This window comes from Thermomonospora echinospora (assembly GCF_900108175.1).
In the GTDB taxonomy this organism is placed as follows: domain Bacteria; phylum Actinomycetota; class Actinomycetes; order Streptosporangiales; family Streptosporangiaceae; genus Thermomonospora; species Thermomonospora echinospora.
Window position 1 is genome coordinate 1 of record NZ_FNVO01000007.1, and the last position, 56,621, is coordinate 56,621.

The following is a 56,621-nucleotide window of genomic DNA, read 5'->3' on the forward strand; positions in this document are numbered from 1 at the left end:
GCGTCGATCAGATGGGCCAGACGACCGAAGAACCGTCCCGCCTCCCCCAACGCCTCGACGTTGTGCGGCTTACCCGCCAAAACAGCCGTGTGCGCGAACGCCGCCGCCACCGCCGTCTCCGTCGGCTCGGTCAACTCCAGCAGCCCCAACCCCCCGACCGCCTCCAACCGGGCCTGCCGCTCTACCGCCTTCCTCAGCACACTGGCATCAAAGCCCAGCGCCGAGCCGGTACGCGCCCCGGCAGCATCCCACCGATCCGCCATATGGCCCGCGCCCACCGCCACCAGCTTCCGGCCATACGCCTTGTCACGATCCACGATGTGATCACGAGTCTTGGCCGCCGCCAGCAACAACGACACCGCCGCCGCCAACCGCGCACCCTCGGACCTGGCATCCACCACATCCGCCGACCGCATCCCACGCAACGCACACGGACCCGCCTTACGATGCGGAGAACGCTCCGGATTCTGCGCCTCGGCCAACACCGACACCAACAACCCGTCATAGTTGGTGACCAACCGCGCCGCCTGCCCGTGCTCAGCACGCAACGTCAGACACAACCCGCACATGTGCGCCATCCACTCCTTGAACAGGGATCCGCACATGACATGACGGCACGGCCGCACGACTCCGAACATCGCAAACTCCCTCGCGTCCGCCCGCGCACGGAACGGGCGATCCCGGGCCGGCACTGGAGCTACCGGCACCTCCGCTCAGCGCGGTGCCGCTCCCTGGGACGCAGGGAAACGCGCAGCGGTTCGGCGCAGCCGATCATAAACCCGCACGACCCGCCCGCAACCGGTCTCACCCGGCGGACGCGAAGGAACCGGCCCCGCCCGTCCCGTGCCCCAGTCGGTTCCGGGCACGGGACGGGCGTTCGTTCACAGTCCCGCGCAGGCGAGGGCGCGACGGTAGGCGCCCAGGCGCGGGCCGTCGGCGGCGCCGGTCTCGCCGAGCAGCTCGGCCAGGTCGAACCACGCCTGGGCGGCCTCCCGCGAGGACTCCATCTCCTCCATGTGGGTGGCGGCCCGGGTGAGCACCTCGACGGCGTCCTCGGTCCGGCCGAGCCGCACGTACGCCTCGCCCAGCACGGTCAGCGCCCCCGCGCTGGCCCGGCGCGGCGAGTCGCCGAGCAGGTCCAGGGCCTCGTGGGTGAGCGTGACGGCGTCGGCGGGCCGGCCCAGCGCGGTCTCGGCGCGGGCCAGCTCGATCAGGCACAGCGCGACGTCGATCTCCCCGGCGGAGCTGGAGTTGATCTGCTCGCGGATGCGCAGCAGCAGCTCGCGGGCCTGTTCGGCCTGCTCGGGATGGGCCCGCAGCAGCAGCCCGGCGTAGACCATGCGCAGCCGGGACAGGTTGCGGGAGTCGTCCAGCACCCCCAGCAGCGGCAGCGCCCGCTCGGCCAGCGTCAGGCCCTCCTCGTAGTCGCCGCGCACCTCCGCGATGTAGGCGGCCTCCCAGTAGGCGGCCATCCGCGCCAGCGGACTGCCGATCCGCTCGGCCCGCGCGATGAGCTGCTCGGCGAGCTGGCGGGCCCGTACCAGGTCCCCGCGCTCGATGTAGGCGGCCAGCAGGGAGGAGCCCAGGTGCACCGCGCCGTCGGTGGACTCGGCCCCGGAGGCGACCAGCCGGCGCAGCGCCTCCTCGGCGACCTCCACACCGGCGCTGATGTCCCCGCGCTCGCGCAGGCAGCGGCTGAGCGCCACATGCACCTTGGCCCACTGCTCCAGGTCGGCCTCGGCGGAGGTCTCGGCGGTCAGCCGGCGCAGCTCGGCGATCGCCTCCTCCAGCGCCCCGGCCGCCTCCAGCGCCAGGGCGTGCCCCCAGCGCGCCTGCTGCAACAGCTCCGGCAGCGCCACCGCGTCGGTGTTGGCCAGCACGTCGGCGAACCGGGCGCGGGCCTCCTCCGCCGCGCCGTTCTGCAGCGCGATCTCGGCATAGTCCAAGGTCACCCGAAGCTCGTCGACGACCTCCTCGCTGACCCCGCTGACCAGGTAGGTCGCCGAGCAGTTGAGCTTGGCCGCCAGCAGCTCGATCACACTGGGCGCGGGCACCCGCTTGTCGCTCTCGATCAGCGAGATGTAGCTGTCGGACAGCTCGGGGTAGGCGAGCTGCGCCTGGCTGACACCCTGACGGATACGCAGCGCACGGATGCGCTGCCCGAGAGTTTCCTGACCGGCCACCACGAAACCCCTAACGTCATCACATGCGGGGGGACGCACATGATCCCGACTTCTCCCAGGTCCCCGAAACAGCGGAAGCACGATCCGCCCCACCGGATCGCTTCCGCATAGGTATCGCAGCGTATTCACCCCCGCCCCAGATGGCGAGGGGTCCACCCGCAGCGTGATACCGAACCGTGATGCGCGTCCCACCTGTAGAGACAAGCGGGCCCCGGCCTGTTCTACTGGGACCATGAGCGAGCCGGAGGCGCGCGGCGCGGACCTGGCCGAGGAACGCGCGGACCGAGGCACGAGGGAGTACGCGACGCGAGAACGCCACGCCTCACGGCCCGGCACGGGCGTGCAGGCAGGCACGCGCGAGCCGCTGGAGTGGCTGAACGCCCTGCCCGCGGGCGACGCCGAGCGCGAACTGCTGGCCTGCTGTGGGTCCCAGGCGTGGGCCGGCTCCGTGGCGGCCGGACGCCCGTACCGGGACGCGGCGGCGCTCAAGAACGCCTGTGACCGTGCGTTCAATGCACTGACCTGGGCGGACGTGGAGGAGGCGCTGGCCCGCCACCCCCGGATCGGTGACCGGCCCAGGGGCGTGGACCGCGCATCGGGCTGGTCACGGGGCGAACAGGCCGGGGTCCAGGGCGCCGACCGTCAGGTGATGCGCGCTCTACACGACGGCAACCTCGCCTATGAGGAGCGCTTCGGGCACGTGTTCCTGGTCTGCGCCACCGGCCTGACCGCCCGGCGGATGCTGGCCGCGCTGCGCGAGCGGCTCGGCAACGACGAGGCCGCCGAGCGCCGCACGGTCCGCGGCGAACTGCTAAAGATCACTCATCTGCGTCTCGACAAGCTCCTGGAGCGCCCTTGAGCCTGAGCACCCATGTCCTGGACACCCAGCGGGGCAGGCCCGCCGCGCGGGTGCCGGTCCGACTGGACCGTTACGACGGGCAGACCTGGCAGCCGCTGGCCGAGGCCCTGACCGGCGAGGACGGCCGGCTGGGCGACCTGCCCGGCGGCGGGGCGGAGTTGACGGCCGGGGTCCACCGGCTGCGGTTCGGCACCGGCCCCTACTTCGCCGGGCTGGGGGCCGAGACCTTCTACCCGGAGGTGAGCGTGATCTTCGAGATCACCGACCCGACCGAGCACTACCACGTGCCGCTGCTGGTCAGCCCGTACGGCTACACGACGTACCGGGGCAGCTAGATGGGGATCGTGCTGGGGCCCAACCGGTACGGCAAGGCCGAGACGCGGCTGGTGCGGGTCGTCCGTGACGGGGAGACCCACCACCTCAAGGACCTCAACGTCAGCGTGGCCCTATCGGGGGAGATGACCGAGGTCCACCTGAGCGGCGACAACGCCGCCGTGCTGCCCACCGACACGCAGAAGAACACCGTCTTCGCGCTGGCCCGCAAGCACGGGATCGGCTCCGCCGAGGCGTTCGCGCTGCTGCTGGCCCGGCACTTCGTGACCGCGCGGCCCACCGTCCACCGGGCCGTCGTGACCGTCGAGGAGTACGCCTGGGACCGGGTGCCGGTCACCGGCCACTCGTTCGTCCGCCGCGGCCAGGAAGTCCGCACCGCGCGGGTGCTCCACGAGGCCGGCCGGACGCACGTGGTCTCGGGGCTGCGCGACCTGACCGTCCTCAACTCCACCGCCTCGGAGTTCCGCGGCTTCGTCAGGGACGAGTACACGACGCTGGCCGAGACCGGCGACCGCGTCCTGGCGACCGACGTGCGGGCCGAGTGGCGGCATCGGGACGCCGACGGCGACTGGGAGTCCTCCTACGCCGAGACCCGGCGGATCCTGCTGGAGACGTTCGCCGGCACCTACAGCCGCTCGCTGCAGCAGACCCTCTACACGATGGGCCGCCGGGTGCTGGAGGAACGGCCCGAGCTCTGCGAGGTGCGGCTGGCGATGCCCAACAAGCACCACTTCGCGGTCGATCTGGAGCCGTTCGGCCTGGACAACCCCGGCGAGATCTTCTTCGCCGCCGACCGCCCGTACGGGCTGATCGAGGGAGCCGTCCTGCGCGATGACGCGCCCGCCGCCGATGAGGAGGTCTGGTCGTGACCGTCGAAGCGGCCCGCCGCGGCGGGGAGGCCCTGGGCGACAGCGCCCTGCGGCCGGACGGCGTGCTCAAGGTGACCGGGGAGTTCGCCTACTCCTCCGACCTGTGGGCCGACGACATGGTGTGGGGCGTGACGCTGCGCAGCCCCCATCCGCGCGCCCGGATCACCGGCATCGACGTCTCCGAGGCGCTGGCCGTCCCCGGCGTGCACGCGGTGCTGACCCACGAGGACGTCCCGGGCGAGAAGTTCTACGGGCTGGAGCACCACGACCAGCCGGTGCTGGCCATCGACCAGGTGCGCTACCAAGGCGAGCCGGTGGCGCTGGTGGCCGCCGACCACCCGGAGACCGCACGGCGGGCCCGTGACCGCATCCGGGTCGGCTACGAGGTGCTGGAGCCGCTCACCGACGCCCGCCGGGCCGCGCTGGACCCCTCGTACCCGAAGGTGCACGGCGACCGGAGCAACGTCGTGCGCCACCAGCCGATCCGGGTCGGCGACATGGCGCACGCCAGGCGGGTCGCCGAGGTCGTGGTGCGCGGCGAGTACGAGGTCGGCATGCAGGACCAGGCGTTCCTGGGCCCGGAGTCCGGCCTGGCGGTGCCCGCCGAGGACGGCGGCGTGGACCTGTTCGTCGCCACCCAGTGGCTGCACGTCGACCAGGAGCAGATCGCGCCGTGCCTGGGGCTGCCGACCGGCAGGGTACGGCTGACGCTGGCCGGGGTGGGCGGCGCGTTCGGCGCCCGCGAGGACCTGTCCATGCAGATCCACGCCTGCCTGCTGGCGCTGCGCACCGGACGTCCCGTCAAGATCGTGTACGGGCGGGAGGAGTCGTTCTTCGGCCACGTCCACCGGCATCCGGCGCGGCTGCGCTACGAGCACGGCGCCACCCGGGACGGGCGGCTGGTCTACGTGGACGCCGAGATCGTCCTGGACGGCGGCGCGTACGCCTCCAGCACCTCGGCGGTCGTGGGGAACGCGGCGTCGCTGGGCGTCGGCCCGTACGAGGTGCCCAACGTACGGCTCGACGCCTACGGGGTGTACACCAACAACCCGCCGTGCGGGGCGATGCGCGGGTTCGGGGCGGTGCAGGCGTGCTTCGCCTACGAGTCGCAGATGGACAAGGTCGCCGAGGCATGCGGGCTGGACCCGGTGGAGGTGCGGATCCGCAACGCCGTCGCGGAGGGCTCCCGGCTGGCCACCGGCCAGGTCATAGACATGCCCGCTCCGCTGGCCGCGATGCTGGAGGACGCGCGGGCCTTCCCCGCTCCCCCGCCCACCGGCACCGCCGACGTCCGCGACCTGCCCGGCGGGGTCTCCAACACCACCCACGGCGAGGGGGTACGGCGCGGCGTCGGCTACGCCGTCGGGATCAAGAACATCTGCTACTCGGAGGGCTTCGACGACCACTCCACCGCCCGGGTGCGACTGGAGACGGTGGGCGGCGAGCCGGCGGCGCTGGTGCACACGGCCGCGGCGGAGGTCGGGCAGGGGCTGGTCACCCTGCAGGCGCAGATCGCCCGCACCGAGCTGGGCGTCCGGCAGGTCACGGTGGCGCCCGCCGACACCGGTGTGGGCTCGGCCGGCTCCTCCAGCGCCTCCCGCCAGTCGTACATGACCGGGGGTGCGGTGCGGGCCGCCTGCGAGGCCGTCCGCGAGCGGGTGATCGAGCTCGCCGAGGAGCGGCTGGGCCGGTCCCTGCCCGGGGCGTCGCTGCACGACGGGCGGGTCGTCGCGGCCGACGGGCTCGCGGTGGCCTCGCTGGCCGAGGTGCTGGCCGGGCGGGCCGTCGAGGAGACCCGCGAGTTCCGCCACCGCCGCACCACCGCCCTGGACCCGCTGACCGGGCAGGGCGACTCGCACGTGCAGTTCGCGTTCTGCGTGCACCGGGCGGTGGTGGACGTGGATGTGGAGCTGGGGCTGGTCAAGGTGGTGGAACTGGCCGCCGTCCAAGACGTCGGCAGGATCCTCAACCCGCTGGCGCTGGAGGGGCAGATCCACGGCGGCAGCGCCCAGGGCCTGGGGCTGGCGCTGATGGAGGAGATCCAGGTCCGCGACGGGGTCGTGCGCAACCCCTCCTTCACCGACTACCTGATCCCCACGATCCTGGACATGCCGCCGATGCGCACGCGGATCCTGGAGAACGCCGACCCGCACGCCCCGTACGGGCTGCGAGGAGCCGGCGAGCCGCCCACGCTGTCGTCCACCCCGGCCATCGTGGCCGCGGTCAGGGACGCCACCGGCCGCCCTCTCACTCGTATCCCAGTGCGACCGGAGCACATTTCGTGCGGCTAACCTGATTCCGGACGTCGACGCGGACGGCCGGCTCCGACCGGGGCCGGGCCGTCCGCGTCTTGCTGTGCACGAGCATGATCGGAGAACTCCTCGATGACGGAGACCAAGACCGAGCCGGCGGCGACCCGCAGTCCGCTGGACCGGTTCTTCGACCTGAGCGGGCGGGGCACCACCGTCGGCCGGGAGGTCCGCGGCGGGATCACCACCTTCTTCGCGATGGCCTACATCATCCTGCTGAATCCGATCATCCTCGGCGGGGCCAAGGACATCACCGGGGCGACGCTGTCGATCCCGCAGCTGACCACGATGACGGCACTGTCGGCGGCGATCGCCACCATCATCATGGGGCTGGTCGGCAACGCCCCGCTGGCGCTGGCCGCCGGACTGGGCATCAACGCGGTGGTCGCCTACCAGGCCGCCCCGCAGATGACCTGGGCGCAGGCGATGGGCCTGGTGGTGCTGGAGGGCATAGTCATCGTGCTGCTGGCCCTCACCGGCGTGCGCGAGCGGATCATGAACTCGATCCCGCTGGCGCTCAAGCACGCCATCGCGGTCGGCATCGGCACCTTCATCGCGCTGATCGGCCTGGTGGACGCCGGCTTCGTCACCTCCGACCAGCCCAGCCCGCCGCTGACGCTGGGCACCGGCGGCACCCTGGCCACCTGGCCGGTGCTGGTGTTCGCGGTCGGGCTGCTGCTGATGATCGTGCTGTACACCCGGCGGGTGCCCGGCGCCATCCTGATCGGCATCGTGGTGGCCACCGTGCTGGCCGTCGCCATCGAGGCCAACGCCCGCATCCCGGACGGCGGCTGGGGCGTGGTCACCCCGAAGATGCCCGAGGACCTGCTGGCGGCCCCCGACTTCGGGCTGCTGTTCCAGGTGGACCTGTTCGGCGGCTTCGGCCGGGCCGGCTTCATCACCGCGCTGGTCGTGCTGTTCACCCTGGTGCTGTCGGGCTTCTTCGACGCGATGGGCACCATCCTGGGTATCAGCGACGAGGCCGGCCTGGTGGACGAGAAGGGCCGGGTGCCCCGGCTGGGCCGCATCCTGGCGGTGGACGGCCTGTCGGCCAGCCTGGGCGGCCTGACCAGTTCCTCGGCCAACACCGTCTACGTGGAGTCGGCCGCCGGCGTCGGCGAGGGCGCCCGCACCGGCCTGGCCAACCTCGTCACCGGGGCGCTGTTCGTCGGCACCCTGTTCCTGACACCGCTGGCCGCCGTGGTGCCCGCCCAGGCGGCGGCGCCCGCGCTGGTGCTGGTGGGCGCGCTGATGATGACCCAGGTCGCCAAGGTCGACTGGCGGGACCTGGACCTGGCCATCCCGGCCTTCCTGACCATCGTCATGATGCCGTTCACCTACTCGATCACCAACGGGATCGGCGCCGGGCTGGTGGTCTACACGCTGATCAAGGCCGGGCGCGGCAAGTGGCGCGAGGTGTACTACCCGCTGTGGATCGCCGCCGCGGTGTTCGCCGTCTACTTCGCCCTGCACCCCATCAGGGAGTTGCTGGGCGTAGGCTGATCTTTCTCATGTGTCGGCAGTGAATTTCGGTCCGAGGCCCCGGACGGGGCGACGCGAAGCCGCGCCCGGGTGTCAAATGGTCCCGAGGTGACGTAGGCAGAAGGCAGGCTTTGACCTTCGGGCGCGAAAGGCGTGGCAGTGGTCTCCGCAGCATCCCCCTCGGAATCCCCTCCGCCGCCGGCTCCGGCCGGTCACGTGCTGGTGGCTCCGGACAAGTTCAAGGGGTCGCTGAGCGCGCCCGAGGTCGCCCGCCGGCTGGCGGCCGGGCTGCGGCGGGCGCGACCGGCGGTGCCGATCGTGGAACTGCCCATCGCCGACGGCGGGGACGGCACCGCCGAGGCGGCCATCGCGGCCGGCTGGCGACGGGTCGAGGTGAAGGTCGCCGGCCCCACCGGGCAGCCGGTGACCGCCGCGCTGGCGATGAACGGCGGCACCGCCGTGGTGGAGATGGCCGAGGCGTCCGGGCTGCGGCTGCTGCCCGGCGGCCGGCCCGCGCCGCTGACGGCCACCAGCCTGGGCACCGGGCAGCTGGTGGCGCACGCGGTGCGGCTGGGGGCCCGCCGTGTCGTGCTCGGGCTGGGCGGCAGCGCCTGCACCGACGGCGGCGCCGGGCTGGTGCAGGGGCTGGGCGGGCGGCTGCTGGACGCCCTCGGCAAGGAGCTGCCGCCGGGTGGGGCGGCGCTACGCGGGCTGCACGCGCTGGACCTGCGCGCGATGACGGACCTGTCGAAGGTCGAGGTGATCATCGCCGGCGACGTGGACAACCCGCTGCTGGGCCGGACCGGGGCCGCCGCGGTGTACGGGCCGCAGAAGGGCGCCGGGCGCGAGGAGGTCCGGGTGCTGGAGGCAGGGCTGCGCCGCTGGGCCGACCTGGCCGAGGCGGCCTCCCGCCGGCCGGCCCGGGACCTGGCCGGGGCCGGGGCGGCCGGCGGGGTCGGCTTCGCCGCGCTGACGTTCCTGGGCGCCCGGATGCAGCCGGGCAGTTCGTTCATGCTGGATCTGCTGGGGTTCGCCGACCGGGCCCGGGGGGCGCGGCTGGTGATCACCGGTGAGGGTTCGCTGGACACCCAGACCCTGCGCGGCAAGGCACCGATCGGGGTGGCGCGGGCCGCCGCCCGGGCCGGGGTCCCGGTGATCGCGGTGGCCGGGCGGCGCGGGCTGACCGGCGAGCAACTGCGCCGCGCCCGTATCCAGGCCGCCTACGCGCTGACCGACATCGAGCCCGATGTGGAACGCTGCATCCGACAGGCGGGCCTGTTGCTGGAGCAGCTCACGGTGGCGATCGCCGACGAGTGGCTGCCGCCGGGCCGGGCCGCGGAGACCTGATGCACGAGCCGTACGACCTAGTGCTGCGCTCCCGCCGCGTCCTGGTCCCGGACGGGGAACGTTCCCTAGCGGTGTGCGTGCGCGGCGGGCGGATCGCGGCCCTGGAACCCCGCGACGCCGCGCTGCGGACGGTCCGGGACATCGACCTGGGCGAGGTGGCTCTGCTGCCGGGGCTGGTCGACACCCATGTGCACGTCAATGAGCCGGGCCGGACCGCGTGGGAGGGGTTCGCCAGCGCGACGCGGGCGGCGGCGGCCGGCGGCGTCACCACCCTGGTGGACATGCCGCTCAACTCCCTCCCGCCGACCGTCGGCACCGCCGAACTGGAGGTCAAGCGGGCGGCGGCGCGCGGGCGGGTCTTCGTGGACGTGGGGTTCTGGGCGGGCGCGGTGCCCGGCAACGTCCCGGCGCTGCGCGCGCTGCACGAGGCGGGCGTCCTGGGGTTCAAGTGCTTCACCGCCCCGTCCGGGGTGGCGGAGTTCCCCGCCCTGGACCCGGGCGGCGTCCGTGCCGCGATGACCGAGATCGCCTCCTTCGGCGGGATGCTGATCGTGCACGCCGAGGATCCCGCGCGGCTGTCGGAGCCGGCCGGCCCCGGATATCCCGAGTTCCTGGCCTCCCGGCCCGGCGCCGCCGAGGGCGCCGCCATCGCCATGGTCGCCGAGCTGAGCCGGGAGACCGGCTGCCGGGCGCACATCGTCCACCTGTCGGACGGCGGCGCCGTGCCCGCGCTGCGGCGGTGGCAGGGGCAGGGCGTGGCGATCAGCGCGGAGACCTGCCCGCACTACCTGACGTTGTCGGCCGAGGAGGTCCCGGCGGGGGCCACCGAGTTCAAGTGCTGCCCGCCGATCCGCGAGTCGGCCAACCGGGAACGGCTGTGGGGCGGGCTGGCCGAGGGCACGATCCGCTGTGTGGTCTCCGACCACTCCCCCTGCGCCCCGGAGCTCAAGCGGGGCGACTTCGCCACCGCCTGGGGCGGGATCTCCTCGCTTCAGCTCGGCCTGCCCGTGGTGTGGACGGCCGCGCGGGCCCGGGGGCACTCGCTCGCCGACGTGGTGCGCTGGATGGCGTCCGGCCCGGCGGACCTGGTGGGGCTGGCCGGCAAGGGGCGGATCGCCGTCGGCCATGACGCCGACCTGGTGGCGTTCGCGGCCGACGCGTCGTTCGTCGTGGATCCGGGGGCGCTGCACCACCGGCATCCGCTGACGCCGTACGCGGGACGGGAGCTGACCGGCGTGGTCCGCGGCACCTGGCTGCGCGGCGAGCCGGTCGATCCCGCGGGCGCCCCGCGCGGGCGGCTGCTGCCGGCCTGAGCCGTTCCCGGCAACGCCGGAACCGCCCGCCGCCATGGCCGGCCCGGACGCGCCGGCGGCGGGGCGTAGGCTGCTGGGCGAAGGCGCGATCCGCCGGGCGCGGCCGCCGGTGTGATTTACATCATGTCAGCAAGTAGCCGGATAAACGTACATGGTGTACATAGCCTGCGCGCCGCCCCCGGCCGCACCCTGGGGTCAGGCACAGCAGGTCATGACCACGGAGGACATGGTGAAGGTCGGCATCCCGCGGGAGATCAAGAATCACGAGTACCGGGTGGCCATCACCCCCGCGGGAGTGCACGAGCTCACCCGCCATCACCATGACGTCTTCGTCGAGCGGGGCGCCGGTCTCGGCTCGTCCATCACCGACGCCGAGTACACCGCGGCCGGGGCCAAGATCCTGGACTCCGCCGACGAGGTGTGGGGCGAGGCCGAGCTGGTGCTGAAGGTCAAGGAGCCGATCGCCGACGAGTACCACCGGATGCGGGCCGGGCAGACGCTGTTCACCTACCTGCACCTGGCCGCCTCCCGCTCCTGCACCGACGCGCTGCTGAAGGCGGGTGTGACCGCCGTCGCCTACGAGACCGTGCAGCTGCCGGACCGGTCGCTGCCGCTGCTGGCCCCGATGTCGGAGGTGGCCGGCCGGCTCGCCCCGCAGGTCGGCGCCTACAACCTGATGCGCTTCAACGGCGGGCGCGGGGTGCTGCCGGGCGGGGTGCCCGGCGTCGCCCCGGCCCGGGTGGTGGTGATCGGCGGTGGCGTGTCCGGGCTGAACGCCGCGCAGATCGCGGTGGGCATGGGCGCCGACGTGACGATCCTGGACGTCAACGTCGACCGGCTGCGCCACATCGACGCCATCTACCAGGGCCGGCTCAAGACGCTGGTGTCCAACGCCTACACCGTCGAGCAGCAGGTGGCCGGCGCCGACCTGGTGATCGGCGCGGTGCTGATCCCCGGCGCCAAGGCCCCGACGCTGGTGTCCAACGACCTGGTGGCCCGGATGAAGCCGGGCTCGGTGTTGGTGGACATCGCCATCGACCAGGGCGGATGCTTCGAGGACTCGCGGCCCACCACGCACGCCGACCCCACCTTCCAGGTGCACGAGTCGGTGTTCTACTGCGTGGCCAACATGCCGGGCTCGGTGCCGAACACCTCCACCTACGCCCTCACCAACGTGACCCTGCCGTACGCCGTGGCGATCGCGAACAAGGGCTGGCGGCAGGCCCTGCGCGACGACGCCGCGCTGGCGCGGGGCCTCAACACCCACGACGGCACGGTCACCTACGCCGAGGTCGCCGAGGCGCACGGCCTCGACCACGTCGGCGTGGACTCCGTGCTCGCCTGACGGGCGCCGTCCCGCCCGCGGTCCGCGACGGCCGGTCTCCTAGAGTGATCGGTCATGGGTGAGGTCATGGGTGAGATCGTCCTCCTTCGGCACGGCGAGACCGAGTGGAGCCGGGACAGGCGGCACACCGGGCGCACCGACCTTCCGCTGACCGGACACGGTGAGGAACAGGCCCGCGCGCTCGGGCCGCTGGTGGCGCGCCGGGACGTCGCCCGGACGTTCGGCAGTCCCGCGCTGCGGGCCCGGCGCACCGCGGAGCTGGCCGGGCTCGCCGTGGACGAGGTAGACCCCGACCTGTGGGAGTGGGACTACGGCGGCTACGAGGGCCTCACCAGCGCCGACATCCGCAGGGAACGGCCGGGGTGGTACCTGTGGGCCGATGGCGTGATCCCGGGGGACGCCGAGCATCCCGGCGAGTCGGTGGAGCGGGTCGGCGAACGCTGCGACGCCGTCCTGGCCCGCGTCCGCCCGTGGCTGGAGCGGGGGGACGTGGCGGTGGTCGCGCACGGTCATGTGCTACGTATCCTCACCGCCCGGTGGCTGGGCCTGGAGCCCGCGGCGGGCCGGCTGTTCGCGCTGCACACCGGGACGCTGTCCGCCCTCGGCACCGAGCACGGCCACCCGGTGATCACCTCCTGGAACGTCCCGGCCTGACGGTCAGCAGAGGGTCACCGTCCGGCCGGTCCCATACCCCCTGGGGGTTGAGTAACCTGGTGGCGAGCAGATCCACGAGGGGGAGGGCGAGACGACGATGGCGGCCAACGGGACTCCGACGCGCGGCTACACCGCGACCAAGGACCAGTTGCAGACCCGGCTGCGCCGGATCGAGGGCCAGGTCCGAGGCATCGAGCGCATGGTCGAGGAGGACCGGTACTGCATCGACGTCCTCACCCAGATCAGCGCGATCCAGGCGGCGCTGGACAAGGTGGCGCTGGGCCTGCTGGACGGCCATGTCCGGCACTGTGTGGCCGAGGGCGCCGAGGAGGGCAAGGCCGACCTGATGTCCACCGAGCTGATGGCCGCGGTGGGCCGGCTGATGCGGCGGGGCTGACCGGCCCGCCGTCCGCCCGCCCACCGGGCGGACGGCCCAGGCTGGGGCTCAGACTCACAACGGCTCAGGCTCAGGAGGCGATCTCCCAGCCCTTCAGCTCCTCGGTGTACTCGTGGATCAGCCGGCGCGCCCGCTTGGCGTCCGGGGAGTAGCGCAGCCGCGCAGGGATCACCTGGCTCCCCCGGTGCATCGCCTGTAGGGTCAGCGTCGCCGCCAGGTCGGAGGTCGGCAGGCCGGGCAGCCCGTACATGCGACGGGCCCAGCGCGGCAACGTGGACACCACCAGGGTGGCGACGCCGGGCGCGGCGAGCTTGAGCGGCGTGAACGGCAGCGGTACCGCCGGGTTGAACATCCGACGCAGCCCGTCTCTGGCGTCCTTGCAGGCCCAGATCCTGGACCGCATCTGCGCGTAGTAGTCCTTCATTTCGGCCACCGTGGCGGGCACGTCCACCGGGTCCAGGCCGACGACCTGGGCGGCGCGGCGCTGTTCGTCCACGAAGCGGTCGGCGTCGGCGTCGCTCAGCCCGACCCCGGCGCGGCGGGCGATGTCCAGGTAGGAGTCGACCTCGCCCATGTGCACCCACAGCAGGTTCTCCGGGTCGTCCACCTGGAAGAGCTCGCCGGTGCGCAGGTCGAGCCCCTCCAGCTTGGAGTGCAGCTTGCGGACGCGGCGGCCGACCCGTTCGACCTCCTCCAGCGAGCCGTAGGTGCGCACCCGGACGAACTCGATGGTGCGGCCGAGCCGCTGCCAGGCGGCCCGCGGGTCCATCAGCTCGGAGTTCTGGGCGGTGCCCCACATGGTGCGCGGGTGCAGCGCCTGCAGCAGCAGGGCGCGGAAGCCGCCGATCATCAGCACCGGCTCGCCCATGACCCGCCAGGTCACCGAGTCAGGGCCGAACAGACCGAAGTCCTCCTCGCCGGTCCCGTCCGGCGCACGGTCCCAGGTACGCACCGTGTCCATGTCGTGGACCTTGCCCATGTCGCCACCTCGCCCTGTCGTCCACCGCCGCGGGTGTAACTAATAACTTACTTCCCTGTCATGACCCAGATCACACCACGTTAGGCCTGACACACGTTTTACCAGGACAAATCACCCAAAGCGAGACAGCGGCGGGTAAAGTTCAGCCGGCGGCTCCGGCCCGGCCGACCTCTTCGACCTCCTGGTCTTCTTCCTGGTCGGCCTCTTGATCGGCCTCCTGGTCGGACTCCTCGGCCGCGGGCTCCGCGGCGGTCTGGTCGCTGACCCAGCGCAGGTAGTCGCCGCTGCCGGCGACCACCGGAGTGGCGATGATCTCGGGGGTGTCGTAGGAGTGCAGCTCGGTGATCAGCGCCGCCAGCTCCTCGAAGCTGTCGGCGGTGGTCTTGAACACCACCATCCACTCCTCGGCCACCTCCATCTCGCCCTCCCACCAGTAGGTGCTGGCGATCGGGCCGACGAGCTGCGCGCAGGCCGCCAGGCGCTCCCGCACGGCGGACTTGCCGAGAGTGGCCGCCTCCTGCCGCGAATCGGTCGTCGTGGTCACCTGTACGTACGCCTGGGGCATGCCGGGCTCCTTCCCCCAAGCGCCGATCGTAGTCCTGAGAGTCCGGTCACCGCGTGGGCCTGACCACCAAAGCGCTGCCCCCGTGTCTGCGGACCGGTTCGGCCACCGCCTGCACCAGCCCCGGGCGCAGGAACTCCAGCGCGGTGGCGGCGCCGATCTGGCCCGGCGGCGGGCCGGGGAAGAGCGCCAGGTCGTGGCCCATGGCCTCCAGCTCCGCCTCGTACTGCCGCAGGAAGGCCTCCTCGGCCAGGGTCTGCCCGGTGTTGCGCTGGGTGGCGCGCGGGGCGGCCACCGCGGCGGGCAGGTCCATGCCCAGGTCGATCCGGTTGAGCAGGATCTGCAGCACGGTGGTGATGATGGTCGAGCCGCCCGGTGAGCCCAAGGCCAACAGCGGGCGGCCGTCACGGAGCACGATGGTGGGCGCCATGCTGCTGCGCGGGCGCTTGCCGGGGCCGGGCAGGTTCGGGTCGGGGGCGGCGCCGGGCGGCGGCGGGGCCAGGGAGAAGTCGGTCAGCTCGTTGTTGAGCAGGAAGCCGCGGCCGGGCACGGTCAGCCCGCTGCCGCCGAACTGCTCGATGGTGACGTTGTAGGCGACGACGTTGCCCCACTTGTCGGCGACCACCAGATGGGTGGTCTGCGGCCCCTCGTAGGTCAGGCGTTCCCCGTCGCCGCGGGCGGGCTCGCATCGCCGGTAGTCGCCGTCGGGCGAGCCGGGCGGCACCGGGCTGACGGCCGCCTTGTCCGGGTCGATGAGGCAGGCCCGCTCGCGCGCGAACCCGCGCGACAGCAGCTCACGCAGTGGGACGTCCACGTGGTCGGAGTCGCCGACGTAGCGCCCGCGGTCGGCGTACGCCAGCCGGGACGCCTCCAGGTAGTAGTGCAGGGCCTGGACGCGGTCCTTCTTGCTCAGCCGGAAGTTGCCGAGGATGTTGAGCGCCTCGCCGACCGTGGATCCGCCGGAGGACGGCGGCGCCATCCCGTACACCTCCAGCCCCCGATAGCTCACCCGCGTGGGCGGGCGCAGCGGCGCCCGGTAGCGGGCCAGGTCGCCGGTCTCCATCAGGCCCGGCCGGACGTTGCGGGTGGCGGCGGAGTCCACGGGCGGCTTCTTGACCGTGCGCACGATCTCCCGGCTCAGTTCGCCCCGGTAGAACCAGTCGGGGCCGCGCTGGGCGAGCGTGCGGTAGGTGTGGGCCAGGTCGGGGTTGCGGAAGACCGACCCGACCGGGCGGGGACTGCCGCCGGGCAGGAACAGCTCCCGGGTCGGTGGGATGTCGGCGAACCGGTCGGCGTTGACCGCGGTCTGGTCGTAGAACTCCTGGTCGACCACGAACCCCCGCTCGGCCACCCGGATCGCCGGCTGCAGCAGCGTGCCGAGCCGCCGGGTGCCGAAGCGGTCCAGGATCTGCTCCCACTGGGCGACCGTGCCCGGCACGCCCACCGACAGCCCGCTGGTGACGGCCTCGGAGAACGGGATGGCCTGGCCGGTCGCCGGGTCGACGAAGGACCGCTCGTGCATCCTGGCGGGCGCCGTCTCACGGCCGTCCACCGTGTGGACGCGGCGCGTCCGGGCGTCGTAGTAGGTGAAGAAGCCGCCGCCGCCGAGCGCGGCCACATAGGGCTCGGTCACCCCCAGGGTCGCCGCCGCCGCGACCGCCGCGTCGGCCGCGTTGCCGCCACGTTCGAGCACCTCGATGGCGGTACGGCTGGCGTCCAGGTCCACGGTGGCGACCGCGCCGCCGTATCCGGTCGCCACCGCCCGTTGCTGCCCCTGCCCCATCAGGGCCACGGCAGGGGCGGCCCCGGCGGGACCGGGGACCAGCAGCGGCAGCCCGGCGATCAGCGCACCGGCGAGCGCGAGACGGCGCGGCGGGCCGGGCAGCAGGCGGGCGCGCGGCCCGTGGGGCGGGCGTTCACGCGACCGGTCGGACGGCAGGACGAAGGGCACGGCACCTCCAGAGCGGACATCCGCCCCCACCGTCTCACCTATCCCGGCACCCGACCAGGGGGGCGGCCACACCCGGTCGGCGATAGGCCCCGCCATGCCCCCTTTACAACGATTTATGAAGGATCGATTGCCCTTTTCCCAAGATTTGGACATTCTTTGGTGCTCAAAGCCCGGGACCACCCCGCGAGGCGCGGCACCCGCCGGTCGCCACCCCCAGCCGACGTGCGGCGGGCCCCCGAACATGGAGACGCCCATGCGCAACGACCTGCTGCGGCGGCTGCCGGTGGAACAGACGACCCCCCAGGACTACGGCGGCGGCCGGCACCGGCTGCGGGTCGTCTACCGGCGACGCGACCTGGTGATCCTCGGGCTGGGCGTGATGATCGGCGCGGGCATCTTCCGGATCGCGGGGGTGCAGGCGGCCACCATGGCGGGTCCTGCCGTGATCGTGTCGTTCGTGATCGCCGGCGTGGTGTGCCTGCTGGCCGCGCTGTGCTTCGCCGAGTTGTCGTCAGCCGTGCCGGTCGCCGGCAGCGCCTACTCCTTCGGCTACGTCGCCTTCGGCGAGCTGTGGGCCTGGTTCATCGGCTGGGCCCTGATCCTGGAACTGCTGCTGGCCGCCTCCGTGGTGGCGCGCGCCTGGTCGCTGATCACCGCCCAAACGCTGCACGACTTCGGCGTGGGCGTGCCGTCCTGGCTGGCGGGGGTGATCGGCCAGGAACGGGGCTTCGACATGCTGGCCCTGGGCATCCTGATGCTGCTGATCGGGGTGCTGGCCACCGGCGGCCGGCTGGGGCTGCGCACGCTGTGGTTCATGGTGCTGGCCAAGCTCATCGTGATCGGGCTGGTCATCGCCGGGGGCCTGCGCTTCTTCGACGCCGGCAACCTGCGCCCGTTCGTCCCCGACGAGCGGCCGGCCGGCGCCGGGGGCGGGCAGACGGTGCTGGACGCGCTGCTGGGCGGCACCCCGCAGGCGTTCGGGGTGTGGGGCATCCTGGCCGCCGCCCCGCCCATCGTCTTCGCCTATATCGGCTTCGATCTGATCGCCACCAGCGCCGAGGAGACCGAGGACGCCCCGCGCAACGTGCCGCGGGGAATGCTGGCCAGCCTGGGGATCGCGATCGTGCTGTACCTGGGCGTCGCGGTGGCGCTGGTCGGCATGATCTCCTACCGCGAGCTGGACCCGGCCAGGGCGCCGCTCGCCCAGGCCTTCACCGAGGTGGGCGGCGAGTCGATGGGCCGGGTCATCGATATCGGCGCGGTGCTCGGGCTGACCACGGTGATCCTCGTGCTGCTGGTCAGCCTGACCCGGGTGGTGTTCTCCATGGCCCGCGACGGCCTGCTGCCCAGCGGGCTGGCGACGATCGGCCGCTACCAGGTGCCCAGCCGGGCGACGCTGGTGGCCGGCGGCGCGGCCATCGTGCTGTCGCAGACGGTCAACGTGCTGACGCTGGAGCAGATGGTGGTGATCGGCACGCTGTTCGCGTTCCTGGCGGTGTCGGCCGCGGTGCCGGCGCTGCGCCGGGCGCGCCCCGACCTGGAGCGGCCGTTCCGGGTGCGGGGCGGGCTCACCGTGCCGCTGCTGGCGATCGTGGCCATCGGCTGGCTGATGCTCAACCTCCAGGTGCGGACCTGGAGCTACTTCGGCCTGTGGATGCTGGGGGGCCTCCTTCTCTACTTGGCCTATGGCCGGCGCCACAGCCGCCTGCGCCAGTACCACGACCGGCAGCCTCCGGCCGCCCCACAGCCCGCTCCCCCGCCGGATCGCTCTCCGTTCAACGTCCCGCCCGTGACCCCCCGGGTCGGGGGCCGCCCTTACGGCCGAGAGCAGCACCGCTCCGGGAGCGGCACCCACAGTGGTCCCCAGCCTTATCTCCAGGGCAAGGCTCGTCCCCACGTTCCAGGCGGTCCGCCTGCGGGACACGGGGATCAGCCGTATCCGGAACACGGTGACCGGCGTCACTCACAGCAGGCCGCACCGCCCTACTCCCAGGGCGGGCCAGGGCACTACTCCCGTGGCGAAACCGGGACCTACTCCCAGAACACCGGGCAGCCCCGTCCTCGGCGGGAGGACCCGCAGGGTTACCGTCCCTGGGGTCCACGTCCCTACATCCAGGGCGGCGCAGTGCCCTATCCCGAGGAGTGGACTCCACAGCCCCAGCGCCCGGACGAGGACCGGCCCTCTACGGGCGAGGACCCCGACGAGCGGTGGCACGGAGGACACCACCGCCGCTGAACCGGACAAGGTGGACATCGCACTCCGGCGTGCGTTAAGTTGTTCTCAGTTAGAGATAATCTCGAACTGAGAAGGACATCATGCCGGACTCCGAGCAGGACTTCCTGGCCGCCTACGACCCGCACGCCTACGACCCGGTCGCGGTCACGGTCGACGTGGTGGCGCTGACCATCCGCGACGGCGCGCTGCACGTCCTGCTGGTGCGGCGCGGCGCCCCGCCGTTCGAGGGGATGTGGGCGCTGCCCGGCGGGTTCGTCCGGAGTGTGCGGGACGCCGAGGACCTGCCCGACGCCGCCGCCCGCGAGTTGGCCGAGGAGACCGGGCTCAGCGCCGAAGGGGCGCTGGCCCGGGTGCACCTGGAACAGCTGGCCACCTACGGCGGCCCCGGCCGCGACCCGCGGATGCGCGTCATCTCGGTGGCCTACCTGGCGTTCGCGCCCGAGCTTCCCGACCCGCGGGCCGGCAGCGACGCCGCCGACGCGGCCTGGGTGCCGGTCGGCTCGCTCGGCCTGACCGAGGCCGCTGCGCAGCGCCCCGGGACCACCCGCCGGCTGGCGTTCGACCACGCGCGGATCCTCACCGACGGCCTGGAACGAGCCCGCAGCAAGCTGGAGTACACCCCGCTGGCCACCGCGTTCTGCGCCCCGGAGTTCACCATCCCCGAGCTGCGTGCCGTCTACGAGGCGGTATGGGGCGAGGAACTGCACGCGGGCAACTTCCACCGCAAGGTCCTGTCGGTGCCGGGCTTCGTAGAAGGCACCGGCGAGACCACCGAGCGGGGCGGGCGGCGGGGCGGCCCCCGGGCCCGCCTCTACCGGGCCGGTGACGCCCGGCTGCTGCACCCCGCGCTGCTGCGACCCAGCCGGGAGGAGGAGGTCCGGTGAGGGTACGGAACCTGGACGACGCGCTGCTGCTGCTCAACTCCGCCCGCACCCCACAGCAGTTGTTCGGCCATGGCGAGGCCGGGCGCCTTTACCGGCGGATGGCACGGCTGCTGCATCCCGACGCCACCGGGGGCCGCACCGCCGACGAGTTCGTCCGGCTCAACACGCTGTGGCGGGCCTTCAAGGCGGGCACCTCGGCCATCACCACCCGCAGGCACACCTACGAACTGGGAGAGGAGATCGCCCGCGGCGATCTGGCGAACCTGTACGCAGCGACCCACGACGACAACCGCCGCGCCGTGGTCAAGATGCCGCGGGACCCGGGCGACAGCGACCTGATCGAGCGGGAGGCGGTGGCGCTGCGCCGGCTTCCCAAGGACGGGGACGGCAGGTTCCTGCCGTACGTGCCCCATCTCGTCGAGACGTTCCGGCACCGTGACCTGGCGACGGGAGCGCAGCGGCAGGTGAACGTGATCGCCCGCCTGGAGGAGTTCCGCAGCCTGGCCGAGGTGCGCGCCGCCTATCCCGGCGGCCTGGACCCGCGCGACGTGGCATGGATGTGGCGGCGCCTGCTGGTGGCGCTCGGCTTCGCGCACCGCGCCGGGGTGCTGCACGGGGCCGTCCTGCCAGAGCACGTGCTGATCCACCCGGAGCAGCACGGGCTGGTACTCGTCGACTGGTGCTACTCAGTGCCCGGCGGCCGCACCCCCGCCGATCCCGGCGGGCGGGTCCCCGCGATGGTGGACCGCTACGCCGACTGGTACCCCGAAGAGGTGCGACGGCGGCGGCCGGCGAGCCCGGCCACCGACATCTCCATGGCCACCCGCTGCATGACCCACCTCATGGCGGACGACGCGCCCAAGGCCCTGCGGCTGTTCGCGAAGGGCTGCACGCTGTCCGCGCAGAACCGCCGCCCGTCCGACGCCTGGCGGCTGCTGGCCGAACTCGACGAGGTCCTGGAACGCCTGTACGGCCCGCGCCGTTTCCGGCCCTTCCACATGCCGACCGCTTCCTGAAGCAAAGGAGACCCCCATGGGCAGCGGAACCTGGTCCACCAACGTCTACGACGCCGCGCGGAGCTACCGTGCGGCGACCGGCGCCAGCGCGTTCGCGCACACCGACAGCGGCGCCACCACCACCCACCCCGCCCTGGACCCGCACGGCGTGACCTTCCGGGAGAGCCGCGACAACGACGAGCACCCCGAGTCGCTGGCCATCGCGGTGCTGTTCGACGTCACCGGCTCGATGGGGACGGTGCCCCGCGTCCTGCAGACCAAGCTGCCGGACCTGCTCGGGCTGCTGATCCGCAAGGGCTACGTCGAGCACCCGCAGCTCATGTTCGGCGGGGTCGGCGACGCCACCTGCGACCGGGCGCCGCTGCAGATCGGGCAGTTCGAGTCCGACAACAGGATGGACGACGACCTCGGCCGGATCCTGCTGGAGGGCGGGGGCGGCGGCCAGATGATGGAGTCCTACGAGCTGGCGATGTACTTCATGGCCCGGCACACCGCCCTGGACTGCTTCGAGAAGCGGGGCAGACGCGGCTACCTGTTCATGATCGGGGACGAGCTGGCCTACCCGAAGGTGGACCGCCGGCTGGTCGCCAAGGTCCTCGGCGAGGACCTGGCCGAGGACGTCCGCACCGAGGACATCGTCGCCGAACTGCGCCGGATGTACGAGGTCTACTTCATCGTCCCCGAGGGCGGCTACCACTCCGGCGACCCGAGGCTGCGCGACTTCTGGCGCGGGCTGCTCGGCCAGCACGTCCTCTACCTGGACGACCTGGACGCGGTGTGCGAGACCATCGCGCTCACCATCGGGCTGTCGGAGGACGCCATCGACCTGAACGAGGGGCTGGAGCACCTGGCGGAGTTCGGCTCCAGCGCCGGGCCCTCGGTGTCGCGGGCGCTGGCCCGGCTGGACGCCGACCGCTCCCCCGTGGCCGTATCCGGCACGCCCGCGGGCCTGGACGACGCCACGCCGCGCCGCACCAGGCGGCTGTGATGACGCACCGCATCGTGGTGGACCTCGGGTTCGGGGACGCCGGGAAGGGCACCGTCGTGGACTGGCTCTGCTCGCGGGGCCACGAGGGGCGGGGCACCGGAACGGGGGACGGGGAGAGCACGCCGGTCCACGCGGTCGTCCGGTTCAACGGGGGCGCCCAGGCGGCGCACAACGTGGTCGCGCCGGACGGCAGGCACCACACCTTCGCCCAGTTCGGGTCGGGCACCCTCACCCCCGGCGTGCGGACGCACCTGTCGCGGTTCATGCTGGTCGATCCCCTGGCGCTGGCCGCCGAGGCCCGGCACCTGGCCCGGCTCGGGGTCGCCGACGCCCTCGACCGGCTGACCGTGGACGGGGACGCCCTGCTCACCACGCCCTACCACCGGGCCGCCGGCCGTGCGCGGGAGACCGCACGCGGCCCGGCCCGGCACGGGTCGTGCGGCATGGGCATCGGCGAGACCATGGCGTACTCGCTGGCGTACCCCGGCGACGCGCCGCGGGTCGCCGACTGCCTGTCCCCGGCCCGGCTGCGGCGCCGCCTCGCGGCGGTGCGCGACTGGTTCCACGACGCCTTCCCCGGCGCCGGGCAGCCGGTGCCGGACGTGGCCGACTGCCTCGACGCGTTCACCGCGTTCGCCGGTCGGGTCCGTGTCGTCGGCGGCGCGCACCTGGCCGGGCTGCTGCGGGCGGGCCCCGTGGTCTTTGAGGGCGCCCAGGGCGTCCTGCTGGACGAGTGGCACGGGTTCCACCCGTACACGACCTGGTCCACGACCACGTTCGCCAACGCCGAGACCCTGTTGGCCGAAGCCGGGGCGTCCGCCGTCCGGCTGGGCGTCGTGCGCGCGTACATGACGCGGCACGGGCCGGGCCCGTTCGTCACCGAGGACCCGGCGCTGACCGCCGACCTGCCCGACCGGCACAACGCGTTCGGCCCGTGGCAGGGCGCCTTCCGGGTGGGGCACCTGGACCTGGTGGCGCTGCGCTACGCGCTGGAGGTGAGCGGCGGGGCCGACGCGCTGGCGGTCACCCATCTGGACGTCTCGCAGACCCGGCGCGACCTGCTGCTGTGCCGCGCGTACGAGATGGACGGCCGCAGGATCGTGCGGCTGCCGTCCGGCCCGCCCGGAGACCTGGGCGGGCAGGAGGCCCTGACCCGGCGGCTTCTGGCGGCCCGGCCGGTGTACGGGCCGCTGGAGGATCCGGTGGCCGCACTGGAGGCCGGACTCGGCGTCCCGGTGGCGCTGCGGTCCTACGGCCCGACCGCCGATGACAAGCGCGCGGCCGTCCCGATCACGAACGGCTGACCCCGTCCTCCGCCTCAGCCGGCCTGGTCGGCGCGCAGGTCGAGGACGTCCAGCAGGTCTTCGGTGAGCAGCGGCTCGGAGTCGGTCCGCAGGTCCCACGCGGCGGCGGCCGCGCGCCCGGCCAGGCACCACTCCCACTGCCGCTCCAGTTCGGCCAGGTTCAGCGCGGGCTTCCCCGGAAGGGCCGTGACCAGCGCCGGCCAGCCCCACGCGCGGGCCTGCGCCCCGACCTTGGCGCCGCCCTCGATCGGGTCGACGGCCAGTGCGGGCACCCCGTTCTTGAGCGCCAGCACCATGCCGTGCAGCCGGGTGGTGACCACCAGGTCCAGCCGGCGGATCAGCGCCTCGACCTGGGCGGCGGTACTGGCGTTGCGCCAGTCGTACAGGTCCAGGCGGGTGTCGATGGGCACCCGGGCGCAGTCGCGGGTGTTCAGCCAGGCGGTCAGCTCGTCCTCGACCTGCTCGTGGCGGCGGCGCGAACCGTACTCGGGCTGGCCGGGAGCCAGCGCCACCCCCACGACCGGCACGTCCGGGACGGGCAGCTCGGCCGCCAGGTCCAGGCGCGGCTCCTCGCCGCTGCCGTCACGGGCCAGCACCGCGTGGAAACCGAGCACCGCCGGATCGTGCGGGTCGATCACCGAGACGCCGACGGCGACCCGCCGGCAGTGCGCGTACCGGTGGTGCAGCCGCCGCACCTGCTCGCCGATCAGCGGGCCGCAGGCGAACACCAGATGGGTGTACCGGCCCGGCTCCACCTCGGCGAGGCTGGGGCCGGACGGCCGGAACACCGGGCTCCAGGCCAGGTCACAGGGCACTCCGGCACCCTGCAGCGCCTCCTGAACGGCCTCCATCGCCAGCACGTCACCCGCGGTGGCCTCACCGTTCAGGAAGCTCGGCCACCCCGTCACTAGGACCCGCATACAGCCCGGTTACCCCACGTGCACAGGTGAAACGGGAAACCCGCCCACCACTCACAATCATCAGGTCAGCGGCCACCATATCCCACGGCCTTCCGGCGGTCCCGTCACCGGTCAGCGCCGTGCGCGGCGGACCCGGCGGACACGGAGCGGTGCGCCTCATTTCGTCCCCCGCCGTCTGCAACAATGCCGGAATGCTCCAGGTATGCCCGAACGGTGCCCGAACCAAGGCGGACGATGACGGCATACCGGTGACGTCCGGAGAACTCGCCGTCGCCGTACGGAACGCCGTCGCGGCGGGCGCCCGGGACGCCCATCTGCACCCCCGGGACGACGCGGGCGCGGAAACGCTGGAGCCCGGCCCGGTCACGCGGGCCGTCACCGCCGTGCGCGCCGCCGCGCCCGGCATCCCGGTGGGCGTCACCACGGCGGCATGGGCCGAGCCCGATCCGCACCGGCGCGCCGCGCTGGTCCGCTCGTGGCCGGTGCCACCCGACCACGCGTCGGTCAACTGGCACGAGGAGGGCGCCGAACTGGTGGCCCAGGCGCTGCTGGAACGGGGCGTCGGCATCGAGGCGGGCATCTTCTCCGGCACGGACGCCGCCGAGCGATTCCTCGCCTGGCCGCAGGCGGACCGGGTGCTGCGCGTACTGGCCGAGGTCGTCGACACCGATCCGGAGTCGGCGACCGCGACGGCCCGCGACCTGCTGCACCGGCTGCGCCCCGCGACCCGGCCGGTGCTGCTGCACGGGGAGGAGGGCGGCGCCTGGCCGGTGCTGCGACTGGCGCGCGAACTCGGCCTGGACACCAGGATCGGCCTGGAGGACACCCTGCTCCTGCCCGATGGCTCGCCCGCCCCCGGCAACGCCGACCTGGTACGGGCGGCGCTGGAGATCGGGCGGTAGCCGCGCGGTCTTCGGCGCCGTTACGAGCGGACGGTCCGGACCGGTGCGGTGCGGCCGTCCGCAAATCCGTTTTCCCAAAGGATCGAGAGATTCTTCGCCCATCCCCTTGGCAACGATGTGTGCCGGCGCAATGCTGATTTGTCACGAGAATCTCAGTGAGGTCGTCGTGGAAGACATCGTCGTCGACATGGTCGTGGTGGACAGCGAGCGCCACACCGTCGTGCTGCTGTGCGGAGAGATCGACTGCTACACCGGTCCGGGGCTGCAGACGCGACTGCTGGACCTGGCGGTCACCACAGGACGCCCGCTGATCCTCGACATGGGCGGAGTGTCGTTCTGCGACGGCAGCGCGCTGCGGATGCTGTCGGTCACCCAGCGGGAGTGCGCCACGCGCGGGGTCGCCCTGGCCGTCGTCGGGCTGCGGCCCTTCCTGGCCAATCTGTTCCGGGCCCTGGACATGCACGAGCGGATCCCGCTGTGCGCCGCACTGGACGAGGCGCTGTGGCGGTTGCTGCCCCCCGCCGACGCCGACATCCACCGCTGGCTGGACACCGCCGGATAACCGGCCGGGGCGGCTCGCCGCCTTCGGCGGGATTCCGCGGAGATTCCGCATCGGCCTGTTTGGACGCGTCCAGGACGACCTTTGTTCGGGACGCGGCCGGTGCCTTTGTTCACAAGGGGGACAGGCAACCGCGATCCCGCACCATTCCGTCAGATATCGCGTATCGGGCGCACGGAGAGCGCACCGGAAAGACTGACGGAGAGACACGCGATGCACACCCCCCGACGTTCCCTGGCCGTCCTCGCCCTGGGAGCCGCCCTGATGGGCGCCAGCGCCTGCTCCTTCCAGATCGGCGAGATCGACAAGGCCGGCTCGACCTCCCGTCCCGGCACCACCGCCACCGGCGCTCCGCAGGGCGCCGGCACCCCGGGCACTCCGGGCACCGCCGGCGTCGACAGCACCGGCGAGCCCACCCCGGTCGCCGGCTCCACCGGCGGCCCGGCCCCCGCCGGCCAGATCGACGAGACCGAGTTCGGCGAGGACATCACCGCCGCGCCCCAGGTGGTCGACGAGTACTGGCGCACCCACTGGTCGGAGTTCTTCACCGGCACCTACACCTCGCCGCGGGTGCACGGCGGCTACAACGGCAACGACCTGTCCACCGCACCCACGTGCGCGGGGCAGCCGGCCACCAAATTCAACGCGTTCTACTGCATCCCCGAGGACTACATCGCCTGGGACGACAACCTGATGCGCGCCGGCTACGCGCAGGGCGACGCCTGGGTCTACCTGGTGATCGCGCACGAGTGGGGCCACGCCATCCAGAACCGGCTGCGGATGGAGCACGTCGCCCAGGCCAGTGAGCTGCAGGCCGACTGCCTGGCGGGCGCGACGCTGTACGGCGCCAAGCGGGACGGAACCCTGACCTTCGAGGAAGGCGACGTCAAGGAGCTGTCCAACGGCCTGGTGGCGATCGGCGACGACGCCGAGTGGACCGACCCCGAGGACCACGGCGACCCCATCCAGCGGATCACCGCCTTCGGCAAGGGCCGGGACGGCGGCGTCGGGGCCTGCATCCCCGAAGCCCAGACGTCCTGACCCTGACCCTCCCTCCGACCCAACGCACGATATGCCCGACGGGGACAGCGGCGGTCCCCGCGGGGCGAGGGCTCAGTCCTCGCCGAGATGGCGCTCCACCGATTCGACCTTCTTGGTCATGGCGTCCGTGACGCCGGGGCGCAGATCCGCCTTGAGCACCAGGCTGACGCGCGGGGCGCGGGCCGCCACCGCGTCGGTCGCGGCCTTGACCACAGCCATCACCTCGTCCCACTCCCCCTCGACGGTGGTGAACATCGCGTCGGTGCGATGGGGCAGGCCGCTGGCGCGCACCACGCGCACGGCCTCGGCGACCAGCTCACCGACATCCTCCCCCGCACCGAGCGGGGTCACCGAGAAGGCGACCAGCACGTCGCATCCACCTCTCTCCGGTCGTGCCCTTCCGGGCCTGCTCCCACCGCTGTCCCCACCGTCCGGCGACCGCGAACGGCCCTAGATCGCGGAGGCCAGGGCCATACCGCAGTAGGCGGCGCCGAGGCCGGCGGCGACAGACGCCGCGACGTTGAGGAAGGCCAGCGTACGGGCGCCGTTCTCGGCCAGGCGGAGCGTCTCGTAGCCGAACGTCGAGTAGGTCGTCAGGGCCCCGCAGAAACCGATACCGCCCAGCGCCGTAAAGCCCTCACCGGCGGGCAGTGCCGCCAGGAATCCCAGCAGGGCCGAGCCCACGACGTTCACGGTGAAGGTCCCCCAGGGGAAGGACGACTCGTGGCGGGACTGCACCAGCCGGTCCGCCAGGTAGCGCAGCGGCGCGCCCACCGCGGCGCCGAGGGCCACCAGCAGGACGGTCACCGCTCCCCCTGATCCGCGGTCCGGCGCGTCCCGGCCCGGCCGGCGAGCCGGCGCGTCACCCGCACCCCCGTCACGACGGCGGCGAGGGCGGCCAGGGCGGTGCCGGCCAGGTAGGCAAGCGCGGTGCGCGGGGCCCCGGCGTCCAGCGCGGCCTGCGCCTCCAGCACGTAGGTGGAGAAGGTGGTGAATCCGCCCAGCACGCCCACCCCCAGGAACGGGCGGGTCAGCGGGTGGGCCTGCCGCACCTCGGTGATGACGACCATCAGCACGCCGATCAGCAGGCATCCGGTGACGTTGACGGCGAAGATCGCCCATCCGAAGCCGCCTGGGGGATGCGGCCACGCCGCCGCCAGGCCGTGCCGGGCCAGCGCGCCGACGACACCGCCGGCGGAGACGGCGCCGAGGGTCGTCCAGGGGGCGCGGGCCAGTTCCGCGCGCTGCGCCGGGACGTGCAGGTCAACATCGGGATCGACGGGCAACGCGACGGGCGGCCGCCGGGGCTCGGCTGCGTCGGGCAAGGCTCCCTCCCTCGGCCCCAGGGTAGCGATCAGCGCGGCGGGGCAGCGCCGCCGAGACCTACCTGGCGCCGGGCGGGCCCGGGAGCTGATCGAGGAGCAGCCGGCGCGGATCCCGCTTCCCAGGATCGGCGACTCCGCCTGACGGCGGACCGCGGCGGCCCGGTCACACGCCGCTGGGCAGCGTCTCCAGTTCCCCGCGCTGGGCGGCCTCCAGGTGCAGCGGCGTCAGCGCCGACGTCCAGGCGAACCAGCACAGCGCGTCGTAGCGCTCGCCGAGCGTGGTCGGGACGAACTGACGGCGGTCGAGGTCCGGGTCGTACACCACGCCGATCGCCCGATGACCGCGCCGGGTGGTCAGCCAGCTCTGGTCCGGCGCGTCGGCGAACACGAACAGCGCCTGGCCCAGCTCCACCGCCCTCATCAGCAGGGCCTCCAGCGAGCCGGGCAGCGGCGCGCGCACCGGCATGACCTCCATCGGAGCGCCCCAGCGCGGCGCGGCGATCACGTCGCCGTGCCCGCCGGCGAACCCCACCACGACGACCCGCTCCCGGCCGTGCCGCTCCCTGGCCAGTTGCCCGAGGTTGGTCATCCCGGCGTCGGCCATGGTGGTGGCGCGGGCGTCCCCCACATGGGTGTTGTGCGCCCACACGACCGCCCGCGCGCCCTCGCCGTGGAAGGCCAGCAGGCGGTCCAGCGTGTCGGCCATGTGTACGTCCCGGATGTTCCACGCCTCGGGACCGCCGTGGATCATGGCCTGGTAGTAGTTCGCGGCACCGGCCGCCACCTCGGCGTTCTGCACGGCGTTCAGGTCCTCGGCGGACTCGCCGAAGCCGGGGAAGCGGCGCAGCCTGGTCAGCAGGGCCAGCACCTCCCCCTCACAGGCGTCCGGCACCAGCCGGGTCGTCCACGCGTACACCTGCGGGTCCTCGCCGTACGGCTCGAAGCAGCGGTAGGCGTTCCTGGCGATGTCGACGTACTCGGGATGGTGTGCGGACAGGTACGTGATCACCGCGCGCAGCGACTCCCACAGGCTGTAGACGTCCAGCCCGTAGAAACCCGCCCGCCGCTCCGGCGGCAGCCCGGCGTTGTGGTCGCGCAGCCACCGGCAGAACGCGGCGGTCTCCTCGTTGGCCCACATCCAGGTGGGCCAGCGGCGGTAGCCGTCGAGGACCTCCCGTGGGTCCTGCGGCGCCCCCGGCGCCCCCGTCACGCTGCGGTTGACCTCCCAGCAGTCCGGCCAGTCCCCCTCGACCGCCACGAAGGAGAAGCCGTGCTCGGCGATGAGCCGGCGGGTCAGCGTCGCCCGCCAGGCGTAGTACTCGTGCGTTCCGTGGCTGGCCTCGCCCAGCAGGACGCAGCGGGCCCCGCCGAGGCGGGGCCCGATCCGCTTCAGCAGCGGCTCCAGGTCGCTCTCGTACTCCAGCGGCAGCGCGGAGCCGAGGATCTCGATCTCCTCGGGGCCCGCTGTGTCGGGTCCCGGCCTCACCGCTCCCCCTTGGGGCCCGCGGCCCGCTCGCTCGCCTTGCGGGGCCGCATGCCCTGCTCGCGCAGTTCCCGCTCGGCCCGTTCGTCGGCGGCCTTGTCGGGGGCGACGCCCTCGTCCTCCAGCCGCTTCCTCGTCCGGGCCCGCTTGGTGTCGTACTGGTGGCTTCCGGGACGTGGCATCTGCCTCTCCCCCATTCACGTCCGGATTCGGCCGTCATGAGCCGTTATGAGGTCGCCTTCCCCGTTTCCCGGGTTCGATGCGGGAGGAGGCGGGGTGCATCGGTACGGGCTCAGTGGGCACGACCGGGGTCATGCACGAGATCGAGATGCGCAGCGCCGCGTTCAACGACCACGCCATGATCCCGCGCGAGTACTCCCACCAGGCCGGGGACGTCTCGCCGCCGCTGGAGTGGACGGGGGTTCCCGACGAGGCCGTCGAACTGGTGCTGACCTGCGAGGACCCGGACGCGCCGGTCGGCACGTTCGTGCACTGGCTCGTGGCGGGCATCCCGCCGGAGACCGGGGGCGTCGACGCCGGCGAGCAGGTCACCGACGCGGTCCCCGGCCGCAACGACTACGGCACGGCCGGATACGGCGGCCCGCACCCGCCCCCCGGGGACGACCCGCACCGGTACTTCTTCCGGCTGACGGCCCTGGCGGAGCCGTCCGGGCTGCGGCCCGGGTTCACCGTCGACGACCTCCGGGAGGCGGTCGAGGAGAAGGTCGTCGGCACCGGGACGCTGGTCGGCACCTTCGGCAGGTGATCCGGATGCCGCTGCACGACCGCAGACCCGCGCCGGGCACCGAGCCGCTGACCGCCCGCAGCGCGCTGGGGACACGGGCCCTGCTGTCGGGTGTGGCGCTGCTCGCCGGGATCGCCGCCGCCGTGTTCTTCGGCCTCCAGGCGGCCGGCGGGCAGTGGCCCGTGGCGGGCTTCTGGGCGGCGACGGCGATCTGCGCGGCCGTCGCCGTGATCGCCGCCGTCGATCTGTGGGTGATCAGACGCCGCAGCCGTGACACGAACCCCTGAGTCCTGACGAGTCCTGTTCCGAGGAGGACATGACATGCTCCGTACACCGCTTGCCCCCAGGGCGGTGCACCCTTCGCCGGTCCCCACGCCGCCGCCGCAGCCCGACCCCGTACCCGCCCCGCAGCCCCGGCCGCCGGGTCCGATCCCCGATCCCCAGCCGGTGCCCGAGCCCGCGCCGGGCCCCCCGGTGCCGCAGCCGGACCCGGAACCGGTGGGCGGAGCCGCCCCGGCCGGGTGATCGCGGACGTGGCCGGGGCGCCCGGGGCGCCCCGGCCACGGTTCACCCGGCGATCTCCAGGACGACCTTGGTCCAGCCGGGCTCGTGGCGGTCGAACGCCTCGTACGCCTCGATCGCGGTGGGCATGTCCTCCTGCTGCGTGATGACCGTGGTGGGGTCGGCGCCGCCGGAGGCGATGCGGCTCAGCAGCCCCGGCATGTACCGCCGGTGGTCGCAGTTGCCCGCCTGGACGGTGAGGTTGCGGTTCATCGCCCTGCCCAGCGGGAAGTGGGTGTACTGCGGCGGGTAGTCGCCGATGATCCCGATGGTGCCGGCCTTGTCGACCATCTCCACCGCCCAGCGCAGCGCCTGGCCCGGTGCGTCCCCCGGCATCCACTGGCGGCCGTGGAGGTGTGCGTGCGGGGCGACCTGCTCGCGCTCGTGCTCGAACTCGGCCGCGGTCCGGTCGTCCAGCAGTTGCGCGGCCGGCCCGCCGACGGGCCGCTGGGCGTCCACGCCCACCGCCTCGATCACCCGGTCGGCGCCGACCCCACCGGTCAGCTCCCGGACCACGGCGACGGGGTCCTCGGTGTTGAAGTCGATGGTCTCGGCGTTCTGCATCCGGGCGGTCTCCAGCCGGTCCGGCAGCCCGTCCACGATCAGCACCCGCCCGGCGCCCTGGATGCGCGCCGACAGGGCGGCCAGTTGCCCCACCGGCCCGGCGCCGAGCACGCACACCACGTCCCCGCCGCCGACCCCGGCCAGCCGCGCCCCGAACCAGCCGGTGGGGAAGATGTCGCTGACCATGAGCGCCTGCTCGTCGGTCACCCCCGGCGGGATCGGCACCAGGTTGGTGTGCGCGTACGGGACGCGGGCGTACTCGGCCTGCAGCCCGTCGAACGGCCCGGTGGACTCCGGCCCGCCATAGAGCGCGGTGCCGGCATCGCGCCCCCTGGGGTTGGCCACGTCACACTGGGCGTAGTGACCGGCCCGGCAGTGGACGCACCGCCCGCAGCCGATGGTGGAGGCGATGACCACCCGGTCCCCCTCGAAGAAGTTGCGGACCTGCGGGCCCAGTTCCTCGATGACGCCGACCCCCTCGTGGCCCAGGATCGTGCCCGGCCGCATCCCCGGCACCGTGCCCCGTACGAAGTGCAGGTCAGTGCCGCAGATCGCGCTGCCGGTGATGCGTACGACGGCGTCCGACGGATACTCGATCTTGGGCTCGGTGACGTCCTCAAGGCGGATGTCGCCCACCGCGTGCCAGACGATCGCCTTCATGGTGATCCCCCCTTCCGGCGAGTCTGTGGTGCGGTTCCCCTCCCCCCGGTCACCCGATCTACGCTCGGAGGCCGGTACGGATGGACGCCGTTCGGCGAGACGGGGAGGGGCCATGACCGCGCGGGAGCCGCTGCGCGCACACGCCATGCCGAGACCGCGGGCCGGCGGTGGGCTCGACGGCCGCGGCGGCCCGGGGCCGGACCGCCCCGGCCCCGGCCGGCCGTTCCCGTCCGCCCGGATGGCGGCGGCGTGAAGCGCACCGTGACCCGGCTGGCGGACGGGCGGGAGCTGATCTACTTCGACCGGCGCGACGACGCCGTCCGCGACGCCGTCGACACCCGGCCGCCCGACGGGCCGCCGGCCGCCTCCGAGCTGCGCCACGACCCGCTGCTGGACGAGTGGGTGACGATCGCCGCGCACCGGCAGCGCCGCACCTTCCTGCCCGGCGACGACGCCTGCCCGCTGTGCCCGTCGGCGCCGGGACGGCCCACCGAGATCCCCGCCGCCGACTACGAGGTGGCCGTGCTGGAGAACCGGTTCCCCGCCTTCCGGCCTGAGGCCACCGGGGGGCGCTGCGAGGTGGTGTGCTTCAGCTCCGACCACCGCGTCTCGTTCGCCGACCTGCCGCCCGCCCAGGTGCGGACGGTCGTCGAGGCGTGGGCCGACCGCACCGCCGAGCTGTCCGCGACGCCCGGCGTCGAGCAGGTCTTCTGCTTCGAGAATCGGGGCGAGGAGATCGGCGTCACGCTGCACCATCCGCACGGCCAGATCTACGCCTACCCCTTCGTCCCGCCGCGCACCCGGCAGATGCTGCGGGCCGTGCGGCGGCACGCCGAGCGCACCGGCGGCGACCTGTTCGCCGAGCTGCTGGCGGCCGAACGGCGGGAGGGCGCCCGCGTGGTGGTGGCCAACGAGCTGTGGACCGCGTTCGTGCCGCACGCCGCCCGCTGGCCGTTCGAGGTGCACCTGTACCCGCACCGGCGGGTGCCGGACATCCCCGCCCTGGACGAGGCGGAACGGGACGCGTTCGCCCGGCTCTACCTGGACGTGCTGGACCGTTTCGACCGCCTCTTCGACCGGCCCGCGCCGTACGTGTCGGCCTGGCACCAGGCCCCCGTGCGCGAGGGCCGGGATCTGGCCTGGCTGCATCTGCGGCTGTTCAGCATCCGGCGGGCCGCCGACCGGCTGAAGTACCTGGCCGGCTCGGAGGCGGCCATGGGCGCGTTCCTCAACGACGTCCGCCCCGAGGAGGCGGCGCGGCTGCTGCGCGCGGCGGGACGCTGACGGGCCCGCATCAGCGCCAGCCGAGGCTCTCGGCCACCTCGTCGGAGGCGTACCCGCACTGCCCGGCCTCGCCGATCCACACCATCCCGTCGGCCTCGGCGACCGGGCCGACCGCGTGCTCGTACGGCAGCCGGGGCTGGATCGCCAGCCGCACCTCCAGCGCCGGGTCGAACTGCTGCAGGGCCGCCACCAGCTCACCCACCGTGACCTCCCTGGCCTGTCCTCGTCGATGCCGTCCCATGCTCTGCTCCATCCAGCCGACAGGCTTATGAAAGCATCGGATCGGTCAAGACGACGGCGATTACGCAACGTGAATATTGGGTCTGCTCGACCCGCTCTTGCCGTCGTACCGTGGGGTGAGAGACGGCACCGACCTGGGCACAGCACTATGGTGAACCTCCCGCACCCCTCACGACCGTCATCGGCGGCCGTCGCGCTGACGGCGCTGCTCCCGCTGGCGGGATGCTCCGGCGACGGGCAGGGCCGCGCCGCCGAACGTCCGGCCCCGCCCCCGGCCAGGCTGACCATCACCCCCGTCCATGGGACCGACGACGCGCGTCCCGACCGCCCGATCACGGTGCAGGCGGCCGGTGGCACCATCCGGCAGGTCACCGTCAGCATCGAAAACGGCAACGACGGCAAGGCCGGAAAAGCCGGGAAGGTCGAGGGCGCGCTGAACCCGGCCCGCACCCGGTGGACCTCGCGCTGGACGCTGGCGCCCGACACCGACTACCAGGTCACCGCCATCGCCGCCGGCCCCGACGGCAGGACCACCACGCTCACCAGCGCGTTCTCCACGCTCAAGCCCAAGGAGACCATCCGGGTCAGCGCCGCCGCCCCGTTCGACGAGGAGACGGTGGGGGTGGGGATGCCGATCATCCTCGACTTCGACCGGCCGGTCTACAACAAGGCCGAGGTCGAGCGGGCGCTGCAGGTGACGGCGTCCACGCCGGTGGAGGGCGCCTGGCGGTGGGTGGGCCGGCAACAGGTCGTCTACCGGACCAAGAAGTACTGGCCGGCGCGGACCGATGTCACGGTGACCGCGCGGATGAGGGGCGTGCGGGCCGCCAAGGACGTCTACGGCACCCGCGATCTCAAGCTGCGATTCAGGGTCGGCGACGAGCAGGTCAGCACCGCCAGTGCCCGCACCCACACGATGACCGTCAAGAGGAACGACAAGACCGTCCGCCGGATACCGGTCAGCATGGGCAAGGCCACCAAGCGCGCCTACACGACCACCAACGGCGTCCACCTGACGATGGAGAAGGCCTATCACGTGGTCATGGACTCCGCGACGGTCGGCATCCCCAAGGGGCACCCCGACTACTACAAGCTCGACGTCTACTACGCGGTGCGGATCTCCAACAGCGGCGAGTTCACCCACAGCGCCCCGTGGTCGGTGGGCTCGCAGGGCACCGCCAACGTCAGCCACGGCTGCGTCAACATGAGCCCGAAGAACGCCGCCTGGTTCTACCGGTTCAGCCGGCGCGGCGACATCTACAAGATCACCGGCACCGACCGTGAGCTGGAGTGGAACAACGGCTGGGGCTACTGGCAGCTGTCCTGGAACGAATGGCGCAAAGGCAGCGCCCTCGACTGACGGAACCGGGCCCGCCCCCGAGGGGACGGGCCCGGTTCAGCGGCCGGTCACCGGTCAGAGCGGAGGCCGCCTGACCTGCAGCTCGTCGTAGCCGTCGAGCGGGCTGACCCCCTTGAGCCGGACCGAGGCGGTGTCGCCGACTCCGGCCCAGCGCCGCAGCGCCGCGATCGCCTGCTCGCGCTGCCCGGCGGGCAGCGCCCGGATGAGCTGGGCGCTGTGGTTGAGGCCGGGCACCTCGTACCACAGCGAGTCGCGGGTGCCGCGGCCCAGCCGGAACGGCTCGGCCCCCCACGGGTCGTTGCCGCCGTACAGGAACATCAGGCGGTTACCGTGGGAGCGGACCCACCGGTCGATGTCGGCCATCACCACTGGGTTGAAGCGCATCTGGGCGCGCAGGTCGGCGGGCATGAACGCGCGCGGCCGGTAGATCTCGGGGTAGTTGCGCACGTCCTTCAGGTAGCGGAACTTGGGCTCGGGCCAGCCGAGCTGGGTGCCGGCCTGGAAGTAGTACGGCAGGTACGGCGCCAGCCCCTGGTCGGTGTAGAAGGAGAAGCCCGCCACCGAGTCAACGAAGTCCCACAGCGTGTCGGTGGAGGCGTTGGCGGACGGCACCTGGGCGCAGTCGGCCTCCAGCGAGTACTGCCAGAAGGCCCACTCGACGTCGAGCACGGTCGCCTCCAGCGCCCGGTCGGCGTTGCCGAGGTTGCCGAACGTGAAGCCGTTCTCCTTGGCGTACGCCTCGTACCGCGGCACGAACTCCGCACGCCGCTCCAGCACCTCGTGCTGGACGTCCTTGAGCGCGTTGCGGCACGACGGGTCGGAGCCGACCTTCTCGAAGAACCGGTCGTAGGCCTTGTCCTCGCTGTTGACCACGTCGTTGGGCGCGACGTACGACACCGTCGCGTCCACGTCCGCCGGGTAGAAGCGGCGGTGGTAGATCGAGGTCATGCCGCCCTTGCTGGCCCCCGTCGACACCCACTTGGCGGAGTAGACCGGCTTGAGCGCCTTCACCAGCCGGTGGTGGTCGGTGGCCGCCTGCCAGATGGTCAGGTCGGACCAGTCGGCCGGCTGTGGCCGGGAGGGGGTGAAGAACCGCTGCTCGACGGAGATCTGGTTGCCCTCCAGCAGCTGGGTGGGCTCGGAGCGGGAGGCCGTCTCCCGCAGGTTGTAGCCGGTGGTGTGCAGCACCATCGGACGGCCGGTGTCCTTGTGCAGCAGGGTGAACCGCTGCTCGAACGTGCCCGTGCCCGGCTTCCGGTGGTCGGCGGGCTGCCGGTAACTCAGCAGGAAGAAGCGGTAGTCGGCGGCCCCCGACGGCCGCTCCCACAACACCTTCATGCCGGGGATGGCGTTCAGCCGCTCGACGATGTCACCCGCCGGCGCCGCGTGCGACGGGATCGCCGTCCCCACGCCCAGCATCCCGGCGACGGTCACGGCCGCGAGCACCCGTTGGCCCCAGCCTCTCATCCGCACCTCCTAGAGCAGTGAGCCATAGACGCCGCGACCTTAGGTGCGGAAGGCCCCCCTGTGCCATTTGCCCGTTCCGTTTCGTTACAGACCTGTAGCACAGCGAATCGGCCAGACGACAGGACTACCCCACTGCCTCCACCTCCGGAACCCCTCGCACCGGACAACCGAATCCGCCCCGATCTGACCCGCTACCGCGTTTCCCCCGAACGACCGCCCCAGGCCCCCCGAACCCCGGCAAGGACAGCGGACAACAGCAAACCCACATCAGCCGCCCACCCCTGCCGAACCCCCACAAAAAACAAAACAGCCCCCGACCCGCGAACAGCAGGATCGAGGGCAAAACCCCACATCAGAAACCCGGGCGACCTCCCGGACAAAAACGCAGTACCTCACACCCGGCAGCACCAATGGCCTAGCACCACAAACACCGGAAGACCTCGCACCGCCCCCGGCAGGGCGAAGCCCTGCCCCGGGGGGTCCGGGGGGTCGCCCCCCCGGGCAGATACTGCGGGCCCCCCGCGAAGCCGATCAAAGATCGGCGAGTAGGCAGGGCCGGCGCGTGGGGCGGGTGGGGCTCGAACCCACGACCTACGGATTATGAGTCCGCTGCTCTGACCGGCTGAGCTACCGCCCCCCGACGAGCTTCGAGCCGTGGTGACCCCCCATGCCCGCCGCGGCAATGATAGCCGCGGGGCCTCGTGCCGGGCCACCGGGAATCACAATGTCATGCCACAGGGGGACGTGGCATCTCATCCCTGGCGGCGAGTGACTTGTCCGGCGGGGCGTCGGTAGGGTCCGCCGTATGTCTTGGATCCGCAGTCGCATGTCCGTCATCCTCGTGTGCGCGCTGGCGCTGGCCGGCTGCTCGGGAGGTTCGGGAGGAGAGGACGCCGGCAAGCCGCTACCGCAGGGGCAGCAGACGCTGCGGCAGGCGTCGGAGGCGATGCGGAACCTCAAGAGCGTCGCCTTCACCATCGCCACCGAGGGCGAGCCCGCCGTCCCCGTCAAGGGGGGTGACGTCAAGCTGGTCAGGAGCGGCGACGCCCAGGGCAGGCTGCAACTGCAGCAGCTGGGGCTGACGCTGGAGACCGACTTCGTGCTGCTCGGCGACACCCTCTACTACAAGGGGCTGACCGGCAGCGGTTACCAGAAGGCGCCCAAGAGCCGGATCCTGGCGCTGTACGACCCGTCGGCCGTGCTGGACCCCGAGCGGGGCATCTCCGGGATGCTGGCGGCGGCGCGCTCGGCGCAGCCGGAGGCCGTCGAGAAGGTCGGTGGCAAGGACGCCTACAAGATCAAGGTGACGCTGCCCAAGGACGCGGCCGGCGGGCTGATCCCCGGGGTCACGCAGGACCTGGCCGGGCATGTGTGGATCGCCACCGCCGGTCACCGGCTGCTCAAGGTGCGCGGCCAGCTTCCGCCGGCCTCCGGTGACGACGGCGGAAAGAGCGCCGTGGTGATCACGTTCACCGAGTTCGACGCCGACTACCAGATCACCGCTCCGGCGTAGCGGGTGGGCGGACCGGTGCGCGGGCGCGGCGTCGCGATCGGCGTCGGCGGCGTGGTGGTGCTGCTGGCGGCCCTGGACGCCTATGTCATCACCACGATCTTCTCCCAGGTGCTCGGCGATCTGGACGTCCCGGTCAACCGGCTGGAGCGGGCCGTCCCGATCCTGACCGGCTTCCTGCTCGGCTACGTGGCGGCGATGCCGCTGCTGGGCCAGTTGTCGGACCGGTACGGGCGCCGCCCGCTGCTGCACGGCTGCCTGCTGGCCTTCGCGGCCGGGTCGGCGCTGACCGCGCTGGCCGACGGGCTCGGGCTGATCGTGGCGGGCCGGGTGCTGCAGGGCGTCGCCGGCGGCGCCCTGCTGCCGGTGACCATGGCGCTGGCCGGCGACCTGTGGCAGGACCGGCAGCGTCCGGTGGTGCTCGGCGCGGTCGGCGCGGTCCAGGAGTTGGGCAGCGTGCTGGGCCCGCTGTACGGGGCGGGGGTCACGGCCTGGCTGGGCGGCTGGCGGGCGATCTTCTGGATCAACGTCCCGGTCGCGCTGGCGGCCATGGCGGTGGTGCAGCTCACGGTGCCGGCCGGGACGCGGCCGGTGCCCCGGCCCCGGGTGGACGTGGTGGGCGGGCTGCTGCTGGCGCTGGGGCTGGGCCTGCTGGTGGTCGGGCTGCACAACCCCGAGCCGGAGCGGGCGCCGCTGCCGCCCTGGGGGGCTCCGGTGATCGTCGCGGGGTTCGCGGTGCTGGCCGGTTTCGTGCTGTGGGAGGTCCGCGCGCGGACCCGGCTGCTGGATCTGAGCGGGACGCGGCGGGGGCCGCTGCTGGCGACCCTGGCGGTCAGCCTGCTGTCGGGCGCCGCGCTGATGGTCACGCTGGTGGACGTCCAGCTCGTCGCGCAGAGCCTGCTCGGCAAGGACTCCCTGGGCGGCACACTGGTCCTGCTGCGGTTCCTGGTGGCGCTGCCGGTGGCGGCGGTGCTGGGCGGGCTGCTGGCCCGCCGGGTCGGCGAGCGGTGGCCGATGGTGGCCGGGATGGCCGTCGCCGCGGTGGGCTACCTGCTGATCGCCGGCTGGCCCGCCGACCTGGCGGCCGCCTCGTACGGGCCGCTGCCCCGCATGGACGTGGATCTGGCCGTCACCGGTTTCGGACTGGGCCTGGTCATCGCCCCGGTGTCGTCGGCGGGGCTGCGGGTGGTGTCGGCCGCCCAGCACGGCGTGGCCGCGGCCGCCGTGGTGGTGACCCGGATGATGGGCATGCTGCTGGGCATCTCGGCGCTGTCGGCCTGGGGCCTGTACCGGTTCCGGTCGCTGACCGAGGACCTGTCGATGCCGCTGCCGTTCGGCCTGCCGCCCGAGGAGGCCCGGCGGCAGGTGGCCGCCTACCAGGCGGCGCTGCAGGAGGCGCTGCGCACCGAGTACCGGGAGATCTTCCTCATCACCGCCGTGCTGTGCGCGCTGGGAGCCGTGGCCGCCCTGGCCGTGCAGGGCGCCCCGGCGCATTCGCCGCCGGCCGGCGCCGATGCCCCGCAGGTGGGTCGTGTGCCTGCCCCCGGACCTGGGCATACCTCCTGAACAGAGGGCAGATCAAGCCTCTCGTCGGGAGCCCCTACCCGGGAGGTGGCACGATGCGCCGGCCTGAAGGCGGAAAGGTCCCCACGAGACTGGGGCGCCTGCGGCGGCGGCTGGGATTCGACCGCAATGGGATGCGCCGACGGATCGACCGCGTCCAGTGGGCGGTCGGCCTGGCGCTGGCAGCCGTGTTCCTGATGGTCGCCCCCATCCTGGCGACATGGGCCGGGACCTGGTCCTACGACCGTGGAATGCGGGGCGAGTCGCACGAGCGGGCCACCCGCCGGCAGGTGGTCGCCACGGTGACCGGGCCCGGCGTGGCCAGTGGCGAGCGCTATCTGAGTCAGACCGTCCAGGCGACCTGGCGGGCCCCTGACGGCACGCCGCGCACCGGCCGGATCCCGGCCTGGAAGGACGCCGGGCAGGGGGCCCGGCGGCACCTGTGGGTGGACGGCGCCGGTCATCCCACCTCCCGGCCCCGGCCGCACTCGCGCACCGTGGTGGACGCCGGCTATGCCGCGCTCGGCGCCACGCTGGCGGCGGGTCTTCCGCTGCTGGGCGTCTACGGCCTGGTCCGGCGGCGGTGCGACCGGGTGCGGGACGCCCTGTGGGACGAGGAGTGGTCGCGGATCGATCCGCACCGCATCAGCTGAACGGCCCGATCCGGCCGCTTCGGCTCAGGCGGGGCGTCGTTCGCGGGCGGCCGGGTCGCCGGCCGCCACCAGGTCGAGGGCGTCCAGGGCCAGGGCCAGTTCGACCACGTCGCGCGGCCGGTGCAGCGAGCGGGCGGTGAGCTGTTCCAGCCGGCGCAGCCGGTTGAACACCGTGTTGCGGTGGCAGTAGAGCCGGCCGGCCGTCCGCGCCGCCGAGCCCTCGCAGTCCAGCCAGGTCGCCAGCGTCTCCAGCAGGACCTCCCGGTCTACCGGGTCCAGGTCGGCCAGCGGACCGAGCACCGTGTCCCCCAGGTAGCCCGACAGCTCCGGCTGGGAGACCACCAGGGCGGCCGGCAGCCGTTCGTCCAGCCGGGCGATCCGCCGGTCGCCGGGCCGGCAGGTCTGCAGCGCGACCTCGGCCAGCCAGCGGGCGCGGCCGAGGGCGGCCAGCCCGTCCACCGCCGGGCTGATCCCCGCCTCGCCGGTGAACAGCGGCTCCAGCGCCGCCGCCGCGTCCGCGGGATGCCGCTCGCCCAGTTCCACCACGGCCATTTCGGTGTCGGCGCGCATCCGCCACACGAAGCGCAGCCCGCCCGCCCGTCCGGGGCGTTCGAAGCCGGGGTCGCGGCGGGGCGAGCGCAGCACCGCCACCGCGTACCGGCCGTGCACCGGCAGGTCGAGCGCGGCGGCGGCGGCCTTGGTCAGCCCGCCGTCGGCGCCGCGCCCCTCCAGCAGGGCGTCCAGCAGCGCGGCCATCCGCTCGTCGCTGCGCCGCAGCAGTTCCGACTCGGTGCGCCGGTAGGACTCGGCGACCGCGTTGGACTGGACCTCGTTGGTGTGCCACACAATGCTGGCGAAGCGCAGCAGCGCCGGCAGTGATCCGGGATCCTCCTCGGCGACGACCTCGATCATCGCCTCCCAGGTGAGCCGGCCGCCGATCCGGAACGAGCGCAGCAGCGACTCCAGCGGCAGGCCCTGCTCGGCGCGGCGGCGGCCGATGGACACCGCCGCCTCGACCGCGGGCTCCTCGCCCAGGGCGCGGCGGCCCATGTGGTCGATGCTCTCGCCGAGGATGCCGTGGACGGTGCGCCACAGGTCGTCGTGGGGGACGAAGCCCGCATAGCCGGAGTCCTCGGCGAGGATCTCGGCGACCAGCCGGTCGGTCAGGTCGTCGAGCCGCTCCAGCAGCCGGCGGGACGCCGCGGCGGCCACCGCGGCCATGTTCTCGTCGGGGATGAGGGTCGTGGTAGAAGGCAACGGGGTGGAACCTCCCAGGTGATGCGTGTCACCCTGCCATGGAACGTCCGCGCCCCGACAGTGGGGTGACCCAAAACGCGGTTCCACTGTGAGACGACACAACCAGAACAATGTTCAGTTGGACCTCTGACCCGACTTCGCGCAGGCTCTGGACGGTGTCGTAGCTCACATGCTGGTGTGCCTCCCACACGAAATCGATGGGAGGTGCCATGGCGAGTGGGACGCTCGCGGTCGGCGGTCTCTCGGTGAGCTACGGCAAGGCCGTGCAGGCGCTGCGCGAGGTCTCCCTGGAGGTCCCCGAGGGCACGGTGACCGCCGTGCTGGGGGCCAACGGCGCGGGCAAGAGCACCCTGCTGCGGGCCGTCTCCGGGACCCTGCCGTTCCACCGCGGCTCGATCGAGGCCGGTGAGATCACCCTGGGCGGCCGCCGGCTGAGCGGGCTGCGGCCCGACGCGGTGGTCGCCGCCGGGGTGGTCCAGGTGCCCGAGGGCCGGCGGGTCTTCGGCCGGCTCACCGTGGAGGAGAACCTGCGGGCCGGGGCGCTGGGCGCCCGGGACCGCTCGGGGGCGGCCGCCGCCCGCGAGCGGGTGATGGAGCTGTTCCCGGTGCTGGCCGAGCGGGCGCGGCAGCGCGCCGGGCTGCTGTCCGGCGGCGAGCAGCAGATGCTGGCCATGGGCCGGGCGCTGATGGCCCGGCCGAAGGTGCTGCTGCTGGACGAGCCCACCCTGGGACTGGCGCCGCTGATGGCCGAGCGGATCGGCGAGACCGTGGCCGAGATCAACCGGCAGGGCACCGCCGTCCTGCTGATCGAGCAGAACGCCGCGCTGGCGCTGCGCCTGGCGAGCACCGCCCACGTGCTGGAGGTCGGCCGGGTGACGCTGTCCGGCCCGGCCGACGCGCTGGCCGCCAGCGACGAGGTGCGCCGCCGCTACCTGGGCGTCGGCGACGACGACGCGCTGGAGCCGCGGTTCCAGCGGCCGCCCACGCTGGAAAGGTGGGCCGGTTGACCCCGACCGCTCCGCCCGTCCTCCCCACCACACCGCAGATCATCGGAGGGTGCCGTGACCGTTTCCGGCCGCGCAGGCCGACCCCGCCGCCCGGGCCGCGGGCCCGGCCGCCCGCCCCGCGCGGGCACCTCCCCCGGGGCCGGTGCCCGGTGAACGAGCTGAAGGTCACCGACCTGACGGTCAAGTTCGCCGGGATCACCGCGCTGGACCACGTCGGCTTCACCGTGGAGCCCGGCAGCATCCACGCCGTCATCGGCCCCAACGGCGCCGGCAAGTCGACCTGCTTCAACGTGCTGTCGGGCGTCTACCGGGCCACCTCGGGCAGCGTGCGGTTCGGCGACGCCGAGCTGACCCGGATGGCGCCGCACCAGATCGCGGCACTGGGCGTGGCCCGTACGTTCCAGAACATCGCGCTGTCGAAGTTCCAGAGCGTCGAGGACAACGTGATGCTCGGCCGGCACCGGCTCACCCGCGCCGGCTTCCTCGGCGCCGGGCTGCGGCTGCCGTCGGCCCGCCGCGAGAACGCCCGGCACCGGGCCCGGGTGCGCGACATCGCCCGGTTCGTGGGCGTCGCCGAGTATCTGGAGGCGCCCGTCGGGATGCTGCCGTACGGCGTGCAGAAGCGGGTCGAGCTGGCCCGCGCGCTGGCGATGGAGCCCGACCTGCTGCTGCTGGACGAGCCGGTGGCCGGGATGAACGGCGGCGAGCGCCGCGCGATGGCCGAGGTCATCATGGCCGCCCGCGCCGACCTGGGCATCTCGGTGCTGCTGGTCGAGCACGACATGGGCATGGTGATGCGGCTGGCCGACCAGGTCACCGTGCTGGACTTCGGCCGCCGGATCGCCGCCGGCCCGCCCGAGCGGGTGCAGCGCGACCCCGCGGTGATCCGCGCCTACCTGGGCGAGCAGGCCGCCGACGAACAGACGGCCGACGAGCAGGCCGCCGACGAGCAGGCGACCGACGAGCAGACGGCCGACGGCGACCCCGGCACGATCCGCGACCGCCGGGACGGGCGGGCGGCCGACGAGCGGGAGAACGCGTGACCACCTTCATCGAACTGCTGGTCAACGGAGTCTCGATCGGCTCGGTGTACGCGCTGATCGCCCTCGGCTTCGTGATCATCTTCAAGGCCACCGAAGTGGTCAACTTCGCCCACGCCTCGCTGCTGCTGGTCGGCGGCTACGTCATCGCCGTGCTGCACGAGGACCTGGGGTTCTGGCTCGCCCTGGTGGCGGGCGTCGCGGTGGCGGCGGTGGTGGGCGCGCTGGTGGAGTTTTGCGTGCTGCGCCGCTCCCGGGCCGGCGACCAGCACGTGCTGGCGATCGTGACCATCGGCGTGGACATCCTGCTGACCACCGAGCTGACCCGGCGGATCGGCACCGACGTGCTGGCCATGGGCGACCCCTGGCAGAGCCAGGTGGTGCAGATCGGCGGGATCAGCATCGCGCAGACCCGGATCGCCGCCCTGGTGACCGCCGCCACGCTGATCACCTGCTTCCTGCTGGCGTTCCGTTACACCTCCTGGGGCATCGCAATGCGGGCCGCCGCCGAGGACCGGGAGACCGCCGCGCTGATGGGGGTGCGGCTGAGCCGGGTGTCGATGGGCGCCTGGGCGGTGGCCGGCGCGCTGGCCGCGGTGGCCGCGCTGTTCCTGACCGTCTTCCCCACCCCGGGGCTGGACCGCTCGACCTCGCTGGTGGCGCTCAAGGCGTTCCCCGCCGCGATCCTCGGCGGGCTGGACTCCACCACCGGGGCGCTGGTCGGCGGGCTGATCATCGGGCTGGCCGAGTCACTGGCCGCCGGCTACCAGAACGACGTCACCTTCCTGGGCCGCGGCATCGGCGAGGTCGTCCCCTACCTGGTGATGATCGTGATCCTACTGATCCGGCCCGCCGGGCTGTTCGGGACGAGGGAGCTGGCCCGTGTCTAGCGCACTGTCGCGGGCCCTGCGGCCCACTGTGATCGCCGCCGTGGCGGGCCTGGTCGTGATGCTGGTGATCCCGTTCTACGCCGAGCCGTTCCTGCTGCAGGCCGGGCTGTTCGCAATGGCCGCCGCCATCGGGGCGATCGGGCTGAACCTGCTGACCGGCTCGACCGGGCAGCTGTCCATGGGCCACGCGTTCTTCCTGGCGGTCGGCGCGTACGGGTACGTGTACTTCGCCGGGGACTCCGGGCACGAGCTGAGCGGGCTCGGCCTGCCCACGCCGCTGGCGGCGGTGCTGGCGGTCGTGCTGGCCGGCCTCGCCGGCGGGCTGTTCAGCCCGATCGCCGGGCGGCTGCGCGGCACCTACCTGGGCATCGCCTCACTGGCGCTGATCTTCATCGGCCAGCACATCCTGCACAACGCGCACGCGATCACCGGCGGCGCCAACGGCCGTGACGTGCCGCCGCTGGAGCTGGCCGGGTTCAGCTTCGCCGACACCCCGGAACTGGTGGTGTTCCAGGTGCCACTGCGGGCGCTGGAGAAACTGTGGTTCCTGGCCCTGCTCCTGCTGCTGGCGGCGGCGTGGGTGGCGCGCGGCATCCTGCGCGGCCGTCCTGGACGGGCCATGGGCACCATCCGCGACCACGAGATCGCCGCCGGGGTGATGGGCGTGCCGGTCGCCCGCTACCGGGCCGGAGTGTTCGTGCTGTCGTCGATGTACGCGGGCCTGGCCGGAGTGCTGCTGGCGATGGCCTTCCGCCGCACCGTGCCGGACTACTTCGGCATCATCCTGTCGCTGGAGTACCTGGCGATGATCGTCATCGGTGGGCTCGGCTCGGTGGCCGGGGCGGTCGCCGGCGCCGCGTTCGTGTCGCTGCTGCCCCCGCTGTTCACCCGGTACGGCGACGGCCTGCCGCTGATCGCCGCGCCCGGCGCGGAGGGCGTCTCGCCCGCCGAGGCGTCCCGGATCCTGTACGGCGCCGCCGTCGTCGCCGTCGTCCTGTTCTTTCCCGGCGGCCTGCTCGGGGTGTGGGGGCGCGTCCGCGCCTCCCTGGCCGCCCGCCGCACGTCTCACCCCCTCACCCGAATGGAACCCGAGGAGCAACCGACATGAAGTCCACCCTTCGCATGACGGCCGTGACGGCGGTCGCGCTGGCGCTGGCGGCCGGCGCGGCCGGCTGCGCCAGCGACAAGGCCACTGGCGGATCCGGCGGCGCCGGCGCCGACGGGGTCAAGCAGGGCCCCGGGGTCACCGACAAGACCATCAAGCTGGGCGTCGCCACCGACCTGACCGGCGTCTACGCCCCGCTGGGCAAGAGCCTGACCCAGTCCCAGCAGCTGTACTTCGAGCAGACCAACGCCGCCGGCGGGGTGTGCGGCCGCAAGATCGAGACCGTGGTCCGCGACCACGGCTACGACCCACAGAAGGCGGTGTCGATCTACAGCGAGCTGAGCACCAGCGTGCTGGCGATCCCGCAGTTCCTCGGCTCGCCGATGGTGACCGCGGTCAAGCAGCGCATCGAGTCCGACAAGATGTTCACCATCCCCAGCGCCTGGTCCACCACCCTGCTGGGCAGTGAGCCGATCCAGGTCACCGGCACCACCTACGACGTGGACATGATCAACGGCATCGAGTGGCTGCTGAGCAAGAAGCTCATCAAGAAGGGCGACAAGCTCGGCCACGTCTACTTCGAGGGCGACTACGGGGGCTCGGCGCTGCGCGGCGCCAAGTTCGCCGCCGACAAGCACGGGCTGACGATCGTCGAGCAGAAGATCAAGGCCACCGACAACGACATGGGACCCCAGGTCGCGGCGCTGTCGAAGGCGAAGGTCGCCGCGATCCTGATGAGCGCCGGTCCCCGGCAGTCGGCGTCGCTGGCCGGCATCGCCCGCTCGCAGGGCATGAAGCAGCCGATCCTGGGCAGCAACTCGGCCTTCTCCCCGCAGCTGCTGGCCACCCCGGCCAAGCCCGCCCTGGTCGAGGGCTTCTTCTTCACCAGCGCCGGCGCGCCGATCAGCGCCGACCTGCCGGAGGTCAAGAAGCTGGCCGACGCCTACGCCAAGAAGTACCCCGGCCAGCCGATGGACAGCGCCGTGGTCAGCGGCTACGGCAACGGCGCCATCGTGGTGTCGGCGCTGAAGAAGGCGTGCGAGGCCAAGGACCTCACCCGGGAGGGCCTGATCAAGGCGCACCGCTCGGACGCCAACGCCGACACCGGCCTCGGCACGCCGATGAACTTCACCTACTTCGACAAGCCCGCCACCCGCAAGACCTACGTCCTGCAGCCCAAGGACAAGATCCCCGGCGGCGCGGTGATCGTGCAGGAGGCCACCGAGTCCGAGCTCGCCACGACCTACCAGCCGCCGGTCGGCAGCTACTAGGACCCGCCCTCGGGCATTTCGGGGAGCCCGCACAGCAGACGCGCACCGGCCCGCATGCCGGTGCGCGTCTTCCTGTTCCCGCCGTGTCCGGAACGGCGGCGGCACCGACACCCGGCGGGGAGGGTGTCGGTGCCGCCTGCCGGTGCTCCGGCCCCGCCCGCCGAGCGCCATGAACGTGGGCGGGACCGGAGAGTCCGCGGCGTGGCCGCCGTCAGTGCCGGGCGGCGGGTTCGGCGCCGGCCCCGGTCAGGGAGCGGACCTCCATCTCGGCGTACTTCTCGGCGTTGTGCTCCTTGCTGAGGACGGTGCCGAGCCAGCCGCACAGGAAGCCGAACGGGATCGAGACGATGCCCGGGTTCTCCAGCGGGAAGAAGGAGAAGTCCGCGCCGGTGAACAGCGCCTTGTCCGAGCCGGACACCACCGGCGAGAACACCACCAGCAGCACGGCCGAGCCCAGGCCGCCGTAGATGGCCGCGACCGCGCCCGCCGTGTTGAACCTCTTCCAGAACAGGCTGTAGAGGATGGCGGGCAGGTTGCCGGAGGCGGCCACCGCGAAGGCCAGCGCCACCAGGAACGCCACGTTCAGCCGCTGCGCGTAGATGCCCAGCACGATCGACACCGCGCCGATCACGAAGGCCGAGATGCGGGCGACCCGCACCTCCTCCTTCTCGGTGGCCTGGCCGCGCCGGAACACGTGCGCGTACAGGTCATGGGAGAACGACGACGACGAGGCCAGGGTGAGCCCGGCCACCACCGCCAGGATGGTCGCGAACGCCACCGCCGCGATGACCGCCAGCAGGATCGTGCCGCCCACGTCGCCGAAGACGATCTCACCGACCCGTTCGGCCAGCTGTGGCGCCGCGGTGTTGCCGGCCGGGTTGGCCTTGCGGATCTCGTCGCTGCCCACCAGCGCCGCCGCGCCGAAGCCCAGCACCAGGGTCAGCAGGTAGAAGGCGCCGATGATGCCGATGCCCCACAGCACCGACTTGCGGGCGTCCCGGGCGGTCGGCACGGTGTAGAAGCGGATCAGGATGTGCGGCAGCCCGGCGGTGCCCAGCACCAGCGCCAGCCCCAGGCTGATCAGGTCGAGCTTGCCGGACAGGCCCTGGGCCTCGGTGGCGTACCGTAGCCCCGGCTCCAGGAAGGCGTCGCCCTTGCCGCTCTGCTCGGCGGCGTCGCGCAGCAGCGTGGACAGGTTGAAGCCGAACTTGCCCAGCACCAACAGGGTGACCAGGGTGGCCCCGGTCATCAGCAGGATCGCCTTGACGATCTGCACCCAGGTGGTGCCCTTCATCCCGCCGACCACCACGTACACGATCATCAGCGCGCCGACCAGCACGATGGTGGCGCCCTTGGCGAAGTCGGAGGTAAACCCGAACAGCAGCGCCACCAGGGCGCCTGCCCCGACCATCTGGGCCAGCAGGTAGAAGATCGACACGGTGATGGTGGAGACCCCGGCGGCGGTGCGCACCGGGCGCGGGCTCATCCGGAAGGCCAGCACGTCGGCCATCGTGTACTTGCCCGAGTTGCGCATCAGCTCGGCGACCAGCAGCAGCGCCACCAGCCAGGCCACCAGGAACCCGATCGAGTACAGGAAGCCGTCGTAGCCGTACAGCGCGATCAGCCCGGCGATGCCCAGGAACGAGGCGGCCGACATGTAGTCGCCGCCGATCGCCAGCCCGTTCTGCACTCCGGAGAACGACCGGCCGCCGGCGTAGAAGTCCGAGGCGTCCTTGGTGTTGCGGCCGGCCCACACGGTGATCGCCAGCGTGCCGCCGACGAACGCCAGGAACAGCAGCACGGCCAGGGTCTCGTGGCTCACTTGCCCTCCCCTTCCACTCGGGCGCCCAGCTCGGCGGCCATCGGGTCGAGCTTGGCCTCGGCGTGCCGGGCGTACAGCCAGGCGATCAGGAAGGTGGACACGAACTGCAGCAGCCCGAAGATCAGCGCCACGTTGATGAAGCCGACGATCTGGGTGCCCATGAAGCCGCGGGCCCACCCCGACAGCACCACGTACAGCAGGTACCAGGTCAGGAACGCCACGGTGGCCGGGAACACGAAGGCCCGGAAGCGACGCCGCAACTCCTGGAACTCAGGGCTGCGCTGTACCCGTTCGTAAGGTGTCCCGCCCCGGTCTAGGTCCTTCTCGACGGTCACATGATCCTCCTCGGCTGTGACGGGGGTCACGCCAAGGTAGAAAGCCGGGACGGCGACGTGGAGGGGGCCGCGGGCGGGCTGCGCCGAGCCGCCGGGCGCCTGCGCCGACCCGTCCGCCGCCATCGGTGAACGGTCGATTCCGTACGACGAACGGGCGAACGGCACCGGGCCCCGCCTCCGTACCGGCTCCGGGCGGCCGGTTTCAGCCAGATTCCGGCAAGAGCCGTGAACCACCGACGCGCGCAATAACCTTCCGGAAGGAAATGCCCGCGTCCGCCTCCAGGGAGATCTGGGAGAACTCTTGCACGGTCCCCCGCCGCCCTTTCCGCCCTACGGGCCGCCCCCTGGCCCGGTGCCCCCGGGAGGCATAGTGCCCCCGGTTCCAGGAGGCATCATGCCTCCGGCACCCGGCGATGTCATGCATCCGGGAGGCGTCGCCCCCGTGGCGGACGCCCCGTCCCCGGACGCCCCCGCGCCCGTTCTGCGCAGGTTCGCGGCCTGGGCCCTCGACGGCGCGGTGGTCTTCGGCCTGTTCCTGCTGATCGGCGGGTTCAGCTACGCACGGATCGCCGACCACCTGCGCGCCGAGAGCACCCAGATGGCCGCCCTGGGCCCCTGGGACATCGTCTCCTCCCACGGCGATGTGACGGGCCTGGCCCGCGGAGCCGCCACCGACGCCTGGAACGGCACCGTCTCGATCGTGGTCCAGGGCTTCGTGCTGCTGGTGCTGGCCCAGCTCGTCTACCAGTTCACCGCGCTGGCCTGGCGGGGCCGGACCCTCGGCAAGGCCGTGGCGGGCCTCCAGGTCCGCCCCCTGCCGGAGCGGGCGGCGGGCGCGGTCCGGCTGCGCAAGGGCCAGGCGTTGCGGCGCGCCACGGTCACCACGCTTTCGGAGAGCGGCCTGTACGCGGTCGCCTGCGTCCTGCTGCTGCTCGGCGAGTTCCTCCTCGCGTTCGCGTGCTGGCTGCTGGCCGTCCTCGTGTTCGCCGCCAACGCGCTGCCGACGGTCGCCGGGCGCAAACGCCGTGCTCTCAGCGACCGTATGGGCGGCACCGTCGTCGTGCGCACGCACGTGCTGCGCGACGTCGCCCGGGCCGCCAGGAGGGCCACCGCCGAGCAGGGCCGCCGCCTGCAGAGCGCCTACGCCGACCGCCGCGCCCTGGCGTCCGGCGGGAGGACGCCAGACGCCCTCGGGCCGGGCCAGGGGGCGGCCGATCCCCTGGCTCTCCCCCAGGCCCAGCCGTACCAGCCCCACCAGCCCTACCCGCCCGGCCCCGTCCCCCCATGGGCGGCGCCGCAGGACCGGCCCCCGGCCTCCTGATCAGGTCAACGCCCCGGCGAAGACGATCATCTCGTCGATGTCGCCGTCGGCGGTCACGTGCACCACGTCCGTGCCCGACAGCAGCACCCGGCCGGCCGCGTCCTCGTACCGCCACCCGAAGCGCGCCCACTCGTCGGGCGCGTCCACCCGGGTCGTGCGCACCATCCGGCAGGGGCCGGACGGATGGCTGCGCACCACCTCGGTGATGAACTCCGCCACGGCCTTGCGGCCCACGCCGCGGCCCAGCGGCCCCCAGAAGACGACGTCGGCGGTGAGGGCCCGGCTCAGCAGCCTGTCCCGCTCCTGCGGATCGCCGGTGTTGGCCGCCGCGAGGAAGGCGTCGACGGCACGGTCATGCGCTGCGTCCTGCTCCACCCCGCGATCGTAGCCGCCGCCTCCGGGCGGCTCAGACCTGTTTGGGACGCCAGGTGCCGCGGTTGACCTGGAGGGTCTCGGGGGTGTGCAGCCGGACCATGGTGCGCGCCACCCCGGCGGGCGTGCTGCGCGGGGTGAGCAGGGACACGCCGATCATCACGGCGAACGCGGCCGGCACCGTCCAGGCCGCGGGCTGGGCCAGCAGGGCCCCGGCCAGGCCGCCGGGCGGGCCGCCCAGGATCGTGCACACCACGGCCGTGCCCGCCAGCCCGCCGCCCACCACCAGCCCGGCCAGCGCGCCCGCCACGGTCAGCCGCCGCCACCAGATGCCCAGCACCAGCAGCGGGCAGAAGGTGGACGCGGCGAGCGCGAACGCCAGCCCGACCACGTCGGCCACCGCCAGCGCCCGCGCCGCCAGCGCCAGCCCCAGCGGGACGAACAGCGCCAGCAGGGTCGCCGCACGGAACGAGCGCACCCCGCCGTGCAGGATGTCCTGCCCGATCACCCCGGCCACCGACACCGTCAGCCCGGAGGAGGTGGACAGGAACGCCGCCACCGCCCCGGCCGTCAGCAGCGCGCTCAGCAGGTCGCCGAGCGTCCCGCCGACCAGCCGGTCCGGCAGCGTCAGCACCACGGCGTCGGTGCGCCCGGTCATCAGCAGTTCGGGGGTGTAGATCCGGCCGAGCGCCCCGTAAAGGGCGGGCAGCAGGTAGAAGGCGCCGAGCAGGGTGAGGACCAGCACCGTCGTACGGCGCGCGGCACGACCGTCGGGATTGGTGTAGAAGCGCACCAGCACGTGCGGCAGGCCCATCGTGCCCAGGAACGTCGCCATGATCAGCGAGTACGTGGCGTACAGCGGGTACTCGCGGCCGGCCAGCGGCTGCGCCCACTCGGAGTCGGTGCGCACCGGCAGGGCGGACACGTGCGGCACCGTCGCGCCCGCCGGGAACGTGATCTCGGTGTCGCGGGCGATCCGGTGCTCGCCCGCCGCCAGGGTCACCGGCCCGGCGTGCTGGGCCCCGTCCATCCGGCCGTGCACGACCACCGGGACCGGGCGGTCCACCCGCACCTCGACGTCCGCGCCGACCGACACCGTCGTGCGCTCGGCGAACGCGGGCGGCGTGTCCTGGCCGAGGCCGGGCGAGCCGTCCTGTCGCCAGGCGATCAGCAGGAACAGCACCGGGACGGCCAGCGCGGTCAGCTTCAGCCAGTACTGGAACGCCTGCACCATGGTGATGCTGCGCATCCCGCCGGACAGCACGTTGATCGTAACCACCACGGCGACCAGCACCGCGCCCACCCAGAACGGCGTGCCCGCCGCCGTGCGCAGCACCAGCCCGGCGCTCTGCAGCTGCGGCATCAGGTACAGCCACCCGATCAGCACGACCAGCACGCTGGTGACCCGCCGCACCGCCATCGACTCCAGCCGCGCCTCGGCGAAGTCCGGCAGCGTGTAGGCGCCGCTGCGGCGCAGCGGCGCGGAGATCAGCACCAGCAGCACCAGGTACCCGCCGGTCCAGCCCACCGGCAGCCACAGCATGTCGGCCCCATAGGCCAGGATCAGCCCGGCCACGCCCAGGAACGAGGCCGCCGACAGGTACTCCCCACCGATCGCCGAGGCGTTGCGCAGCGGCGAGACCGTCCGGGAGGCCACATAGAAGTCCGAGGTCGTCCGCGAGATCCGCAGCCCGAACGTGCCGACCAGCACGGTCGCCGCCACCACCAGCGACACCGCCGCCAGCCCGTAGGCCGTGCTCATGTGCCACTCACGTGTCGCGGTCGACCAGGTCGGCGAAGTCGCGTTCGTTGCGTTCGGCGTGCCGTACGTACCACCGGCCGCACACCACGAAGCCGGGGTAGACCAGCCCGGCCAGCAGCACCCAGGGCAGTGGCAGGCCGCCGACGTCCAGCCCGCGCAGCTCCGGGGCGAGCACGAACAGCAGCGGCAGCCCGCCGACGACGACGCCGAGCGCCGCGCACACGCCCAGTCCCAGCCGCAGCTGGGCTCGCACCAGCGAGCGCATGTACGCCTCGCCCAGCCCGGTCTGCTCGTCGATCTCCCGGGTCACCGGGTGCCGGGGCCGCCGGGTCGCCCGCATCCGCGGGCTGGTGACCAGCACCCGCCGCGGCCCCTCGCCGTCCCGGCTCACGGGGTCCGCCTGGCGTTGCGGACCAGCAGGTCGCGCAGCTCGCGGGTGTGGCGGCGGCTGACCGGCAGCTCGGTGCCGCCGACCCGGACCGTGCAGCGGCCGGAGTCCAGGCGCAGTTCCTCGATGTGCCGCAGGGCCACCAGGTGGCTGCGGTGGACGCGGACGAACCCGGCGCCGCGCCAGCGTTCCTCCAGCGCGGCCAGCGGGATGCGCACCAGGTGGCCGCCCGAGGGGGTGTGCAGGCGGGCGTAGTCGCCGTGCGCCTCGACGTACCAGACGTCGGCGGGGGCGACGAAGCGGGTGACCCCGGCCAGCTCGACCGGCACCAGTTCCGGGTCGGGTGAGGGCGGCGGCACCGCGCCCGGCTCGGACCCGGCGGACCCGGGCTCGGCGGCGGCCCGCTCGCCGGGGCCGCTCACCCGGCGGATGGCCTCGGCCAGCCGTTCCGGCCGGACGGGCTTGAGCAGGTAGTCGGCCGCCTTGATCTCGAAGGCGTCCACGGCGTGGTCGTCGTAGGCGGTGACGTAGACGATCCGCGGCGGCCGGGCGAACTGGGCCAGCAGCCGGCCCAGCACCACGCCGTCCAGCCCCGGCATCCGGATGTCCAGGAACACCGCGTCGATCGGCCGGCGCTCGGCCAGCGCCCGGTCGACCTGCCGCAGCGCGGCGGCGCCGTCCCGGGCCACGGCGACCTCCTCGATGCGTGGGTCGGCGCGCAGCCAGAAGGCCAGGTCGTCCAGCGCCGGAGCTTCGTCGTCCACGGCCAGGACGCGCAGACCGGCCACTGGACCTCCTTGTGGGGTGGATCACGTCGGATGTCCTAAGGGTCCGAACGCGGCGCTCGAAAGTCAAACGCCGGACGCCGTCACCCCGGGCCGGTACTTGGGCACCCGCAGCGTCACCTTGGTGCCCGCGCCTGTCGCGGTCTCCACCTGCAGCCCGTACTCGTCCCCGTACACCTGCCGCAGCCGCCCGTCGACGTTGCCGAGCCCGATCCCGGCCGCCTCCGGCGAGCCCTCACCGTCCGGTTCCGCCCCCCGGTACTCCCCCGCCAGGATGTGCCGCAGCCGCTCGGGGTCCATGCCGATCCCGTCGTCCTCCACGCTGATCACCGCGTCCGCCCCGGCGTCCTCGGCGATGATGGTGATCTGGCCGGGTCCGGTCCGGTCCTGCAGCCCGTGCCGGACGGCGTTCTCCACCAGCGGCTGCAGGCACAGGAACGGCACCGCCACCGGCAGCACCTCGGGCGCGATCCGCAGCGTCACCCGCAGCCGGTCGTCGCCGAACCGGGCGCGCTGCAGCAGCAGGTAGCGGTCGATGGAGTGCAACTCCTCCGACAGCGTGGTGAAGTCGCCGTGCCGCCGGAACGAGTAGCGGGTGAAGTCGGCGAACTCCAGCAGCAGCTCACGCGCCCGTTCTGGGTCGGTCCGCACGAACGAGGCGATCGTGGTCAGCGAGTTGTAGATGAAGTGCGGCGAGATCTGCGCCCGCAGCGCCCGCACCTCGGCCTCCATCAGCAGGGTCCGTGAGCGGTCCAGCTCGGCGAGCTGGAGCTGGGCGTCCACCCAGTGCCCCACCTCCTCGGCGGCCCGGATCAGCCCCGCCGACACGTCGTCCCCGTAGGCGGCCAGCGTCCCCACCACCCGGTCGTCGGTGGTCAGCGGCACCACGACGGCGTGCTTGACGGGGCAGTCCAGGTACGCGCACGCCACCGTGTCCGGCCCGAGCACCTCGGTGCGCCCGCTGTCCATCGGCCCCGCCGCGTGCGCCAGGGCCCCCTCGGCGTGGTGGTCGCCCGAACCGTCCCAGGCCAGCAGCCGTTCCCCGTCGGTGATCGCCAGCGCCGCCGACCCCAGCAGCTCCCGCAGGTGGCGGGCCGCCTTCTGCGCCCCCTGCTCGGTCAGCCCGGCCCGCAGCGGCGGCGCCGCCAGCGAGGCGGTGTGCAGCGTCTGGAACGTCGCCCGGTCCGCCGGGCTGCCCAGCTCCCGCCGCCCCCGCCACCACGGCACCGCCGCCAGCCCCCCGGTCACCGCCACCGCCGCGACCACCGCCAACGCCACGTCCATGCCCGCCACCGTAGCCCCGTGCCCGGCGCGGATCCGCCCAGAACGCGGCATCCCTCGCGGGGACGGACGCCGCCCGGCCGCAATCGGTGCCGCCTAGCGGATCCGCCTGCCGCTCGCCGCAGACCCGGTGGTCATGCCGCGGCCCCTTCGCTGGTCACTTGATGTAGACGAGGCCGTCGGTGACCACGGTGGGGCGGCCGCGGGTGCCCACCACGACGAGCTTGACGGTGTGCCGGCCGCTGGTGTTCCAGCTCTTCGTCCAGACGATCCGGCGGTAGGCCGTGGACGATGCCCTGGTGTCGACGGTGGCGGCCTTGACGCCGTCGACGTACACGTGAACGGCGCCGCGTTTGGTCCCCCGCTGGAAGATCAGGCCGAACGAGCGGCCGGTGAAGGTGTAGCGGGCGGTGGCGCCCTTGGCGCTGCTGTAGTACGCCTTGCCGCCGAGATAGGAGCCGGAGTTGGTCCTCTTCCAGGTGCCGGTGCGGGTGGAGCCGGACTCGTGGACGAGCGCGGCGGTGTGGGTGACCGACGAGCTTCGGGTGTTGCCGGTGGCGTCGGCGGCGGTCAGCGACCACCGCATGGAGGTGTTCGGCTTGGCGGAGGCGTTCCAGGAGGTCGTGGCCGGGGTGAAGGTCTTGGCGGTGGGCGAGGTGGCCTTCACCGACTGCAGCGCCGTGTTGTCGGTGGCCTTCCAGCCGAGCCGGACCGGCACCGACCCCGCGCCGGCCGTGCCCGTGCGCACGGTGAGGCGGGGAGGCGTGGTGAAGACCGGCGCGGTCGTGTCGGCGACCACCGGGTAGACGGGCGAGGACACGGTGGTGCCGTTGAGGTTGACGGCGCGCACCTGGAGCCGGTGGGAGCCCGCGGCCATGGTCACCCGGGCCGAGGTCGCCGTCCCGTTCGGTGTGGCGACGACCTTGCCGTCGACGAGCACCTCATAGCGGGAGACGCCGGCGGGCTTCCAGCCGAGGGTCACCGTTCCCTTGGTGTAGTAGGTGGTCCCGACCTTGTTCGCGCCCGTGATGGAGGTGACGACGGGGGACGCGGCCGGGGTGACCCACTGCTTGGCCTGGGTGCGGATGGTGCCCAGCTTGGCGTAGAGCCGCTCGCCGGGGCATTCGGTGGCGAAGCCGTCCAGATGCCCGGAGATCGTGTTGAACGTGACCGTCGTGTCGGCCGGGTACTTGCCGTTGTCGATGGGGGTGGTCAGCCGGCCCTTGCCGGTGGGGTCGCCACCGTGCAGGCCGAGCTTCCACGCGGCGACCTTGGCGACCGCGCTCACGGCCGCGTTCGCGGGCTCGGTCTTGGTGTACGTGCCGAGCACCGCTACCCCGGAGGAGCCGGTGTTGAAGCCGTAGGTGTGCGCGCCGACCACCGGCCTGTCGACGCCGCCCCCGCGGCCCTCGAAGATGGTGCCGCACTTGTCGACCAGGAAGTTGTATCCGATGTCGTCCCAGCCTCTGGTCTGGACGTGGAACAGCATGATCGACCGTATGACGGCCGGCGACTGGGCGCAGGTGTAGTCCTTGTTCTCCGCCGTGTGGTGGGTGAAGACCACCTTGGCGCTGGGGGCGTAGGCGGGAGGGTTGCGGACCAGTGCCTCGTCGGCGCCCCACCCGGCGCGGCTGACGATGGTCGGCCGCGGCGCCGTGCCGGTGGAGGCGACCGGGACCTGCCCGGCGGCGCCGGCTCCCGGGTCGTCGCCGGGGTCGACCAGGTCGACGCGCAGTCCCTTGGGCAGGGCGCCGCCCTCGCCGGTCACGTGGACCTGCACCCCGTTCGACGGCCCCACCCACATCGGCTCCGTGGCGCCGCGTGACGGGCGCTCGGAACGCGGCCCGGCGTCGGGCGCGTCCCCCTCCCCGGCCTCGACGGACCGCCATGGCGACCACCTGCCGGTGACCGCGCTGCGCACCCGGACCCGTACCTCGCCGCCGAGGTCCGTCCGCACGTCGTCCCAGGAGAGGCCGAGCAGGCTGAACGGCCGCGTCCGCTCGGCCGGAACCTCCATGACCGGACGCGCCGCCCCGGCCGCCTGCGCACCGGAGACCGTGCGCAACGCCAGCGTGTGCACCTGCCCCGGCCGGGCCTCGGGGGCGGGGGAGGCTTCCGACGGGCTCCCGGCCCACAC

55 protein-coding genes and 1 tRNA gene (1 of these 56 running past the window's edge) are annotated in these 56,621 nt (G+C 73.0%); 32 read left to right on the forward strand and 24 right to left on the reverse strand.

Annotation, left to right across the window (positions count from 1 at the left end):
• Positions 1-638, reverse strand: a 638-nt coding sequence (locus C4U03_RS17480) for a DUF5685 family protein (protein ID WP_235017934.1), incomplete at its 3' end; no start/stop codon positions are given.
• A 243-nt stretch (positions 639-881) separates the two neighbouring features.
• Positions 882-2,183 carry a helix-turn-helix domain-containing protein gene (locus C4U03_RS17485; RefSeq protein WP_235017935.1) on the reverse strand — a complete coding sequence of 434 codons (1,302 nt, stop codon included), beginning with the start codon at positions 2,181-2,183 and terminating at the stop codon, positions 882-884.
• 232 nt (positions 2,184-2,415) lie between these two features.
• On the opposite strand from C4U03_RS17485, the gene uraD reads away from it, so the two are divergent.
• The 10 genes from uraD to C4U03_RS17535 all read left to right on the forward strand — a co-directional run bounded on the left by uraD (position 2,416) and on the right by C4U03_RS17535 (position 13,091).
• Complete coding sequence (gene uraD, locus C4U03_RS17490; RefSeq protein ID WP_103938871.1) at positions 2,416-3,042, forward strand: 2-oxo-4-hydroxy-4-carboxy-5-ureidoimidazoline decarboxylase; 627 nt, start codon at positions 2,416-2,418, stop codon at positions 3,040-3,042.
• Positions 3,039-3,377 carry a hydroxyisourate hydrolase gene (gene uraH / locus C4U03_RS17495; protein WP_103938872.1) on the forward strand — a complete coding sequence of 113 codons (339 nt, stop codon included), beginning with the start codon at positions 3,039-3,041 and terminating at the stop codon, positions 3,375-3,377. Before uraD ends, uraH begins: the two co-directional genes overlap by 4 nt.
• Positions 3,378-4,244: a factor-independent urate hydroxylase gene (pucL, locus tag C4U03_RS17500; RefSeq protein ID WP_103938873.1), complete on the forward strand. Its 867-nt coding sequence runs from the start codon at positions 3,378-3,380 to the stop codon at positions 4,242-4,244.
• Positions 4,235-6,535 (forward strand): xanthine dehydrogenase subunit D, encoded by a 2,301-nt coding sequence (gene pucD, locus C4U03_RS17505; protein ID WP_200827316.1) that lies wholly within the window; start codon positions 4,235-4,237, stop codon positions 6,533-6,535. Before pucL ends, pucD begins: the two co-directional genes overlap by 10 nt.
• Before the next feature lie 93 nt (positions 6,536-6,628).
• Positions 6,629-8,056, forward strand: coding sequence for an NCS2 family permease (locus C4U03_RS17510; RefSeq protein ID WP_103938874.1), 1,428 nt, complete (start codon positions 6,629-6,631; stop codon positions 8,054-8,056).
• 195 nt (positions 8,057-8,251) lie between these two features.
• Positions 8,252-9,382, forward strand: coding sequence for a glycerate kinase (locus C4U03_RS17515; RefSeq protein ID WP_103938875.1), 1,131 nt, complete (start codon positions 8,252-8,254; stop codon positions 9,380-9,382).
• Complete coding sequence (allB, locus tag C4U03_RS17520) at positions 9,382-10,695, forward strand: allantoinase AllB (RefSeq protein WP_200827298.1); 1,314 nt, start codon at positions 9,382-9,384, stop codon at positions 10,693-10,695. The genes C4U03_RS17515 and allB overlap by 1 nt, the downstream gene beginning before the upstream one ends.
• 229 nt (positions 10,696-10,924) lie before the next feature.
• A complete protein-coding gene (ald, locus tag C4U03_RS17525; protein WP_103939134.1) occupies positions 10,925-12,040 on the forward strand; it encodes an alanine dehydrogenase in 1,116 nt (371 codons plus the stop codon).
• A gap of 66 nt (positions 12,041-12,106) precedes the next feature.
• Positions 12,107-12,694 carry a histidine phosphatase family protein gene (locus C4U03_RS17530; protein WP_103939135.1) on the forward strand — a complete coding sequence of 196 codons (588 nt, stop codon included), beginning with the start codon at positions 12,107-12,109 and terminating at the stop codon, positions 12,692-12,694.
• Positions 12,695-12,791: 97 nt separating this feature from the next.
• A complete protein-coding gene (locus tag C4U03_RS17535; protein ID WP_103938876.1) occupies positions 12,792-13,091 on the forward strand; it encodes a metal-sensitive transcriptional regulator in 300 nt (99 codons plus the stop codon).
• A gap of 70 nt (positions 13,092-13,161) precedes the next feature.
• Here C4U03_RS17535 and C4U03_RS17540 read toward each other — a convergent pair whose 3' ends face one another.
• The 3 genes from C4U03_RS17540 to ggt form a co-directional block, all read right to left on the reverse strand.
• Positions 13,162-14,070 (reverse strand): oxygenase MpaB family protein, encoded by a 909-nt coding sequence (locus C4U03_RS17540; protein ID WP_103938877.1) that lies wholly within the window; start codon positions 14,068-14,070, stop codon positions 13,162-13,164.
• A gap of 142 nt (positions 14,071-14,212) precedes the next feature.
• Complete coding sequence (gene cutA / locus C4U03_RS17545) at positions 14,213-14,635, reverse strand: divalent-cation tolerance protein CutA (protein WP_103938878.1); 423 nt, start codon at positions 14,633-14,635, stop codon at positions 14,213-14,215.
• 46 nt (positions 14,636-14,681) lie between these two features.
• Positions 14,682-16,583 carry a gamma-glutamyltransferase gene (gene ggt / locus C4U03_RS17550; RefSeq protein WP_327373021.1) on the reverse strand — a complete coding sequence of 634 codons (1,902 nt, stop codon included), beginning with the start codon at positions 16,581-16,583 and terminating at the stop codon, positions 14,682-14,684.
• Between the two features lie 253 nt (positions 16,584-16,836).
• Here ggt and C4U03_RS17555 point away from each other — a divergent pair, with 253 nt between their 5' ends.
• From C4U03_RS17555 to C4U03_RS17575, 5 genes are all read left to right on the forward strand, one after another.
• A complete protein-coding gene (locus C4U03_RS17555; RefSeq protein ID WP_103938879.1) occupies positions 16,837-18,819 on the forward strand; it encodes an amino acid permease in 1,983 nt (660 codons plus the stop codon).
• 80 nt (positions 18,820-18,899) lie between these two features.
• Positions 18,900-19,703, forward strand: coding sequence for an NUDIX hydrolase (locus C4U03_RS17560; RefSeq protein WP_103938880.1), 804 nt, complete (start codon positions 18,900-18,902; stop codon positions 19,701-19,703).
• Complete coding sequence (locus C4U03_RS17565) at positions 19,700-20,719, forward strand: molecular chaperone DnaJ (RefSeq protein ID WP_235017937.1); 1,020 nt, start codon at positions 19,700-19,702, stop codon at positions 20,717-20,719. Before C4U03_RS17560 ends, C4U03_RS17565 begins: the two co-directional genes overlap by 4 nt.
• A gap of 16 nt (positions 20,720-20,735) precedes the next feature.
• On the forward strand, positions 20,736-21,707 hold the full coding sequence (locus C4U03_RS17570) for a hypothetical protein (RefSeq protein WP_103938881.1): 972 nt from the start codon (positions 20,736-20,738) through the stop codon (positions 21,705-21,707).
• Positions 21,707-23,011 (forward strand): adenylosuccinate synthetase, encoded by a 1,305-nt coding sequence (locus C4U03_RS17575; RefSeq protein WP_103938882.1) that lies wholly within the window; start codon positions 21,707-21,709, stop codon positions 23,009-23,011. Before C4U03_RS17570 ends, C4U03_RS17575 begins: the two co-directional genes overlap by 1 nt.
• 14 nt (positions 23,012-23,025) lie before the next feature.
• Here C4U03_RS17575 and C4U03_RS17580 read toward each other — a convergent pair whose 3' ends face one another.
• A complete protein-coding gene (locus C4U03_RS17580) occupies positions 23,026-23,931 on the reverse strand; it encodes a polysaccharide pyruvyl transferase family protein (RefSeq protein WP_103938883.1) in 906 nt (301 codons plus the stop codon).
• A 191-nt stretch (positions 23,932-24,122) separates the two neighbouring features.
• Here C4U03_RS17580 and C4U03_RS17585 point away from each other — a divergent pair, with 191 nt between their 5' ends.
• From C4U03_RS17585 to C4U03_RS17595, 3 genes are all read left to right on the forward strand, one after another.
• Positions 24,123-24,833: a 3-keto-5-aminohexanoate cleavage protein gene (locus C4U03_RS17585; RefSeq protein ID WP_103939138.1), complete on the forward strand. Its 711-nt coding sequence runs from the start codon at positions 24,123-24,125 to the stop codon at positions 24,831-24,833.
• Between the two features lie 166 nt (positions 24,834-24,999).
• Positions 25,000-25,395 (forward strand): STAS domain-containing protein, encoded by a 396-nt coding sequence (locus tag C4U03_RS40460; RefSeq protein ID WP_160147023.1) that lies wholly within the window; start codon positions 25,000-25,002, stop codon positions 25,393-25,395.
• A gap of 210 nt (positions 25,396-25,605) precedes the next feature.
• The gene (locus C4U03_RS17595; protein WP_103938885.1) at positions 25,606-26,433 is read left to right on the forward strand and encodes a neutral zinc metallopeptidase; all 828 of its coding nucleotides are present in this window, start codon (positions 25,606-25,608) and stop codon (positions 26,431-26,433) included.
• Positions 26,434-26,505: 72 nt separating this feature from the next.
• On the opposite strand, the gene C4U03_RS17600 is transcribed toward C4U03_RS17595, so the two are convergent.
• The 5 genes from C4U03_RS17600 to C4U03_RS17620 all read right to left on the reverse strand — a co-directional run bounded on the left by C4U03_RS17600 (position 26,506) and on the right by C4U03_RS17620 (position 29,423).
• Positions 26,506-26,802, reverse strand: a complete 297-nt coding sequence (locus C4U03_RS17600; RefSeq protein ID WP_103938886.1) for an MTH1187 family thiamine-binding protein — start codon at positions 26,800-26,802, stop codon at positions 26,506-26,508.
• Between the two features lie 81 nt (positions 26,803-26,883).
• On the reverse strand, positions 26,884-27,240 hold the full coding sequence (gene crcB, locus C4U03_RS17605) for a fluoride efflux transporter CrcB (RefSeq protein WP_103938887.1): 357 nt from the start codon (positions 27,238-27,240) through the stop codon (positions 26,884-26,886).
• Positions 27,237-27,758, reverse strand: a complete 522-nt coding sequence (locus tag C4U03_RS17610) for a fluoride efflux transporter FluC (RefSeq protein ID WP_235017939.1) — start codon at positions 27,756-27,758, stop codon at positions 27,237-27,239. Before C4U03_RS17610 ends, crcB begins: the two co-directional genes overlap by 4 nt.
• A 163-nt stretch (positions 27,759-27,921) precedes the next feature.
• Positions 27,922-29,244, reverse strand: a complete 1,323-nt coding sequence (locus C4U03_RS17615; protein ID WP_235017940.1) for an erythromycin esterase family protein — start codon at positions 29,242-29,244, stop codon at positions 27,922-27,924.
• Complete coding sequence (locus tag C4U03_RS17620) at positions 29,241-29,423, reverse strand: hypothetical protein (RefSeq protein ID WP_103938888.1); 183 nt, start codon at positions 29,421-29,423, stop codon at positions 29,241-29,243. Before C4U03_RS17620 ends, C4U03_RS17615 begins: the two co-directional genes overlap by 4 nt.
• A gap of 131 nt (positions 29,424-29,554) precedes the next feature.
• Here C4U03_RS17620 and C4U03_RS17625 point away from each other — a divergent pair, with 131 nt between their 5' ends.
• Positions 29,555-30,007 carry a YbhB/YbcL family Raf kinase inhibitor-like protein gene (locus C4U03_RS17625; protein ID WP_103939141.1) on the forward strand — a complete coding sequence of 151 codons (453 nt, stop codon included), beginning with the start codon at positions 29,555-29,557 and terminating at the stop codon, positions 30,005-30,007.
• 5 nt (positions 30,008-30,012) lie between these two features.
• Positions 30,013-30,273 (forward strand): DUF6343 family protein, encoded by a 261-nt coding sequence (locus C4U03_RS17630; protein WP_200827299.1) that lies wholly within the window; start codon positions 30,013-30,015, stop codon positions 30,271-30,273.
• A 280-nt stretch (positions 30,274-30,553) separates the two neighbouring features.
• On the opposite strand, the gene C4U03_RS17635 is transcribed toward C4U03_RS17630, so the two are convergent.
• Positions 30,554-31,771: an alcohol dehydrogenase catalytic domain-containing protein gene (locus C4U03_RS17635; protein ID WP_103938889.1), complete on the reverse strand. Its 1,218-nt coding sequence runs from the start codon at positions 31,769-31,771 to the stop codon at positions 30,554-30,556.
• Between the two features lie 112 nt (positions 31,772-31,883).
• Here C4U03_RS17635 and C4U03_RS40465 point away from each other — a divergent pair, with 112 nt between their 5' ends.
• Together C4U03_RS40465 and galT are read left to right on the forward strand one after the other, a co-directional pair.
• Positions 31,884-32,024 carry a hypothetical protein gene (locus C4U03_RS40465; RefSeq protein WP_160147024.1) on the forward strand — a complete coding sequence of 47 codons (141 nt, stop codon included), beginning with the start codon at positions 31,884-31,886 and terminating at the stop codon, positions 32,022-32,024.
• Complete coding sequence (gene galT / locus C4U03_RS17640; RefSeq protein ID WP_103938890.1) at positions 32,021-33,055, forward strand: galactose-1-phosphate uridylyltransferase; 1,035 nt, start codon at positions 32,021-32,023, stop codon at positions 33,053-33,055. Before C4U03_RS40465 ends, galT begins: the two co-directional genes overlap by 4 nt.
• A 10-nt stretch (positions 33,056-33,065) precedes the next feature.
• Here the strand turns inward: galT and C4U03_RS17645 are convergent, their stop codons facing one another.
• Positions 33,066-33,296 carry a hypothetical protein gene (locus C4U03_RS17645; RefSeq protein WP_103938891.1) on the reverse strand — a complete coding sequence of 77 codons (231 nt, stop codon included), beginning with the start codon at positions 33,294-33,296 and terminating at the stop codon, positions 33,066-33,068.
• A 147-nt stretch (positions 33,297-33,443) separates the two neighbouring features.
• Between C4U03_RS17645 and C4U03_RS17650 the strand changes: the two genes are divergently transcribed.
• Positions 33,444-34,655: a L,D-transpeptidase gene (locus C4U03_RS17650; RefSeq protein ID WP_103938892.1), complete on the forward strand. Its 1,212-nt coding sequence runs from the start codon at positions 33,444-33,446 to the stop codon at positions 34,653-34,655.
• A gap of 54 nt (positions 34,656-34,709) precedes the next feature.
• Here C4U03_RS17650 and C4U03_RS17655 read toward each other — a convergent pair whose 3' ends face one another.
• Entirely contained in the window at positions 34,710-36,122 is a 1,413-nt protein-coding gene (locus tag C4U03_RS17655; protein WP_103938893.1) for a S28 family serine protease, read from the reverse strand.
• A gap of 563 nt (positions 36,123-36,685) precedes the next feature.
• A tRNA-Ile gene (locus C4U03_RS17660) sits at positions 36,686-36,759 on the reverse strand.
• A 189-nt stretch (positions 36,760-36,948) separates the two neighbouring features.
• Between C4U03_RS17660 and C4U03_RS17665 the strand changes: the two genes are divergently transcribed.
• The 3 genes from C4U03_RS17665 to C4U03_RS17675 are packed head-to-tail and all read left to right on the forward strand — an operon-like array spanning position 36,949 to position 39,848.
• Entirely contained in the window at positions 36,949-37,635 is a 687-nt protein-coding gene (locus C4U03_RS17665) for an LppX_LprAFG lipoprotein (protein WP_160147025.1), read from the forward strand.
• A 15-nt stretch (positions 37,636-37,650) separates the two neighbouring features.
• Entirely contained in the window at positions 37,651-39,198 is a 1,548-nt protein-coding gene (locus tag C4U03_RS17670) for an MFS transporter (RefSeq protein WP_103938895.1), read from the forward strand.
• 53 nt (positions 39,199-39,251) lie between these two features.
• Positions 39,252-39,848 carry an Rv1733c family protein gene (locus C4U03_RS17675; protein WP_146087425.1) on the forward strand — a complete coding sequence of 199 codons (597 nt, stop codon included), beginning with the start codon at positions 39,252-39,254 and terminating at the stop codon, positions 39,846-39,848.
• 24 nt (positions 39,849-39,872) lie between these two features.
• Here C4U03_RS17675 and C4U03_RS17680 read toward each other — a convergent pair whose 3' ends face one another.
• Entirely contained in the window at positions 39,873-41,105 is a 1,233-nt protein-coding gene (locus tag C4U03_RS17680; protein WP_235017941.1) for a PucR family transcriptional regulator, read from the reverse strand.
• Between the two features lie 209 nt (positions 41,106-41,314).
• On the opposite strand from C4U03_RS17680, the gene C4U03_RS17685 reads away from it, so the two are divergent.
• The 5 genes from C4U03_RS17685 to C4U03_RS17705 all read left to right on the forward strand — a co-directional run bounded on the left by C4U03_RS17685 (position 41,315) and on the right by C4U03_RS17705 (position 46,418).
• Complete coding sequence (locus tag C4U03_RS17685) at positions 41,315-42,112, forward strand: ABC transporter ATP-binding protein (RefSeq protein ID WP_103938898.1); 798 nt, start codon at positions 41,315-41,317, stop codon at positions 42,110-42,112.
• Between the two features lie 149 nt (positions 42,113-42,261).
• On the forward strand, positions 42,262-43,155 hold the full coding sequence (locus C4U03_RS17690) for an ABC transporter ATP-binding protein (RefSeq protein ID WP_235017942.1): 894 nt from the start codon (positions 42,262-42,264) through the stop codon (positions 43,153-43,155).
• Positions 43,152-44,042, forward strand: a complete 891-nt coding sequence (locus tag C4U03_RS17695; RefSeq protein WP_103938899.1) for a branched-chain amino acid ABC transporter permease — start codon at positions 43,152-43,154, stop codon at positions 44,040-44,042. The genes C4U03_RS17690 and C4U03_RS17695 overlap by 4 nt, the downstream gene beginning before the upstream one ends.
• A complete protein-coding gene (locus C4U03_RS17700) occupies positions 44,035-45,150 on the forward strand; it encodes a branched-chain amino acid ABC transporter permease (protein ID WP_327373023.1) in 1,116 nt (371 codons plus the stop codon). Before C4U03_RS17695 ends, C4U03_RS17700 begins: the two co-directional genes overlap by 8 nt.
• On the forward strand, positions 45,147-46,418 hold the full coding sequence (locus tag C4U03_RS17705; protein ID WP_103938900.1) for an ABC transporter substrate-binding protein: 1,272 nt from the start codon (positions 45,147-45,149) through the stop codon (positions 46,416-46,418). The genes C4U03_RS17700 and C4U03_RS17705 overlap by 4 nt, the downstream gene beginning before the upstream one ends.
• A 211-nt stretch (positions 46,419-46,629) precedes the next feature.
• Here C4U03_RS17705 and C4U03_RS17710 read toward each other — a convergent pair whose 3' ends face one another.
• Both C4U03_RS17710 and C4U03_RS17715 read right to left on the reverse strand, forming a co-directional pair.
• Positions 46,630-48,240, reverse strand: a complete 1,611-nt coding sequence (locus tag C4U03_RS17710) for a solute symporter family protein (protein ID WP_103938901.1) — start codon at positions 48,238-48,240, stop codon at positions 46,630-46,632.
• On the reverse strand, positions 48,237-48,575 hold the full coding sequence (locus C4U03_RS17715) for a DUF485 domain-containing protein (protein ID WP_200827318.1): 339 nt from the start codon (positions 48,573-48,575) through the stop codon (positions 48,237-48,239). The genes C4U03_RS17710 and C4U03_RS17715 overlap by 4 nt, the downstream gene beginning before the upstream one ends.
• Before the next feature lie 394 nt (positions 48,576-48,969).
• On the opposite strand from C4U03_RS17715, the gene C4U03_RS17720 reads away from it, so the two are divergent.
• A complete protein-coding gene (locus C4U03_RS17720) occupies positions 48,970-49,896 on the forward strand; it encodes an RDD family protein (RefSeq protein ID WP_103938902.1) in 927 nt (308 codons plus the stop codon).
• Here the strand turns inward: C4U03_RS17720 and C4U03_RS17725 are convergent, their stop codons facing one another.
• The 6 genes from C4U03_RS17725 to C4U03_RS17750 all read right to left on the reverse strand — a co-directional run.
• Positions 49,897-50,271 (reverse strand): nuclear transport factor 2 family protein, encoded by a 375-nt coding sequence (locus tag C4U03_RS17725; RefSeq protein ID WP_103938903.1) that lies wholly within the window; start codon positions 50,269-50,271, stop codon positions 49,897-49,899. It abuts the gene before it with no gap.
• 31 nt (positions 50,272-50,302) lie between these two features.
• On the reverse strand, positions 50,303-52,030 hold the full coding sequence (locus C4U03_RS42520) for a sodium/solute symporter (protein WP_103938904.1): 1,728 nt from the start codon (positions 52,028-52,030) through the stop codon (positions 50,303-50,305).
• Between the two features lie 7 nt (positions 52,031-52,037).
• On the reverse strand, positions 52,038-52,421 hold the full coding sequence (locus C4U03_RS17735; RefSeq protein WP_200827300.1) for a DUF485 domain-containing protein: 384 nt from the start codon (positions 52,419-52,421) through the stop codon (positions 52,038-52,040).
• The gene (locus tag C4U03_RS17740; protein WP_103938905.1) at positions 52,418-53,206 is read right to left on the reverse strand and encodes a LytR/AlgR family response regulator transcription factor; all 789 of its coding nucleotides are present in this window, start codon (positions 53,204-53,206) and stop codon (positions 52,418-52,420) included. Before C4U03_RS17740 ends, C4U03_RS17735 begins: the two co-directional genes overlap by 4 nt.
• A 63-nt stretch (positions 53,207-53,269) precedes the next feature.
• Positions 53,270-54,487, reverse strand: a complete 1,218-nt coding sequence (locus tag C4U03_RS17745) for a sensor histidine kinase (protein ID WP_103938906.1) — start codon at positions 54,485-54,487, stop codon at positions 53,270-53,272.
• Positions 54,488-54,641: 154 nt separating this feature from the next.
• On the reverse strand, positions 54,642-56,621 hold the 3' portion of the coding sequence (locus C4U03_RS17750; RefSeq protein ID WP_103938907.1) for a peptidoglycan recognition protein family protein. It continues 66 nt past the right edge of the window; 1,980 of the gene's 2,046 nt are visible here — the last part of the coding sequence; its start codon lies beyond the right edge, outside the window; its stop codon occupies positions 54,642-54,644.

Excerpts from the sequence above, each read along its gene's own strand:
- C4U03_RS17650 (WP_103938892.1), top strand. The coding sequence starts at position 33,444 with ATGGTGAACCTCCCGCACCCCTCACGACCGTCATCGGCGGCCGTCGCG.
- C4U03_RS40465 (WP_160147024.1), top strand. The coding sequence starts at position 31,884 with ATGACCGCGCGGGAGCCGCTGCGCGCACACGCCATGCCGAGACCGCGG.
- C4U03_RS17580 (WP_103938883.1), bottom strand. The coding sequence starts at position 23,931 with ATGCGGGTCCTAGTGACGGGGTGGCCGAGCTTCCTGAACGGTGAGGCC.
- C4U03_RS17535 (WP_103938876.1), top strand. The coding sequence starts at position 12,792 with ATGGCGGCCAACGGGACTCCGACGCGCGGCTACACCGCGACCAAGGAC.
- C4U03_RS17635 (WP_103938889.1), bottom strand. The coding sequence starts at position 31,771 with ATGAAGGCGATCGTCTGGCACGCGGTGGGCGACATCCGCCTTGAGGAC.
- C4U03_RS17555 (WP_103938879.1), top strand. The coding sequence starts at position 16,837 with ATGCGCAACGACCTGCTGCGGCGGCTGCCGGTGGAACAGACGACCCCC.
- pucL (WP_103938873.1), top strand. The coding sequence starts at position 3,378 with ATGGGGATCGTGCTGGGGCCCAACCGGTACGGCAAGGCCGAGACGCGG.
- C4U03_RS17745 (WP_103938906.1), bottom strand. The coding sequence starts at position 54,487 with ATGGACGTGGCGTTGGCGGTGGTCGCGGCGGTGGCGGTGACCGGGGGG.
- C4U03_RS17570 (WP_103938881.1), top strand. The coding sequence starts at position 20,736 with ATGGGCAGCGGAACCTGGTCCACCAACGTCTACGACGCCGCGCGGAGC.
- C4U03_RS17630 (WP_200827299.1), top strand. The coding sequence starts at position 30,013 with ATGCCGCTGCACGACCGCAGACCCGCGCCGGGCACCGAGCCGCTGACC.
- C4U03_RS17675 (WP_146087425.1), top strand. The coding sequence starts at position 39,252 with ATGCGCCGGCCTGAAGGCGGAAAGGTCCCCACGAGACTGGGGCGCCTG.
- C4U03_RS17585 (WP_103939138.1), top strand. The coding sequence starts at position 24,123 with ATGCTCCAGGTATGCCCGAACGGTGCCCGAACCAAGGCGGACGATGAC.
- C4U03_RS17655 (WP_103938893.1), bottom strand. The coding sequence starts at position 36,122 with ATGAGAGGCTGGGGCCAACGGGTGCTCGCGGCCGTGACCGTCGCCGGG.
- C4U03_RS17645 (WP_103938891.1), bottom strand. The coding sequence starts at position 33,296 with ATGGGACGGCATCGACGAGGACAGGCCAGGGAGGTCACGGTGGGTGAG.
- C4U03_RS17620 (WP_103938888.1), bottom strand. The coding sequence starts at position 29,423 with ATGCCACGTCCCGGAAGCCACCAGTACGACACCAAGCGGGCCCGGACG.
- C4U03_RS17595 (WP_103938885.1), top strand. The coding sequence starts at position 25,606 with ATGCACACCCCCCGACGTTCCCTGGCCGTCCTCGCCCTGGGAGCCGCC.
- cutA (WP_103938878.1), bottom strand. The coding sequence starts at position 14,635 with ATGCCCCAGGCGTACGTACAGGTGACCACGACGACCGATTCGCGGCAG.
- C4U03_RS42520 (WP_103938904.1), bottom strand. The coding sequence starts at position 52,030 with ATGAGCACGGCCTACGGGCTGGCGGCGGTGTCGCTGGTGGTGGCGGCG.
- C4U03_RS17685 (WP_103938898.1), top strand. The coding sequence starts at position 41,315 with ATGGCGAGTGGGACGCTCGCGGTCGGCGGTCTCTCGGTGAGCTACGGC.
- C4U03_RS17665 (WP_160147025.1), top strand. The coding sequence starts at position 36,949 with ATGTCCGTCATCCTCGTGTGCGCGCTGGCGCTGGCCGGCTGCTCGGGA.
- C4U03_RS17540 (WP_103938877.1), bottom strand. The coding sequence starts at position 14,070 with ATGGGCAAGGTCCACGACATGGACACGGTGCGTACCTGGGACCGTGCG.
- allB (WP_200827298.1), top strand. The coding sequence starts at position 9,382 with ATGCACGAGCCGTACGACCTAGTGCTGCGCTCCCGCCGCGTCCTGGTC.
- C4U03_RS17530 (WP_103939135.1), top strand. The coding sequence starts at position 12,107 with ATGGGTGAGATCGTCCTCCTTCGGCACGGCGAGACCGAGTGGAGCCGG.
- C4U03_RS17575 (WP_103938882.1), top strand. The coding sequence starts at position 21,707 with ATGACGCACCGCATCGTGGTGGACCTCGGGTTCGGGGACGCCGGGAAG.
- C4U03_RS17705 (WP_103938900.1), top strand. The coding sequence starts at position 45,147 with ATGAAGTCCACCCTTCGCATGACGGCCGTGACGGCGGTCGCGCTGGCG.
- C4U03_RS17560 (WP_103938880.1), top strand. The coding sequence starts at position 18,900 with ATGCCGGACTCCGAGCAGGACTTCCTGGCCGCCTACGACCCGCACGCC.
- C4U03_RS17720 (WP_103938902.1), top strand. The coding sequence starts at position 48,970 with ATGCCTCCGGCACCCGGCGATGTCATGCATCCGGGAGGCGTCGCCCCC.
- C4U03_RS17510 (WP_103938874.1), top strand. The coding sequence starts at position 6,629 with ATGACGGAGACCAAGACCGAGCCGGCGGCGACCCGCAGTCCGCTGGAC.
- C4U03_RS17625 (WP_103939141.1), top strand. The coding sequence starts at position 29,555 with ATGCACGAGATCGAGATGCGCAGCGCCGCGTTCAACGACCACGCCATG.
- uraD (WP_103938871.1), top strand. The coding sequence starts at position 2,416 with ATGAGCGAGCCGGAGGCGCGCGGCGCGGACCTGGCCGAGGAACGCGCG.